We start from the raw sequence: 57,671 nt of genomic DNA on the forward strand, positions 1-57,671 counted from the left end.
TATATGGACACGACTGAAGATAAGTTAGAAAGCACCATACAATGGTTGTTCGGTTATGATGTTGATGATGAAGACAAAGATGAAAGCTTATCAGATAAGCGTGACGACATTTTAGGAGATCCGCTCCATTCGAAGCCTCTGGCCTTGAACTTTGGCTCTTCAGGAAGTCCAGACATTAGGGTTATGCTCGGAACAAACCAAGGTTTGGTTCATATGTTTAGAGATAGCGACACTTCCGTCGATGAAAGTTGGTCATTTATTCCATACGAGTTGCTGCCCAATATCACCAAGCTCCGAGAAAACTCACCTACTGGCGGTCACTCTGTTTATGGAATGGATTTGTCTCCTGTAGCTTATGTTAAGAATGGCCCATCTGGGATTGAGAAAGCTTGGGTGTATCTTGGAATGCGTCGTGGAGGTTCTTCCTATTATGCATTAGATGTGACAAACCCTGATTCTCCTTCCTTGATGTGGCGCATCACTGCTGGTGCACCGGGGTTTGAAGACCTGGGACAAACTTGGGCAGAGCCTGTCATTACCTTTATTCCTGGTTATGGTGATAAGCCAGTGCTCATATTCGGTGGCGGTTACGATACAAGTTATGATGGAACAACCCCAAATAGCTCACCTTCAGGAAGAGGGATCTACATAGTCGATGCAAAAACTGGAGCTTTGGTTCATTCCTTTAATTCAACTGGCGGTTCAGGTACGAAGATGCCGGGACTAAGCCACAGTATCCCAAATGCTGTGGCTGTGCTGGATAGTGATAATGATGGGTATACTGATAGGATTTATGCGACTGATCTTGGAGCCAATGTTTGGCGGATGGACCTGCCAAGCGATGACAAGGCCAAGTGGACAGCTTTTAAATTTGCTTCACTTGGTGGTTCTACATTAGAAACTAACAGACGGTTCTTCGCCGAACCAGCCGTTGCTCAGACTGTGTTTACTAATCTATCAGAGGTCACTGTAAACGACGGCAGTACCAGTACAACGTCAAACACATATCAGAACGTGCCGTATGACGCGGTTGTTATCGGAAGTGGTAACCGTCCGACACCATCATCCGATAAAACAACAAATGATTTGTTTTTCACTCTTCAGGATAGAAATGTTATTACCCGTAGTTATGACGGAGTGACCAACGAAATACCTGAAACATTAACACTCGACAGTCTTTATAACGTAACTGCCTCTGCTCCCTCACCAGATTCAGATTCAGAGCTAATTGAGTTTGGGAAAAAGAGAGGCTGGTATTATGACTTTACAAATGCCGGTGAAAAAAGTTTAACCGCAGCCCTAATTGTTGATGGCAAGGTGTATTTTACCTCCTACGTGCCGCCAGCAGCTTCCGTATCAGAAACCGTTTGTGCGGTGTCTGGCCAAGGCCGACTGTACATTTACGATCTGCACAAAGGCAGCAGAACCAAGGCTTTTGTTGAGCTTGGCGAACGCTTGCCAGATACACCGCAGATAGTGATCCCCAAGCCTGATAGTGGAGAGGAACCTTACATTTACATCATTGGTGTGGGTAAGGGAGAGCTTGGCGAGGATGGTGAGTATACAGGGACCATTAACGTCGGTTCTGGTCTGGGCGCCAATAAAATTTATTACCATATTGACGAGTAATCTATGTCTGGAAATAAAGGTTTTACCCTGATTGAAGTGATGGTTGTGGTTGTGATTGTCGGCATCATTTCAGCGATAGCGTACCCCTCGTATATCGACTTTTTGATAAAAGGGGGACGCTCGGATGCACATACGGCATTGATGAAGGTCGCTAATCTGCAGGAGCAGTATTATCTCGACCATAGGACTTACACGGACGATCTGGCCGATTTGGGGCTCAGTACCACTACAGAAAATAATCAATACGACCTTGAAACCACGGGTGGAGGCAGCTTCACTGCGACTGCTACACCGAAAGGAAGTCAGGCGACTCGGGATACTGAATGTCCAACCATCACTATCTCCGACAGCGGTGTAAAAGGACCTAAGAAGGAGTGCTGGTGATGAAATATGGCTGCGTGTTGCTTGTGAGTATCCTTGCTGCTGGAGCTAATACCCAAGTTCAGGCCACTCCTGCCGAGGAGTATCAGGATGTTAAGTGTTTTGTCCAGACAAGCCTTGGTGATAAAGTGGTGTTTTTTAACTGGCCGGTGAGGCAGGTTGCTAAAAACACCTATCACCTTGTCGGTAAGGGCCTTGGGCGAGAAAAAGGTGTTGAAAATTTCGTTAAGAAAGTGACCGAATGTGTACCAATGGAGAAGAAATTCAGCAATCACCTAGCGCGAGAGTTGGACAAGCATACACTGAAATAGGCCTGAAACATGCAGGATATACCAGCGTTAGTACGGGGGTGCAGTGCTCGCAGTCATTGATAAACAGTTTCTTTAATGAAACTGTTTATCAAATGAAGCTATGTCTCAAAAGATAGTCGTTGAACCGGGCAGATAGAAGGTCTTGTTGTGGGCGTGCTTAATAATAGTGAAAAAGATTCATCCATATTCGACGAATTGAAACTGATTGCTATGTGCAAGCAAGCCCTTTTGCACCGGATTTGACTACACCGGTTGCGCTTAAGGTAACGCTTCTGGATTCGTTAGTTATGCCTCTTGGGCAGTACACGAAAGTTGCTCCAGCGGCTACTAAACCGTCTGAGGTAAAGGTAAGAGTCCCTGAAGTTGACGAGATTTTATCGTCGCTTTTTATTCCTTCAACCAAGCGCAGTGTCTCCTGTGCTCCGGCATTCATCATGTAAACCCTAAGCCCCTTACTCCAGTCGGTACCACAGGCATTGCCATCAGCTGGGCACACCATGACACTGGCGCCATAACTTACAGCATGATTTCGGGCAAATCGTAATGCGTCCTGAATGCGGCTGATTTCGTTGTTGGCCCGAGATGCCTCATATGTGCTCATCATTGACGGTACCGCTACTGTCATCAGGATGACTGCAACTACCAACGTGACCATCAGTTCGACCAGCGTAAATCCTTTTGAGGGGGCGTGCATAGCTCATTCCTCCAAGAAACCTGTCCTCTGAGTATACGCCAGCCATACCGGGAATTCAGCAATTTATTCACGTATTGATGAGACAATATATTGTCGTAAAAGGATATTTTGACACTAAATCAATTCATTCCAGCTTCCCTCAGTCTATTTGCAGTTGCTGCTGCCCTTACTTAGACGAATGCGTCCGGCGTTGCTGATGATGAGCGCCTTGGAGTTCGGACTATCAGCGGCATCCGGACAGTAACGGAAAGTCCCGTTGTAACCACTGGCAAGACCGTCGGGGAGAAAGCGTAGTGACGAGCGGCTAAACTTCAGGATGTCGGTGTGGGAGATTTCGTCAAACTCGGTGATGAGTTCATCATCACCATCTAGGCAGCCGGTACTGCCAGTGTCGGTGAATACCGAAAAGCCAGCTTGCCAGTCATTGCTGCAGCAATTATTGGTTACTGGGCAGACAGATACTCGCACGCCGTAGCTGACCGCATGATTGCGGGCAAGTTGAATTGCTGAGGCAATCTCACTGATTTTGGCATTGGCGCGAATGGCGCTTTGAAGTGTTGCGAGTGAGGGCAGAGCAACAGCGGCCAGGATGGCGAATACCGCCAAGGCGACCATCAGCTCTACCAGCGTCATCCCTTTGCTGGTTTTCATCTTTCTCGACCGTGAAAAAGTTTGGTTGAATTTGAGTATAGTTCAGTGCTCAGAATTCGCGAACGCGCCCTTCATGGCTGTACGCAATACATGTTAAGCTTGTGTCATTAACAACAAATTCCCTACAGGAGCGGGTGGATGAAAAAGGTCGAAGCCATTATCAAGCCCTTTAAATTGGATGACGTGCGCGAAGCGCTGGCGGAAATTGGTATTACCGGTATGACGGTATCTGAAGTTAAAGGCTTTGGGCGCCAAAAAGGTCATACTGAGCTGTATCGCGGTGCTGAATACATGGTCGACTTCCTGCCTAAGGTGAAGATTGAGCTGGTTATCCAGGATGATCTTCTGGATCAAGCCCTTGATGTTATTGTCGATACCGCTCGCACAGGTAAGATTGGTGACGGGAAGATTTTCGTTACTGATATCGAGCGGGTGATTCGGATCCGTACTGGTGAAGAAAACGAAGAAGCGGTTTAAGTTAGCTGAATAAATCATAAAAAGGGGCCTTTGGCCCCTTTTTTAGTGGCTAACTCTGTCATTGAAGCGTAATTGAAGTTGATTTTGGTGTAATGCGCTAAACCTTTATTAATTTGCAAATTAAGCAACTACCTTTGCGTGTAATGTTTGGCATATATTTCTAATTAACTTAATTGGTTAGCTTGTCTTCATCCGGTGCTGTGTTATAACTGCCTCAGGTCAGCGAGGGAGGTAAGTAGTGGGTACGAAACGCATCGTTATAGTGGGTGGCGGGGCAGGTGGCTTAGCTTTGGCATCCATGTTGGGCCGCAAGTTAGGCCGAAAGGGTAAGGCGGATATTCTGCTTATCGACCGAAGCCCTATTCACATTTGGAAGCCTAAACTCCACGAGGTGGCTGTCGGCGTTATCGACCAATCCATTGAAGGACTCCTGTACCGAGACCATGGGCTCAAAAATGGCTACCGCTATCAACGTGGTGCGCTGGAAGCTTTGGATCCTGATGCGAAAACCATCCAACTGTCAGCACTTTACAGTGACCATAATGAGTTGCTGATGGGGCCGCGGGTCATCGAGTATGATTATTTGGTGCTTGCCCTTGGTGGTGTCTCAAACAGCTTCAATACACCTGGCGCCGACGAAAACTGCATCTTTTTGGACAACCTGGAAAGCGCAGAGCGCTTCCATCGCCGTCTGCTTGATGGTTTGATGTTGCTGAACGAAACCCAAACCCGGCTCAGTATCGGCATTGTCGGGGCTGGCGCAACCGGCGTTGAACTGGCGGCCGAGCTGCACCACGTGGTGGAGTCGGTTAAAGAATTTGGCTATCAAAACATCTCCAAGCAGCATCTGGATATTCATTTGGTGGAAGCGTCCCCCAAAATTCTGCCGCAGTTACCCGACAGAGTCAGCGGACGGGCTCAGGCTGTGCTGGATAAAATTGGCGTACATCTGCATTTGGGCGTGCAGGTAAAAGAGGTGACAAAAGAAGGCTTTATCACCCAGGATGGCACCCTGATTGAAGCACACATCAAGGTATGGGCCGCAGGTGTAAAAGGGCCGGATGTGTTTGCTGATCTGACAAAATTACCCATTACGCCGCGTAATCAGGTTGAAGTCGATGCCTGTATGCGAGTTAAAGGCCACAGAGATATCTATGCCATGGGGGACTGCGCGCAGCTCATCCTGGCGAGTGGTAAACCGGTTCCTCCCAGAGCGCAGGCGGCATCGCAAATGGCTGAAACCCTGTATCGAAATATCCTTAACAGGCTCAAAGATAAAGCTGAAGTGCCATTTGAGTACCATGACTATGGCTCGTTGGTGTCGTTAAGCCGATTCTCTGCTGTCGGGAATTTAATGGGCAATCTTCGCAGCGGTGATTTTTTTATTGAAGGCCATGTGGCCAGGTTCATGTATTTGTCGCTGTATCACCGCCACTTGGCGAGTTTGTTCGGCTGGTTTTCTGCCATGGTATATCGGCTGGCGCAAAAGCTGCTCCGATGGCAGCGCCCCAAGCTGAAGCTGCATTAATCAAAACGGTAAAAAGCAACAGGGCAGCGTTGATGCTGCCATGACATGATTGGGTTAACGCAGCGGCGCTGCACTTGAGTCGCGCACCACCGGCTCTGGCGTAAATACCTTGGCACTTTCCTGGCGCAGCTCTTTTCGATGGGCAATAAGCAGCTCTGTCGCAATTTGGGCGATTTTCTCGTTTGGCTGATGCACAGTCGTGAGTTTGGGCCAGGTCTGCCGCGAGAAGGGGCTGTCTTCGAAGCCGACAATTGATATCTCACCGGGGATATCCACTCCCATCAAACGCGCCGCAAACAGAGCGCCCGCTGCAATTTCGTCGTTACAGGCCACGATAGCCGTTGGCCTCGGCGTGGCAGACAGCAGCGCTTTTGCACCCTCTACACCGGATTCAAACGAATACTCACCATCGACCACAAATTCAGGGTTAAGCGGAATGCCATTGTCGGCCAAAGCATCACAGAAGCCGGCGAAGCGCTCTTTGGTGGACTCGTGCTGCTCGTCACCGCTGATAAAGCCAATCCGGTCGTGGCCCAAATCTATCAGGTGCTGGGTGATGGAGACTGCGCCGTGACGGTCGTTTACCAGTACGGTAAGGCCACAGCTGTCTTCTTTGGATTCATCACCGGCGATAATGCGTACATAGTGGGCGTCAATGCTGTCGAGGGCGGCAAGAATTTTTGGGTCTTCCGATAACGGCGGCGTCAGTACCAAACCGGCCAAACGCGCATGCTTTACCAGCGCCATCAACTCATCACAAATGCTGTCGGCTTTGGCATCACAGGGGTGGATCAGCAGTTCATAGCCTTTATTGCGGCATGCCGACAAAATCCCGTTTTGCATATCAATGATGTAGTAGGCATTGGGGTTATCGTAAATAAAACCGACAACATAAGATTTGGTGCCCGCCAGATTGCGCGCAGCCAGGTTGGGCTGATAGTTCAGGGCCTTAATGGCTTCATTCACCTTATCAATGGTGGATTGCTTTACCGACGGCTCGTTGTTGGTTACCCGGGAAACGGTTTTAATCGACACCCCGGCATACTTGGCGACATCATTGATGGTGACTTTCATCTAAAAGCTCAATTATTCAGTTTGTTATCTGCATCCTATCCGCAGGCTGCCGACAGAGACCGCCTTGATGTATACCGGATATTGCATGTGGTTTGCTTGAGAATATTTCACGTATAGTGCTGACTTTTATCGGGATTGGCAATCGCCTTTTCCCTGTTTGTGGCTGCTGGCCACGGCTCTTAGCTTCATCCTCATTTAAGATGACTGTGGTAACATGCTGTTCACAAAAGGTGTTTCTTGTAAGTGGCTTTTGTCACCCTTGTACTGGAAACATTTTTTTTCGTTCGCGAGTTATTTTGTTGTGGTAACGCTGTTAATTATTGTGTAATGTTTGCGCTAGACATGACAGCGTTGTCATTCCCTCGGGAATGGTTATGGATGCAAAAAACATAAAAAATAATATGGAAGGGAAACGAGATGCGACCATCTACCTTTAAAAAGAGTGTCCTCGCTACCAATATCGCTATCCTCCTCGGTGGTGCGGTATCAGTAGGTGCAGTGGCTGCAGAAGCTGCCAACGAAACTGCCAACATTGAAAAAATCGAAGTTCGCGGTATCCGCGCTTCTCAGCAGGCTAACCTGAACACCAAGCGTTTCGCTGACGGTACAGTCGATGCCATCACCGCCGAAGATATCGGTAAGTTCCCCGATAAAAACGTTGCTGAATCTCTGCAGCGTATTCCTGGTGTAACTGTTCAACGCCAGTTTGGCGAAGGTGCTGGTGTATCTATCCGTGGTGCTGGTCAGGATCTGACTCTGACCACCCTCAACGGCCAGAACGTCGCTTCAACCGGTTGGTTTGTTCTTGAGCCTGCCAAGCGTTCGTTTAACTATGAACTGCTGCCATCAGAACTGGTTGGCGATCTTGAAGTGTACAAGTCTTCACAGGCCGATCTGGCAGAAGGCGGCGTGGGTGGTACTGTTATTGTAAATACCCGCCGTCCTCTGGATATGGACCCTTGGTCACTTTATGCTTCTGTAGAAGGTCAACACCAGAGCGATTCTGGTGAGATTGATCCTCAATTCTCTGCTCTTGCCAGCTGGAAAAACGAAGACGAAAACTTCGGTGTACTGGTTTCTGGCGTAATGCAAAACCGCAGCCTGCAGCGTCAAGGTAACGAAGCATTTTGGCAGTGGGGCGCAGGCCCGGTTGCTTTTGAGCAGGAGCGTGAGCGCTCTGCCATCGCCGCCGTATTCCAATATGCACCAACAGATAACCTGACTTTCATCCTGAACGCCATGGACATGCAGATGGCGGCCAACAACACCAACTACGCACTGTGGCTGACCCAGGGCGACTGTGGTTGGGGTGGCGACCAATGTGATTTCGGCCGAGGTGAGACTAGCCAGTGGATCGACCGTGGCGTAGTTAATGCTGACGGTAAAGGTGTTCCTGCTGCTGGCCCTCTGTACTCTGCTTACTACCAGGCTCGCCCTCGTGAAGCTACTATGAAGTCTCAGGTATTTGACCTGAAGATGGAATATTCTGGTGATGGGTATGAGTTTACTGCTCAGGCTGGTTCTACCGATTCTAGCGGTGGTACAGACTTCGAAATGGTTGTTGATACTGCAGCGCCACATTTCTTTGCACCTGGTTCAACCTATGACTTTACTGGTGGTGGCCAAACCTGGAACACCTCTGGTTTCGACATGGCTGCTTACGCTCCTTCTGCACTCGCCATGGGTACCGGCGGTAACTTTAACCGTACGCCAAAGACCGACGAAGAGGTATATGTTCAGGCAGACATCAAGTTTGATGTTGACTGGGGTGTAGTAAACGCAGTTAAGACAGGTCTCAAATACTCTGATCACAACACAACCAGCCGCAAGTTTGTATACGAGCAACAGGCAGGTTTTGACACAACAATCGCAATGTCCCAAGTCAGTGCTGGATTGGTTGATGTAGGTGCAGGTGATTATCAGATTGCCAAGGTTGATCCAGATGCACTGAAGGCTTGGGCTCGCAGCAGCATCGTTGGCGAGTCAGAAGACTTGGGCTCTTATCAGGAAGTGACTGAAAAGAACTTTGCTGCCTACGTGATGGCTAATTTTTCGTCAGAGGGTATTCGCGGTAACTTCGGTGTGCGTTATGTTTCAACTGATGCAACCAACGATTACTACTATGACGGTCAGGCACAATCTGCTGATGGCAGCTACTCAGAGTTCCTGCCAAGCTTGAACGTGGCCTACGACTTGGCTCCGGATCTGATTCTGCGTGCCTCTGCTGCTCGAGTGATGGCTCGTCCTCAGTATGTTGATATGTACACTAACCCAAGTGTTTCTGGTACTGATGACGATATCAATAACAACCAATATTGGATTATTGGTAACGTTGATCTGAAGCCTTTCGTGGCCAATCAAATTGATTTTGGTCTGGAATATTACTTCAACGAAGCTTCTGTTGTGTCTGGCGCGGTGTTTATGAAGGATGTTAAGAACTTCGTAAACTTTACCAACACTAATGCTTCAGTATCCGAGGTTCCTTACACTGGCACCCTGCGTCCAGATGAAATTGATGCAGGTTGGATCGTTCAGGAAAAGGGCAATGGTAAGTCTGCGACTATCCAAGGCTTTGAACTGCAGTATCAGCAGGATTATGGTAACGGCTTCGGTTCAATCGTGAACTACACCTTTACCGACACTGAAACTGACAGCGATACATACACCGATAACAATCCGTTCCTGAGTGACAGCTCAAAGCACGCTTACAACGTAACCGGTTACTTCGAAAACGATCTGTTCCAAGTGCGTCTGGCTTATAACTGGCGTTCTGAGTACATGATCCGTGAAACCGGTTCTTACGGTAACCGCCTGCACGACGACTACGGTTCATTGGACCTGAGCGCAGTATGGCATGTGACCGATTACCTGGATATCAAGCTGGATGCCAACAACCTGTTGGAAGAAGGCTCCAAGCAGTACGGTAACAACCAGTTCTCTGATGCCAACGGTTTTGCCCAGGGCTTCCCGTTGTACGAGTACGAGATGGCTCGTCGTATCAGCTTGGGTGCCAGCGTTCGATTCTAATCTGACGCCGATTAAGGTATAAAGAAAAAGGGAGCTTGCCTCCCTTTTTTATTACGTCGAAAAAACAAACAAAAATAACAATTGAAGGACCTGTCATGAATAACCAAGTTGTAATGTTGGATCCAACCAAGCACGCGGATTTGAAAGCAAAGAAGGCTGACTTTTCGTTTGCCGCTGATCAACACCTTATCCCGCTTGCTATCCACGAAGTGGGTTTTGCCGCAATCGATGCGCCGGTAATTTTTGTAAAGAACGCTGAAACCGGTGAATTTCAGATTGTATCTATGCTTGGTCTTAAGCCTGGCGAAAACCTGATGGTTAAAGATGGAAAGTGGCAGGGACAGTACTACCCGTATGTGGTTCGCGATTATCCATTTACCCCAATTCTGCACCCTGAACATCAGGACAAACTGTGGATTGGTGTTCGTGAAGACGCCTCTGTATTAGGCACCGATGAAGGCGTTGCATTGTTCGCAGAAGGTAAAGAAACAGAGTTTATGACTGCGCGTAAAGAAGAAGTGTTAAAGCACTTCGAGGCAGCTCAGCTCACTAAAGAACTTTTGAAAGTTCTGGTAGAAAAAGAACTACTGGTAGCTCAGACGTTGACAGTAAACGTGGGTGAAGAGCAGCGCAATATCAATGGTATCTACCTTATTGATGAGCAGAAACTGAACGGCTTGTCCGATGAGGCCTTTCTGGAGCTGCGTAAGCGTGGGTTGCTCGCGCCAATATATAGCCACCTGACATCACTGTCTCAGGCGAGCCGTCTTGCTAAGCTTGAGCTGTTGAAAAACAAGGGCGAGTAATTTTCTATGACGGCAATCACTCCGCTCAGGCGCATCCTTATTGTAGGTGGTGGTACGGCGGGGTGGATTGCCGCCTGTCATCTGGCCAAAAAACTCACTCCCCGGGGAATAATCGTTACCTTGGTGGAGTCGCCCAATATACCTACTATTGGTGTGGGAGAGGGCTCTGTGCCCATGATGCGCGACACCCTAAAGTATTTCGGTATTCGGGAAGACGCCTTTATTTCTCAGTGTGACGTGACATTTAAGCAAAGTGTTAAGTTTATCGACTGGAATAATGAGTCGGCCAGCGGTGAATACTATCACCATCTGTTTGATTATCCGCAGTGGCGTGGGCAGACCGAAGATTGGCTTGCCAAGCCTGCCTTGAGCCGTAACAGCTACGCCGACCAAGTATCCTGGCAGGGACGGCTTGCCGACGCAGGTTTTGCTCCCAAGGCGATTACCCAGCCTCAGTTCGATGGCGTATGCAATTACGCATATCACCTTGATGCCGCCAAATTCACCGACATGTTGACCGTTCATGGCAAGTCCTTGGGGGTCGAACATTTGTTGGCTGATGTTGTTGCTGTTGATTACTGCGAAGAACAAGGGATCCGCTCTGTTAGCACTGCCCAGCTTGGTACGCTGAGCGCCGATTTGTATGTGGATTGCACCGGTTTTGCGGCAAGACTGATTGATGAAGCGTGCAAGGTCCCATTTATCGACAAAGGTGACGTGCTGTTGGTGGACACGGCAATAGTGGCGCAAGTGCCTTACCCTGATGCGCATACGCCTATTCCCTGTTTTACCAAATCGACAGCGAAAGAGGCGGGCTGGATTTGGGATATCGGCTTATCCACGCGTCGCGGCACCGGGTACGTGTATTCCTCTCGTCATACGTCAGATGAGCGTGCAGCCGAAGTACTTCGCCAATATTTAGGGGAAGCGGCCCCGACTGAGTTTCGCAAAATTCCGATGAAGGTTGGTTATCGGGAGCGCTCTTGGCATAAAAACTGTGTCGCTATCGGTTTGTCATCGGGTTTTGTCGAACCGCTTGAAGCGACAGGGCTGCTGATATTCGATGTCACCTCCAGAATGCTGGCTGAAACCATGCCCCATTGCCTTGAGGCCATGCCGCTCGTGGCAAATCGATACAGCGCTCAGGTGTGCCAGACTTGGCTAAAGGTAATTGATTTCATCAAGCTGCACTATGTATTGTCATCGAGGCGCGATACTGAGTTTTGGCGTGACAATCAGGCGTCAGAATCCATTCCCGACACCCTAAAAGAGTTGCTTGCACTATGGCGTTATCAGGTGCCGACACCTTATGAATTTGCCTCTACCATGGATATCTTCAAGCAGGAGAATTTTTTATACGTCCTGTATGGCATGGCTTACCCGACACAGGTGCCTGCTACTGCCATTGAAGATGGCGCCGAGGTGACGGCAAACGTTGCACAACGGCTGATGAAGCAGCTTTTGCCCCACCGGCAGTTGATTGACAAAATCAAGCAGTATGGTTTGCAGCAAGTGTGAAGCATCCATCCAATAAAAAACGGCCATCGGGCCGTTTTTTATCGGCTTTCGCTCGATAAGCGTTACAGTTTGAGGAACTGTTTATGGGTCATTGCCTGCGATGCGGCCTGCTGGTTGAGCAATTTTGTTTTACGCAGTTGTTCCTGCAATTCAAAGGGAGAAAAAGTTGCACTTACGCTTGGATAGTGCCCCATTCCGTAGAGCACATAGCGATAGTTGTCTTCAGTAAAAATGGTGCTGAAACCGGAATCGATGTCGGCATTCTCACATAACTTGTGTTTCCATAAGGCCAATTTGTTTTCGAACTCAGGTAGATGGGTTGCTGAGGCAGCAGCTTGACACCAAAACTCGGTGTCGCGTCTGTCGGTCAGGCAATAGTGCAACACAATAAATTGACGAAGATCATTATAAAAACCGGCGATTTTTCTGTTGAACGCATCTCTAATAGGCTGTGGAATTGATCTTGCGGTTAAGTGTGTCGCCAGCAAGCGCACCGCCAGATTGATAAGATGTAAGCCGGTTGATTCGAGCGGTTCGATAAAACCACCGGAGAGGCCGATAGCGATGCAGTTACCAACAAAAGATTCCTTGCGCCGGCCGATTTTCATGTCCAGATGCACAACTTTCAGGATGGTTTGCTCTGAACCAAGGTGTTGTTTTAGCTCTGCTTCGGCTTCATCGCGGCTCAGGCGGTTGCCATCGTACACATAGCCGGTTCCCTGACGATGGCAGAGGTCAATTTCCCATACCCAGCCATTGCTGAGGGCGGTGGCAGTTGTATAAGGCTTCGGTATTTGGCCTTCGCGATAATCACGCTGGATAGCTACGGCCTTATTGCATGGCAGTTCCCGTTCAAAAGAGACCCAATTGTCTTCTTTGAGTTTACTGATTAGCAGACCTTTAAAGCCGGTACAGTCGATGTAAATGTCCGCATCGAATCGGCCTTTATCCGTTTCAATGGCCACGATGTTTTCGCCTTCGCAGATAACCTCAGTCACATTGGCGATGATATGTTCTACGCCTGCTTCACAGGCCTTTTTTCGCAGGAAGCGCGCCATCAGCGTGGCATCGAAATGATAGGCATAGGGCATCATCCCCTGATATTCACGGCTGAAACTGGTTTTGGGGCATTTCGCTTGGCGGATAAGTTCACTCGCCATGCTGACTGCTGAATCAAAGTTATTATCTTGTCTTTGCTGTGATTGCTCGTGCTCAGACAGCCAGGCCAGAGCGAGGTCAATGTTGCCTCCTTGCTGGGTTGAGTCGAACGGGTGGAGATATTCGTGCGTTTTTCCGTCTCTTGGTGCCATCCAGTTGCGAAAAAGAATGCCGGTTTTCAAGGTGGCGTTGGTGTTGGCGATGAGTTCAGCTTCAGAAATCCCCAGAGCAGCAAAGAAATACCGAATCGAATGTACGGTCGCTTCACCGACGCCGATAATGCCGAAATCTTCGCTTTCAATCAGGCGGATGTGCACGTTTTTGCGATGTTGGTTATAGAGGCGATTAAGGAAGGTGGCGGTCATCCAACCAGAACTGCCACCACCGACAATAGTAATGGAGCGAACTGCAGAATTATCCATGGGTACATCCTATTTATTGTTACTGCACCAGCATCACGCAGCCGGTGAGCACTATCCAGAAGGCGAAAAACAGTTTAAGGCCTTTGACCGGTAACACCAGTGCCAGTTTGCGGGCGAGTATGCCGCCGATAATGGCGCCAGGGCCGGCAAAGAGTACCAGTTCAAACAGTGCATTACTGCCTGGTGCCAAGTGTAGCGGTGCGGCCGACCAGACAGTCAGAGCCGACACTATGACACCGGCAGCTACAGACATAGGCGCGTTAAAGCGGCGAATAAGCAGGTAAATCACCATAAGCTCACCCACACCCACCGACAGCCACGCGGTGATGATGCCTCCGCCGAGCCCGATCCCAATTAGCACCAGCAGATCCCACTGACTCAGGGTGGTGCGATGCGCCTTGGTCTGCTTTCTTATGCTGTTGGCAATAATGGCGGCGCCCAACAGAATCGAGAAGATGCTGAAGCTGGTGTGCAGCGAGGCGGGGGATTGCAGCCCAAGGCCCTGGCATAGCCACAGGCCAGCAATTGCCGTAGGCGCTGTCCAGACCACGGCCCTGGGTAACATTTGCCATTCGCAGTCCTTAGCATGGCGTTTTTTGAAATGGTAACTCCAACTGAGGGCGCCTGCGGTCATACCGAAGCACTGGATGGCAAAGGACGTCGCCACCGCCTGCGCCGGGGTGAACTGAAGGGCATCGAATACAGGAATAAAAATAACGCCGCCACCGGCGCCTGTGCTGTTGGCAAAGATAGCGCCGCTGATCCCAAGCAGCATGAATCGGCCATAGGAGGCGAGCAGCTCAGAAAGGTCGCCAAGGCTATTTGCCCACAGCCACCAAAAGGCGAGGGCAATCAGTGGCAGCAGTGGCCAGAGCCAGCGGCGTTTGTGTAGTGTCAGTTCAGTTTGCAAAGCCGTTCCTTTTAGGTTGTTGTTATGCCAACGGCGATGGAGTTGGACGGTGTCGGCGGAGCAGTTGCTGTTAACTGCTGGCAGATTGTCCAAGATTTTAGCAATGAATGACATCGCTGTCATTCGGTTGTCTGTTAAAGCCTATTTCGTAATTTACTGAAAAATATAGTTATAACGAATGACTCTCAGAAGCGACGAAAAAATGTCAAAAAATTGTAGAAATCCTGTGCCGCATTGTGTAATGTAACTAATGACAGCGTTGTCATTTGCTTGTGTGGCTTTGTTGTCTTGTAAGGTCTGCATGAAAGGGATGAGGTCTCCTTTTTCATGTGTTTATTGGCAAGTACGTATCTGTCGGGCGGCTATGTACTTGTATTTAAACTTAAATAGTCTCTCCCCAGAAACTATTGTTGGCTGGGTGCTGTACGCAGTGCCCAGCCCTTTTTTTGGGTGATCGACTAAAAAGCCCGGGTATTGGCGGTACTAAAACAACGACAACCCCCATGGCGAAAGCCATAAAAAAGGGCTGCACAATGCAAATAAGGTCTTGGTTTTACGCACTGTTTATTTCGGTTTCCCTTGCCGGCGCTTTGCCGTGCCAAGCCGCCGACGCATCTCTGGTTACTACCATTCCCAACAGTTGGCAGTTCACGCTGCTTACCGAAGCGCTGAAGCGCTCGGGCACTGACTATCAGATTTCCCAACTAAGCTCCGAGATGAACCAAAAGCGCAAAGTTGAAGAGGCGCTTGAAGGCAACATTGATATCTTTTGGAGCATGACCTCAGCCGAACTCGAACGCACCGTTTTACCCATCAGGGTGCCCTTGTTCAAAGGGCTGCTGGGCAACCGGCTGCTTATCATCCGTGAAGCGGATCAGGGCCGTTTTGCCAAGGTTAAAAACAAACAGGATTTCAGTGCTTTTCGGGCAGGTCAAAACCGGTACTGGCCCGACGCTACCATTATCGAATCCAACGGTTTGCCGCTGATTACCAGTTACAAATACAAAAACCTTTACCCCATGCTCGAAGGTGGTCGCTTCGATTATCTGGCGCTGGGCGCTCAGGAAATCTGGGATGAGCTGGCCAAACATCCTGATCCGGCGCTGAAAGTCGATAGCCGGGTCTTATTGCAATACCGCAGTCCTGCGTACTTCTTTGTTTCCCCCAAACGTCAGGCGCTGGCCGAGGATTTGAACCTTGGCCTTGAGGCCATGATTGCCGATGGCAGTTTCGATCGCATGTTCAATAAAGAGCTCAAAATCGACGAGCTCTATCGCATCGCCAAATTCAATGAACGGGTCATCATCCGCTTGAACACGCCGGATTTGAGCCCGCAGACGCCGGTAAACCGGCCTGAGTTATGGCTCGACCTGTTCAGTATGGAGGGGGTGAAATGAACAATAATCTGGCTCTCAAGGTGCAGATTGGCCTGGCGGTGGCGCTGTCAGGCTTAATGGTGCTGCTGTTTGGTGCAACCTTTTTGTTCGAAAAGCAAAAGCTTGAACAGGCCTTTGCAGAATATGAAAAAGACACCCTCGCCAGCTTGGCAGTGACCATGGCTCAGCCGGTGTTTACCTATGATTTTGAACAGATAGAAGCTATTTTGTCGGTGACCCTGGAGCAGGAGCAAATTGCCGCGCTGAAGGTGTTCGACCATCGCGGTAAGCCCATGGCCAGCGTTGGCAGTAATACCGGCGAAGATGCGGGGCTTGAGCAAAAGAGCATCAGCTTCAGCGACAACGGTAAACCCACCGGCAAGATGGACGTGACCTTTACCCGGGCGCCCATTGAGGCGCGGCTTAGTGCACTGCTGCTTGGGCTACTGGCCCAGGGCGCACTGATTTTGTTGCTGACTATGGTGGTGATCGTCATCATCCTCAAAAAGTTAGTGATTACTCCGCTGGCCCATGTGGTATCGGCGATGGAGGATGTAGCCAGCGGTGATGGCGACCTGACCCGGCGGCTGCCGGTGGAAAGTCAGGATGAGATTGGCCGTCTGGCATCGGCTTTTAATGCCTTTATTGAACAAATTCATGCCACTGTAACCAAGGTGCAGGAAACCGCTGCCCAGCTGATTGAAGGGGCTGGTACCCTGGGCAGCCTGAGCGGCGCCAATAATCTGAGGGTGCAGGAGCAACGTCAGGAGACCGAAGCCGCGGTGACAGCGGTCAGCCAGCTGTCGGCCAGTGCTGCCGAGGTGGCTGGTAATGCCCTGCGTACCTCCGAAGCCGCGGCTGAAGCCGATGCCCAGGTGGATGAGAGTCAGCGCCGCTTTGACCTGAGTCTGGGACTGACCCGTCAGCTGGTGGACGAGCTTAGTCGCTGCGCGGTATCGGTGCAGCAGCTGCAGCAGGAAACACAAAAGATTGATGAAGTGGTGGTGGTGATTAACAGCATTGCCGAGCAGACCAATCTGCTGGCGCTGAATGCCGCCATTGAAGCCGCCCGGGCGGGAGAGCAGGGCAGGGGCTTTGCCGTGGTGGCCGACGAAGTGCGCACCCTGGCAAGCCGTACCCAGCAAGCCACCGGCGAAATTCAAAAGATGATCCAGCAGGTGCAAACCCGGGTGAATGATACGGTTACCGTGATGGGGGCCAGTCAGCAGCTGTCGGATAAGTCGTTGTCGCAAGCCGAGGAAATCAAATCCATGCTTGCCAGCGTCACCCGCCTGGTTTCCAATATCAACGCGATGAATACCGAAGTGGCCCATGCTGCATCAGAGCAAACCAGCGTCACTGAAAATATTTCCAGAAGTTTGAACGATCTCGCCGGCATCTCAGGTTCGGCCTCAGCAGACAGCGCTTCGTTGGCGCAGTCCGGTGAGCGCCTGTTCCAACAGGGGGAAAGATTGCGGGCACTTGTAAACTCATTCAGGTTGTAGCCCTGAAAAACAGGAAAAATGAGGACAACAATGAAATTTTCCTTAGCCGCATCTGCGATTCTTCTCGCCCTCGGTGTCAGTGGGTGCTCACAAGCCCCGGTCGAGCCCGCTGCCGTTGCCGCCGAGCCTTCGGTGCTTAGCCAGGCCAGTTTGCAGGCCTTCGCAGATGGGCTGGACGTGAAATATCGGGTGATCACCAACAGACCCGATGAACAGTGCAAAAAAGACGCCGGTGAAGGCCGCTGCTTTCAGGCCGAAATTGTGCTGACATCGCCCATCGACTTCGACGGTCGCGATTTTGAAATCTATTACAGCCAGATGCGCCCGGTGCAGTCGGTGCAAAGCACAGACTTTGTGATTGAGCATGTTAAAGGCGATTTGCATCGCATCAAGCCAACCGGGAGTTTCGGCGGATTCAAGGCTAACCAGAGTCAGACCCTGGCGTTTCGCGGCGAGCTGTGGCAGCTGTCTGAAACCGATGCCATGCCCAATTATTACATTACCGCGCCAGGACTTAAGCCGGTGGTAATTGCCAGCACCAGGCTCGCGGTCGAGGCGGAAACCGGTCTTGAGCTGCGCCCTTACGTTGAAGCCTTTACCGATGCCGACAAGCAGTATCGTCGTACCGACAACGACAAGCTGCCATGGGCAACGGCGCCAGTGCTGTTTGAGGCGAATCAGTCGCTTGTAGCTGACCCTGCCGCGGCGGCCCAGCGTATAGTGCCTGCGCCTTTGTCGCAAACCCTGGAAGCGGGCCTTGGCACGCTGGACTTGTCTGGCGGTATTGCCGTTGAACTGCCACAGGGACTGGATAAAGCCGCCATTGATGCTGCGCTGGCGCGTCTTACCCGTCTGGGTATTGAGGAGGCTGCGAATGGTGCCAAGCTTAAGCTGGTAAGTGATGACTCACTTGGTGATGAAGCTTATAAGCTCCTTATTCGCCCAGAGGGCGCCGAGATTAAAGCCGCCACCGATGCAGGCTTTGCCTATGGTCTGTCGTCACTGGCGGCGCTTGTGCAGCCAGGTAAGCCGGTTATCAGCGCGCAAACCATCACAGATGCGCCAAGGTACGGCTTTCGCGGCATGCACGTGGATGTGTCCCGTAACTTCCACTCCAAAGAGTTTATGCTAAGCCTGCTTGACCAGATGGCGGCCTATAAGCTCAACAAGTTGCACCTGCACATGGGTGACGATGAGGGCTGGCGCCTTGAGATTGATGGTCTGCCGGAGTTGACTGAGATTGGCAGCAAACGTTGTCATGACCTTGCTGAAGACACCTGTCTGTTGCCGCAGCTTGGCAGTGGTCCGGATGCCGATGTGAAGGTCAATGGTTTCTACAGCAAGGCTGACTATATTGAGATCCTGAAATACGCCTCCGCCAGACAAATTCAGGTGATCCCGTCGATGGACATGCCCGGCCACAGCCGCGCTGCGGTTAAAGCCATGGAGGCCAGATACCGCCGCCTCGCCGAGGTGGGCGATATCAAGGGCGCCGAGGAATATCGCCTTATCGATCCGGAAGATAAGACGGTTTACAGCTCTATTCAGTATTACGACGACAACACCCTCAACGTGTGTATCGAGTCGACGTACCACTTTGTTGACAAGGTGATTGATGAAATTGCCAAGCTCCACAAAGAAGCCGGTCAGCCACTGACCCGTTATCACATTGGCGCCGATGAAACCGCCGGTGCCTGGCTTGAGTCGCCTAAGTGTGAAGCCTTTATTGCCAATAACGACAAGGGCGTGACGGACAAGAGTGAGCTGGGTGCTTACTTTATCGAGCGGGTGGCCAACATGCTGCACGACAAGGGCATTGAGCCTGCTGGTTGGAGTGATGGCATGAGCCACACCCGCCCGGAAAAAATGCCTGCCATGAACCAGAGCAACATCTGGGATGTGGTCGCTCACAAAGGTCATCAGCGTGCCCACAAGCAGGCTAACCTCGGCTGGGAAGTCGTACTGTCTAACCCTGAGGTGCTGTATTTCGATTTCCCGTACGAGGCCGATCCGAAGGAGCATGGCTACTACTGGGCGAGCCGCGCCACCAACAGCCAAAAGGTTTTCGGCTTTATGCCGGGTAACCTGCCGGCCAATGCCGAACAGTGGCTGGATATCGAGAACAACCCCTTCGACGCCGACGACACAAAGCAGCTGGATGAGGCGGGCAAGGTTATCAGCGAGCCTATGCAGCCTGGTAAGGCCTTCTATGGCGTGCAGGGCCAGCTGTGGAGCGAGACCATTCGCAGTGACGAGCAGGCCCAGTACATGATTTTCCCGCGCCTGCTGATGTTGGCGGAGCGTGCCTGGCACAAGCCGGGTTGGGAAGTGCCCTACAACCATGAAGGCGCGCTCTATAACCAGAGCAGTGGTACTTTCAGCGCCGAAGCCCGTGCGCTGCAGGCCGCCGATTGGCAGCAGATGGCCAACACCCTTGGCTATAAAGAGCTGGCTAAGCTGGATTTGGCCGGTGTGCACTACCGTGTACCCACAGTTGGCGCCCGGATTGAAGATGGCAAGCTGTCGGCCAATATCGCCTTCCCGGGTTTGGGTATTGAATACCGCGAGGCCGGTGGCAATTGGCAGTCTTATCAGGGGCCGGTTGCGGTAACCAAATTGCCGGTTGAAGTACGTGGTGTGGCGGCAGATGGAACTCGCAAGGGCCGCACCCTCGAAGTGAAGTAACCAGGCTGTAACAACAGAGGTCTGATTTTTTCCTATGAAAATCAGACCTCTTTTTAGTGTCAGTTTGACGGTTTACGCGGGCTTCCCGCGGGGTGAACACAGAATTCTTCCCCTGTTCAAAAAACAAATGACAACGCTGTCATTTTTGCTGTAACATGGGGTTAACTTGAAAAATGCATAGGCCGTGGACAACGGATCCACGCCAAATCCAAATGTGCAAAGAGGAACTCATGGCTTTTGACCAAACCCTGGAAGGGCAGTTGTATCTGGGTGTAGATGGCGGTGGCAGCAAATGCCGCGCTACCCTGTATAACCACAGACTCGAGGTGCTGGGCACAGGTGTTGCCGGGCGAGCCAACCCTTTGTTTGGTCTGGAGCAGACCTTTGAGTCGATTTTGGCATCTACTGAGTTGGCGCTCAAAGATGCGGGCCTGAGCCTCAGGGATGCAGGTTCGCTGGTGGCCGGTCTCGGGCTTGCCGGTGTGAATGTGCCAAGACTGCTTGCCGATGTGCAGGGCTGGCAGCATCCCTTCAAGGCCATGTATGTCACTTCCGATCTGCATACTGCCTGTATTGGTGCTCATCAGGGCGCCGATGGCGCTGTGATTATTACTGGCACCGGCTCGTGCGGCTATGTGCATGTGGGTGATGACAGCCTGAGCCTGGGTGGCCATGGATTTGCCCTTGGCGATAAAGGCAGTGGCGCCTGGATGGGACTGCGTGCCGCCGAGCATGTGCTGTTGCACCTCGACGGGTTTGCCAAACCCAGTGCGCTGACCGAACGTCTGTTTGCCAACCTGGGCGTAAACGATGCTCTGGGCATTGTTGAGAACCTGGCTGGCCGCTCATCGAGCTGCTACGCCAAACTTGCCCGCGAAGTGCTGGCCGCTGCCGACGAAGGCGATGAGGTGGCCAAGGCCATCATGCAGGAAGGTGCCGCCTATATCAGTGAAATGGCGCGCAAGCTGTTTGCCCTGAACCCAAGCCGCTTCTCCATGATTGGTGGTTTGGCCGAGCCCCTGGCCAAGTGGCTGGATAAGGATGTAACCGCACGGCTTGAACCTACATTGGCTGCCCCGGAAATGGGCGCAGTGCTCTTTGCTATTCAACAACATACAAAACAGTCAGCGGCCTGAGGCGGCTGACTTTACCCACTATTTCCAGACTTAAGGTGACACAGATGACCAATACCATCATGGAGCAGGAAGCCCGTACGGCTCCCGCCAAAATTGCGGCCCAGCTGGCTGCCAACGCTCAGATCACTGCCGAGCTCGGCGCCAAGCTGCGGGAACTGAACCCCCGCTTCGTGATGATAGTGGGTCGTGGCAGCTCCGATCACGCCGGCGTGTTCGGAAAGTACCTGTTTGAAATCGAAACCGGTGTGCCTACCTTTGCCGCGGCCCCTTCTGTTGCCAGCGTGTACGGTAAGTCGCTGAAACTCGATGGTGCGCTGGTGATCGTGATCTCCCAGTCCGGTCGTAGCCCTGATATTCTTGCCCAGGCCCGTATGGCCAAAAACGCCGGTGCCTTCTGTGTGGCCTTGGTGAACGATGAGTCTGCGCCTATCAAAGACATAGTAGATGTTGTTCTGCCACTGCGCGCCGATGAAGAAAAAGCCGTTGCTGCCACCAAGAGCTACCTGTGCACCCTGTCTGCGCTTATCCAACTGGCTGCAGCCTGGACCCAGAGTGAGTCACTGGCCAAGGCCGTTGAGACCATGCCTGCCGCGCTGGAAGCCGCTGTAAATGCCGAGCCTCAGCTCACTGCCGAAGGCATTGGCGCCGTGCGTAACCTGGTGGTACTGGGCCGTGGCCTCGGCTATGCCGTCTCCAAAGAGATTGCTCTGAAGCTTAAAGAAGTCTGCTCTATCCACGCTGAAGCCTTTTCCAGCGCCGAATTCCTCCACGGTCCTGTGACCCTGGTTGAGAAGAAGCTGACCATTGTGGATGTGTGCGTGGGCGATGAGTCTTATGCCAGCCACATCGAGCAGATTGAGAACGTCAGCAGCCGCGGTGCCGATTTGGTTCACCTGAACCAAACCTCCACCGACATCCATCCACGGGTGGCGCCACTTGCACTGCTGCAACGCTTCTACATTGATGTGGCCGCCGTAGCCGTTGCCCGTGGCATTGACCCGGATGCACCGGCAGGCCTGAAAAAGGTTACCCAGACCCTGTAATTTATTGCCCGGAGCGCGCATGAAAACGACCCTTATCGCCGAGCGCCTGTTTGATGGCGAGCAGTTTCACCACAATGTGCCTGTAACTGTGGAAGATGGCCAGGTGCTGGCCCTCGACACCGTAGCTGGCAGCGCCGAGGTGAAATTGCAGGGCACCCTGGTGCCTGGTTTTATCGATGTGCAGGTCAATGGTGGCGGCGGTGTGCTCTTTAACGACACCCCAACTGTGGCCGCTATTGAAGCCATAGGCGCCGCCCATGCTCGCTTTGGTACCACAGGGTATTTGCCGACGCTAATCACCGATGGGGTTGAGACCATGGCCCGCGCCGCCGATGCGGCAGCAGCGGCTATCGCCAAAGGCTCCACCGGCGTGCTTGGGGTTCACTTTGAAGGGCCGCATCTGTCGGTACCTAAAAAAGGTGTGCATCCCGAGTCGCACATTCGCCGCATCGGCGATCGCGAGCTGGAGATTTTTGCCCGTCAGGATCTGGGGCTCAAGGTGGTAACTCTGGCACCTGAGAATGTGTCACCCGAAGTGATCCGCGCGCTGGTCGAGGCCGGAGTGAAGGTGTGTTTGGGTCACTCCAATGCGGATTACGCCACCACTGTCGCAGCGCTCGAAGCAGGTGCCAGCGGTTTCACTCACCTTTATAATGCCATGTCGGCACTCACTTCCCGTGAGCCAGGCGTGGTTGGCGCTGCCATCGACAGCGATGATGCCTGGTGTGGTTTGATTGTTGATGGTCACCACGTGCATTCAGCGGCGGCCCGTATTGCCATCAAAGCCAAGCCCCGCGGTAAGGTGATGTTGGTGACCGATGCCATGCCGCCCGTTGGCATGGACGAGAACGCCAGCTTTGAGCTGTTTGGTATCCAGGTGGTGCGTCAGGGCGACAAGCTCAATGCCCTGACCGGAGAGCTGGCCGGCTGCGTGCTGGACATGGCCGGTGCGGTGCAAAATACTGTCGACATGTTGGGGCTGCCGCAGGCGGAAGCCATTCGCATGGCGTCACTCTATCCTGCCGCGTTCCTTGGCATCGACAACCGGGTGGGGACCCTGGCTGTCGGTAAGCAAGCCGATATGGTACTGCTCGATGAAAACGGCCGTTGCCGTGGTACCTGGATTGGCGGCAAGCAGGTGTTTGGTCTGTGATCCACACTTGACGACTACCGGCCCTGGCGGAGTAAGCTCCTCCGGGGCCTGTTTTTATCTGCAACAAACTGAAAAATAAAAAACATAACAAAAACAAAGGATAAAAAGATGCAAGTAACACAGACCAAGGCCGGCAAGCCGAGGTTAATGTCACTCGATGCCTTGAGGGGCTTCGATATGTTCTGGATTCTGGGTGGAGAGAAGCTGTTTATTGCACTCTTCGCTCTCACTGGTTGGTCGTTCTGGCAGCTTGCCGATGCCGAAATGCACCACAGTCAGTGGCATGGCTTTACCTTCTACGATTTGATTTTCCCGCTGTTTATTTTCCTCTCCGGTGTAGCTTTGGGGCTGTCGCCCAAACGTCTCGATAAGTTGCCGCCAGCTGAGCGCAATCCCATTTATCGCCATGCGGTTAAGCGCCTGTTTCTGCTGTTGGCCCTGGGCGTGCTTTATAACCATGGCTGGGGTGCTGGTATTCCGGCTCATCCAGAAGAGGTGCGCTATGCCAGTGTGCTGGGTCGCATCGCCTTTGCCTGGTTCTTTGCCGCGCTTTTGGTATGGCACACCAGTCTTCGCACTCAGATAGTGGCGGCCGTGACGATTTTACTTGGCTACGCAGCGATTCAGTTGTGGCTGCCGGTACCGGGCGGTCAGGCTGGGGTGCTGACCCCCGAAGGCTCGATTAATGCCTGGGTGGATACCCATTTTCTGCCGGGGATCACCTATCAACACCGTCCTTACGATCCAGAAGGCATTCTTTCCACTTTGCCTGCCATAGTGAATGCGCTGATGGGCGTATTCGTTGGCCGCTTTATTGTGAAGCCGCACCCCAAGGGCGACTGGGCCAAGGCGGGGATTTTGGCTGGGGCAGGGGTGTTGGCACTGGTGCTCGGTTGGGGGCTTAATCCGCTATTGCCGGTGAACAAAGATTTGTGGACCTCAAGCTTTGTACTGGTGACCACCGGCTGGAGCTTGTTGTTCCTCGCTCTCTTTTATGTGGTGGTGGATTTGCTCGGTGCCAAACGACTGGCATTCCCCTTTGTGGTGATTGGGGTGAACTCCATCATTATTTATCTGGCGTCCAGCCTGATGAGCTGGGATTACCTCAGTAAGAGCCTCTTTGGTGGACTTATCAATGTGTTACCTCTGCCTGCTCAGGCGTTGGCGGCAGCCATCGGCTTTTTGCTGGTGCAGTGGGCGCTGCTTTACTGGATGTACCGCAAAGGCATATTCATCCGGATTTAAGTCAGGGGTGTTAGCCTGCCGGCGCTCTGGGGCGCCTCAGGCGGCCTTGTTAATCGCATTTTAATAAAATGACAGCGTTGTCTTTTTGGGTGTTGTGATTTAACATCAGTTAAACATTGATGGAGAAATCCGGTTTTCCAGGCTTCAAACCCTAAGGAGCGGGATAAACCGACTGGTCAGCCGATGTCAGCCAGCCTGATGTCAGAACATTAATTACTATAAGAAAGCAGGCTTATGGAAATGACTCTTAAAAGTGAAAGTAAACGTAGCAGCGTTATCCCGATGGCGATTGTCGCGGGGCTATTTTTCATTCTTGGGTTTGCCACCTGGTTAAATGGCTCTTTGATGCCGTACCTTAAGCAGATCCTTCAACTGACCCCGTTCCAGGCTTCACTCATTCTGTTCTCCTTTTATATTGCCGTGACCTTTACCGCACTGCCTTCCGCGTGGGTGATCCGTAAAGTGGGTTACAAAACCGGTATGGCGATGGGGATGGGGATCATGATGATCGCCGGGTTGCTGTTTATTCCAGCGGCCAAAACGCAAATATTCGGACTGTTCCTGTTTGCTCAGCTGGTGATGGGCGCAGGCCAAACCTTACTGCAAACTGCTGTTAACCCTTATGTGGTGCGCATTGGCCCCGAAGAGTCTGCTGCGGCCCGCGTCAGTGTGATGGGTATTTTGAATAAAGGCGCTGGCGTTATTGCACCTTTGGTGTTTACCGCGCTGATCCTGGACTCGTTTAAAGACCGCGTGGGTACCGAACTTAGTGCCGCTCAAATCGATGAAATGGCCAACGGCCTGGTGATCCCTTATCTGGGCATGGCTTTGTTTATCGGTTTCCTTGCCATTTTGGTCAAGAAATCTCCGCTGCCAGAACTCGAAAGTGAAGAGCAGGACGAAGAGCACAACAAAGGTCAGATCCGTGAAGCCCTGTCTCATCCAAATCTGGCTCTGGGTGTGGTAGCACTGTTTTTCTACGTTGCCGTGGAAGTCATTGCCGGTGACACCATTGGTACCTTCGCGCTCTCTCTGGGCGTTGAAAACTACGGTGTGATGACGTCTTACACCATGGTTTGTATGGTGCTGGGTTACACCCTGGGTATCCTGACTATTCCTCGCTTTATTTCTCAGCCAACCGCGCTGATGATCTCTGCGATTCTGGGGATATTGCTGACACTGGGGATCCTGTTTGGTGACAACAACTCCTATGCGATTGCCAATGCGGTATTGGTGCCTTTCGGTGGTGCCATGCTGCCAGACACCCTGCTGCTAATTGCCTTCCTCGGTTTGGCTAACGCTATTGTATGGCCGGCTGTATGGCCTCTGGCGCTGTCTGGTATGGGCAAGTTGACCAGCACAGGCTCGGCGCTGTTGGTGATGGGTATTGCCGGTGGTGCTTTCGGTCCACTGTTCTGGGGATTGACCAGCCAGGCATCGTCGCTTGGCCAGCAAGGTGGCTATATGGTCATGCTGCCATGCTATCTGTTTATCCTGTTCTATGCCGTAAAAGGCCATAAGATGCGCAGCTGGAAGTAACAGTCCGATGTGTTGATGCAGATAAGAAAGGAGGCTTAGGCCTCCTTTTTTTGTGCCTGAAACTTTGTGCTTGAAATTCATGCCTGCAACTCATCCAGCTCTCGATGATTTGAATGAATCATCATGGTCTAAGCAAAGGTTTCAGGAAGGGGCGGGCAAAGAGATGTATCAAAACGAAAAAAGCCACTCGTTTGAGTGGCTTCTACTACTTTTTTTGGTGCCGGCACCAAGAGTCGAACTCGGGACCTACTGATTACAAGTCAGTTGCTCTACCAACTGAGCTATGCCGGCCTGAAAGGTGGTGCCCGAACCCGGAATCGAACCAGGGACACGCGGATTTTCAATCCGCTGCTCTACCAACTGAGCTATTCGGGCAACTAAATTGAGTGTTAGTCGTCTACTTCAGACCGGGTTGTTGTGCCCGTCTCGTCTGGAGTGCGCGTATAATATAGCGGTCATTTTTTTCCTGCAAGCGCTTTTTCCGCAGTTTTTGTGCGTCTGGCCAGTTATTCACCAAAGTGCCGTGAAATGGGGCTTTTCTGCCGATTTAACCAGCAAATTGGCTGGGTTGGCGGCCATATACCTCCTAAAGCTCAATGTTTACCTGGCCCATCAATGCTGTTTTCGGTGCTGTTTGCTTCATTTTTCTAAAAAATCGAACCGTATTGGCGATTTTTAGCGATTTTCTTTTTCAATGCACGCCTTAAGATGATAACCATTCTCGTTAACTCGTTTTGGTGATCATATGTGGCGAAATCGTTCTTCCGGATATGGCTGGTTTGCCATAGGTATTCACTGGCTAATGGCACTGCTGATACTGGGGCTGTTTGCGCTGGGCCTGTGGATGGTGGAACTCACCTATTACAGCCCTTGGTACAAGACAGCGCCTTTTTGGCACAAGGGCCTCGGCGTTCTGATGTTTTTACTCTTGTTGCTGCGACTGGCCGTACGAGTAACAAGTACTTCTCCAAAAGCATTCGGCAGCGCACTTGAACAGATCGCCGCCAAGTTTACTCATTTACTGCTTTACCTGTTGCCGCTGGCACTGGTGTTCAGTGGCTATTTGATTTCCACCGCCGATGGCAGGCCGCTGGATGTGTTTGGTCTGGTGTCTGTTCCGGCTTTGGTGACCTTTGAGGGGCAGGAAGATATTGCCGGGGATGTACATGCACTGCTCGCCTGGTCGTTGATTGGCCTGGTGGCTCTGCATGCGCTGGCGGCCCTCAAACACCACCTGATTGATAAAGACACCACCTTATTACGTATTTTAAGACCGCAAAAGGAAGCTTAACCATGAAAAAGACACTGATCTCTGCTCTGCTCGCCAGCACCGTGATGGCCGCCCCGGCCTTTGCCGCTGACTATGTGATTGACAGCCAGGGCGCCCACGCGTCTATCCATTTTAAAGTGAATCACCTGGGTTACAGCTTTGTTGTAGGGCGCTTCAATGATTTTGGCGGTGAATTCAGCTTTGACGCCAAATCCCCTGAAACCGCTAAAGTAAAGGTGAAGGTGAACACCCAGAGTCTGGACTCGAACCACGCCGAGCGTGACAAACACCTAAAGAGTGCCGACTTTATCAATGCAGGCAAATACAGTGAGGCTGTGTTTGAGTCGACCTCAGTAACAGCGGCCGCCGATGGCAATTTGCAAATCAGCGGTAACTTCACCTTAAATGGTGTGACCAAGCCGCTGGTTATCGACGCCGTAGCCGTGGGTGAAGGCACTGATCCCTGGGGTGGATACCGCGCAGGCTTTACCGGCACAACCAGCTTTGCCCTTAAGGACTACAACATTAACTATGATTTGGGCCCCGCCTCGACCCAGGTAACCCTGGACCTGGTGGTGGAAGGCGTTCGCAAGTAAGGCTTACACTTTTCCCTCCTTAAATAGGCCCCGAAAGGGGCGTTTTTCATGGGGAATTGTCGTGCATCGGGCACGGATTTCAGGGTACACTAGCGCCAATTTCACGCATCGTTTTCCTGTGCTGGTTTGATACCGGCATCAGGTTGCTTTTGTTTTAAGGAGACGAAAGACACTATGAATAAGGTGCCTATGACGGTGGTTGGAGCCGAGCAGCTCCGTAAAGAACTGGACTTTTTGAAGTTCGACCGTCGCCCTAAAATCACTGAAGCCATTGCCGCGGCAAGGGAGCTTGGCGATCTTAAGGAAAACGCCGAATATCACGCTGCCCGTGAAGAGCAGGGGATCTGTGAAGCCCGCATCCGTGATATCGAAGGCAAGTTGTCCAACGCGCAAATCATCGATGTGACCAAGATGCCCAACACTGGCCGCATCATTTTTGGCACCACAGTGACCATTCTGAACCTGGATACTGATGCCGAAGTGACTTACCGCATCGTGGGTGACGATGAAGCCAATATCAAAGAAAACCTGATTTCGGTGAATTCGCCCATTGCCCGTGGTCTGATTGGCAAAAACCTGGGGGATGAAGTGAATATCACGACCCCGGCCGGTGTGACTGCCTACGAAGTGGTGGAAGTGGAATACATCTGATTGCTGCCGCTATCAAACAAAAAAGCCGCTTTTCAGCGGCTTTTTTGTTGATTCTCTCACGCGAGAGGGCGAAAGATTAACGCGCCTTTGGCAGGCCAATCTTTTGCTCTTCGGACTGGCGATACAGCACCAGCACGTGACCGATAAGCTGTACTTTGGCAGCCTGGGTTTCACGTACAATGGCGTCAACGATGGCGAGCTTCATTTCGCGATCGCTGGTAGCCACTTTCACCTTGATAAGTTCGTGGTGATTCAGGGCTCCGTCGATTTCAGCCAGCACTCCCTCGGTCAGGCCATTGGCCCCGAGCAGCACCACCGGCTTTAAATCGTGCGCCAGTCCTTTGAGATGCTGTTTCTGTTTGGTCGTCAGGTTCATTTCTACCAACTTTTGCTGAGTTACTGTTGAAAGTTGGGTATTCTACCCTTATATAGCCCTTGTGTAACTCTCATTTGTCGCGGATTTTTAATGACAGCTAAAAAACGTTCTGCCAGCTCCACCCGGTGGATGCAGGAGCATTTCGATGATCACTATGTGAAATTGGCCCAAAAACGGGGCTTACGTTCCCGCGCCGCTTTCAAACTGGAAGAACTGCAGGAAAAGGATCATCTGATTAAACCCGGCATGACAGTGGTGGATTTGGGTGCAGCCCCCGGTGGCTGGTCCCAGGTAGCTGTCAAACTTGTGGGTGATAGGGGCAAGGTTGTTGCCTGTGATATTCTGCCGATGGATCCCATCGTTGGGGTAGACTTCCTGCAGGGCGATTTCCGTGAAGATGCGGTACTCGAAGCCCTCCTTGAACGGGTGGGCGATGATAAAGTGGATGTGGTGCTGTCTGATATGGCACCGAACATGAGTGGTACTGGTGGTGTTGATCAGCCCCGGGCCATGTATCTGGTGGAACTGGCGCTGGACATGTGCCATCAGGTATTGGCGCCCAACGGCAGCTTTGCCGTTAAAGTCTTTCAGGGGGAGGGCTTTGACGAATACATGAAAGCGGTCAAAGAGGCGTTCAAGGTCGTCAAAACACGTAAACCGGACTCATCGCGGGCGCGCTCCCGTGAAGTCTATCTGGTGGCAACAGGGTACAAGTTGTAGTACCCTGAGGCTTAGCTTCGCAAGACTGTAAAGAGGCCTACTAACTTGAGTGATATGGCAAAAAATCTCATTCTCTGGGTCGTCATCGCCGTTGTGCTGATGTCGGTGTTCCAGGGCTATTCCCCCTCTTCTTCGTCATCGCAGAAGATGGATTACTCCACCTTCCTGGACGATGTTCGTTCCGGCCAAATCGCCACGGTCGAAATCAAAAGCGACCAACGCACTATCGAAGGGCAGAAACGCAGTGGTGAAAAATTCACTACTATCATGCCCATGTATGATCAGGATCTGATTAACGACCTCGATCGCAAAGGCGTGACCATGAAGGGCGAGGAAGCGCAGGAATCCAGTTTCCTGACGCAAATCTTCATCTCCTGGTTCCCGATGCTGCTGCTGATTGGGGTGTGGATCTTCTTTATGCGTCAGATGCAGGGCGGTGGCGGCAAAGGCGCCATGTCCTTTGGCAAAAGCAAAGCCAAGCTGATGAGTGAAGACCAGATTAAAACCACCTTCGCCGACGTCGCTGGCTGTGATGAAGCCAAAGAAGAAGTGAAGGAAATGGTGGACTACCTGCGTGACCCAACCAAGTTCCAGAAACTGGGCGGCCGCATTCCTACAGGCGTGCTGATGGTAGGTCCTCCAGGTACAGGTAAAACCCTGCTGGCCAAGGCCATTGCCGGTGAAGCCAAGGTGCCATTCTTTACCATTTCCGGTTCTGACTTCGTGGAAATGTTCGTCGGTGTGGGTGCATCCCGCGTGCGCGACATGTTCGACCAGGCTAAGAAGTCTGCGCCCTGTATCATCTTTATCGACGAAATCGATGCCGTTGGCCGTCAGCGTGGCGCCGGTCTCGGTGGTGGTCACGATGAGCGTGAGCAGACTCTGAACCAGATGCTGGTTGAGATGGACGGCTTTGAAGGTAACGAAGGCATTATCGTGATTGCCGCGACCAACCGTCCAGACGTGTTGGATGCGGCGCTGTTGCGCCCTGGTCGTTTCGACCGTCAGGTTGTTGTGGGTCTGCCAGACGTACGTGGCCGTGAGCAAATCCTGAAAGTGCACATGCGCAAAGTGCCATTGGCAGAAGACGTAAAAGCGAGCGTGATTGCCCGTGGTACACCAGGCTTCTCAGGTGCCGATTTGGCCAACCTGGTTAACGAAGCAGCCCTCTTTGCCGCCCGCGGTAACCGCCGCGTGGTAAGCATGGAAGAGTTTGAGCGTGCCAAAGACAAAATCATGATGGGCGCTGAGCGCCGCTCCATGGTGATGTCGGAAGCCGAAAAGGAAATGACCGCCTACCACGAAGCCGGTCACGCCATTGTGGGTTATCTGGTACCTGAGCACGACCCTGTGCACAAGGTGACCATTATTCCCCGTGGCCGCGCGCTGGGTGTAACCTTCTTCTTGCCTGAGGCCGATGCCGTCAGTCAGAGTCGCCGTAAACTCGAGAGTAAAATCTCGGTTGCCTACGGTGGTCGTCTGGCCGAAGAGCTTATCTACGGCACCGAGCAGGTCTCAACCGGTGCCTCTCAGGACATCAAGTACGCCACCTCTATCGCCCGTAACATGGTGACCCAGTGGGGCTTCTCCGACAAGCTTGGCCCGCTGCTCTATGCCGATGAAGAAGGCGAAGTGTTCCTCGGACGCTCTATGGCCAAGGCTAAGCACATGTCCGACGAAACGGCTGCGCTTATCGACGCCGAAGTGAAAGTCATCATCGACCGTAACTATGAGCGTGCCAATCAGCTATTGGTTGATAACATGGACATCCTGCATGCCATGAAAGATGCGCTGATGAAGTACGAGACTATCGACTCCCGTCAGATTGAAGATTTGATGGAGCGCCGTGAAGTGCGTATGCCTGCCGACTGGCAGAAAGACGAGCAAAATGGTGACAAAGGCGATAAAGGCAACAAAGGTGTTGAGGCTGCCTCAGAAGATGAAGCCGCCAAGCCGACAGACCTGAATCCCGACGAGCCAGTGACCAAACACTGATGCTGTCGCAGGATTGATGTAATAAAAGAAAACCCCGGTCTCGGGGTTTTCTTGTTTGAGGAGAGCACGTGTTCACGCTTACAGCTAGGGACAAAAACCTCGACCTGAGTCGCCCGGTGGTAATGGGCATCCTGAATGTCACCCCCGACTCTTTCTCTGATGGCGGTCGATTCGCCGCGATTGAGTCGGCCTGCGACCATGCCGATCAGTTGGTGCAACAAGGCGCTGTCATTATTGACATCGGCGGCGAGTCCACTCGGCCGGGGGCCGCCGAGGTGTCGCTTGATGAGGAGCTTTGCCGAGTCATTCCGCTGGTCGAATATGTAGCCCGCACCCACGATGTGTGGGTGTCCGTGGATACCAGCAAAGCCGAGGTGATGCGCGAAGCTGCCCTGGCTGGTGCCCACCTGATTAATGATGTGCGGGCGTTGCAGGAGCCTGGTGCTCTGGCCGCCGCGGCCGCCACAGGCTTGCCAGTGTGCCTGATGCACATGCAGGGTCAGCCGCGCACCATGCAGCACAGTCCACAATATGACAATCTGATTGATGATGTGTGTTCGTTTTTTGAACATCGGATTGCCGCCTGTGTTGACGCCGGGATCCCACAGGCGCAGATTATCCTTGATCCTGGTTTTGGATTCGGCAAAACCCTGGCGCACAATTATGAGCTGCTCGCCCGATTTGCAGCCTTTGAGCGCTTTGGCTTGCCGTTACTGGCGGGATTGTCCCGCAAGAGTATGTTTGGCAATCTGCTTGGCCGCGATGCGACCTCACGTCTCGCGGGCAGCCTGGCTGGCGCTATGCTGGCCGCCCAGCAGGGAGCCAATATCATTCGGGTTCACGATGTTGCCGAGACTGTCGATGTACTTAAGGTACTCGAGGCAACCGGAGCCTATGACAAGCTGTGACACAGGATGTGACAGCATAAGAAAGTTGAAGTCCTGCAAGGACCTGAGAGTAAATGGGGTAGAGCGTGTCACAACGTAAATTTTTTGGAACCGATGGCATTCGTGGCAAGGTAGGTTCAGGCCAGATGACGCCTGAACTGGCACTGAAGCTGGGCTGGGCCGCCGGCAGGGTTCTGGCCCGTACCGGTACCCGCAAGGTGATTATTGGTAAAGACACCCGCATTTCGGGTTATATGTTTGAGTCGGCACTGGAAGCGGGTTTTTCATCCGCCGGATTGAATGTGCTGCTGATGGGGCCAATGCCTACGCCTGCAGTAGCCTATCTTACCCGTACCTTCCGCGCCGAAGCCGGGGTGGTGATCAGCGCTTCCCACAATCCTTATTATGATAATGGCATCAAGTTCTTCTCCACTGACGGCAGCAAGCTCGACGATGAGATTGAACTGCAAATTGAAGCTGAACTTGAAAAGCCACTGGAGTGTGCTGAGTCCCAGCACCTTGGCAAGGTGTCCCGCATCGACGATGCCCGCGGCCGTTACATTGAATATTGCAAAGGTAACTTCCCCGCAGATCAGACCCTGAGTGGCCTTAAAATCGTAGTGGATTGTGCCCACGGTGCTACCTATCACATTGCCCCGGCGGTATTCCGTGAACTCGGCGCCGATGTCGTTGCCATAGGCATTGAGCCAAACGGCATGAACATCAACGACAAGTGCGGTGCTACCTCCATGGCAGCCATCCGTGACAAGGTACTCGAAGTTAAAGCCGATCTTGGGATTGCCCTGGATGGCGACGGCGACCGAATCATGATGGTCACCCGCGATGGTGAGATTGTCGATGGCGACCAAATCCTTTATATCCTTGCCCGCGATGCCAAAGAGCGCGGCATTCTTAAAGGTGGCGTGGTAGGCACGCAAATGGCCAACCTCGGTTTGGAGCTGGCATTAAAAGAAGAAGGCATTCCTTTTGCCCGCTCCAAAGTGGGCGACCGTTATGTGATGGAACTGCTGAAAGAACATGGCTGGCGCATCGGCGGCGAAAACTCTGGCCATATTCTCAATCTCGACCACGGCACTACGGGTGACGGCATTGTGGCAGGCATCCTGGTGCTGGCAGCGATGCGTCGCAGCGGTAAAGATCTGAAAGAGATGATTAATGATCTGAAGATGTTCCCGCAAATTCTGGTCAATGTCCGCTTTGAAGGCGATAAGAATCCACTGGAAGCTGAAAGCGTGACTGCCAAGGTTGCCGAAGTTGAGCGTGAGCTTGGTGAGCGCGGCCGGGTGCTGCTGCGTAAATCCGGCACCGAGCCGCTGCTGCGTGTGATGGTGGAAGGTGAGCACAAAGACACGGTAACCCGTCTTGCCAATGCAATTGCCAATGCAATTGCCGATGCGGTAAAAGCGGCGGTGTAAAAGCGTTAATGTATAAATTTTAGTGGCTTAGCGCGCGTTTTAAGCAAAAATAGGCTCGCTGGAATAAAAAAGCAACAGTCGAGCCTGTTTTTGCCAAAAAGTCGAAAATAGGTGTTGTAACTTAAAACGCGGTTCGCTATTATTCGCTCCGCTTTCAGAGGAGATGGTGATGGCTCTCAGACGTCCAATGGTAGCAGGTAACTGGAAGATGAATGGCAGTGCTCAGCTGGCTCAGGAACTCTTCAGTAAGTTAGCCGTAAAGCTCCAAAATGATTCAGCGGAAGTCGTGATGTGTCCGCCAGCAATTTACCTTGAAAGCGTCAGGCAACTGCTTGAAGCGAATAAAGAAGCCCTCAACGGCTGCTTGGTTCGAATGGGCGCTCAAAACTTAAGTCAACATGACTTTGGTGCCTACACCGGTGAAATATCCGGGCAGATGCTGAAAGATTCCGGATGTCGATATGTAATTGTCGGACATTCAGAGCGGCGAAGAATGTATGGTGAAACCAGCGACATAGTCGCAGAGAAGTTCGCCGCCGCTCAAAAGCACGGACTGACCCCAATACTTTGTGTTGGTGAATCCGGTCCAGCGCGTGAAGCAAGACGCACCTTCGAGGTGATTGCAGAAGAGCTGGATGTGGTGATCGAAAAGAACGGCACCATGGCTTTTGATAATGCCATTATCGCTTACGAGCCACTTTGGGCAGTAGGCACAGGCAAAAGCGCTACACCAGAGCAAGCCCAGGAAGTGCATGCGTTTATACGCAGAAGGCTCTCTGAAGTGTCTCCCTTTATCGGCGAGAACATCAGGATCCTCTACGGCGGCAGTGTGACGCCGAGCAATGCGGCAGATTTGTTTGCCCAGCCTGATGTTGATGGTGGACTGATTGGCGGAGCCAGTTTAAACTCAACCGAGTTTTTAACCCTGTGTTCCATAGCAATGAGCGCATGATATGTACGAAGTACTGATAGTTATTTACTTGTTGGTTGCCCTGGGTCTGATTGGCCTGGTACTCATCCAGCAAGGTAAAGGGGCAGATATGGGCGCGTCATTTGGCGCCGGTGCATCGGGTACCCTGTTTGGTTCCAGTGGTTCAGGCAACTTTTTGACCCGTTCCACAGCCATCCTTGCAGTGGCGTTTTTCACTCTGAGCCTGATCATTGGCAACCTGAGTGCACACCACGTGAAGCAGGAAGATAAATGGAACAACATCGGCTCTGAACCTGCCGCTCAGGAAGTTCAGAAAACCGAACAGTCAGAGACCAAAATTCCTGACTAAAAAGCAAGATTAGCCGAGGTGGTGAAATTGGTAGACGCGCAGCCTTGAGGTGGCTGTGTCCTAACGGACGTGCGGGTTCAAGTCCCGCCCTCGGCACCAATTTTAAAAACGACTGTTAGAGCATAAGCGACTATCAGTCATTGCAAGGAACGACGTAAGTCAATATACTTGCAGCAGTTGACGCGGGGTGGAGCAGCTTGGTAGCTCGTCGGGCTCATAACCCGAAGGTCGTCGGTTCAAATCCGGCCCCCGCAACCAGCTCCCAGTTTCGAATTTACGGAAGAATTCGCTACTGTAAACAGGTTCTTATAAGCAATGACCTCGTTATTACGGGGTTTTTTGTTATATGGACTTTCAGATCCGCCGCGAGGTTTGCGGTACAGTACTGGGGCTTTATAGCCCTTTTTTGTTTTTTTGGGGGTCACTTTGGCGACTTTGGAAACCAGACTGGCAGAGATGCTGACACCGGCTGTCGAAGCCTTGGGCTATGAGGTGTGGGGCATTGAATACGTGCAAGCGGGTAAACATTCTATCCTGCGCGTTTATATCGACAGCGAGAAGGGCATTTCCGTGGACGACTGCGCCGAATCCAGTCGCCAAATCAGTGCGATCCTCGATGTTGAAGATCCTATTTCTCACGAATTCACCCTTGAGGTGTCTTCACCCGGGCTAGACCGCCCGTTGTTCAACGCGGCTCAGTATGCCCGTTACATCGGTGAAGATGTGAAAGTACAACTGACCATGCCTGTGGAAGGCAGTCGGAATTTGAAAGGCGTTATCGACACGGTTGACGGCCAGATGCTGACCATCAAAGTCGATGGCAAAGCGTTGGTCGTTGCCCTGGACAATATCCGCAAAGGCAACATTATTGCGAAGTTTTGATGGTTTCAAGGTGAACGAGGCAAGACGATGAATAAAGAGATTCTGCTGGTCGCTGAAGCGGTTTCAAATGAAAAAGCCGTTCCGCGTGAAAAGATTTTTGAGGCGCTGGAAACCGCACTGGCCACGGCTACCAAGAAAAAGTACGAAGGTGATATCGACGTTCGTGTGGCCATCGATCGCAAGACCGGTGACTACGAAACGTTCCGCCGCTGGATGGTGGTAGAGGATAACGGCGAAGCGCTGGAAAACCCTTACCGCGAAATTACCCTCGAAGCCGCTCGCTATGAAGATCCTGAAATTCAGGTTGGCGAGTTTATCGAGGACGAAATTGAGTCCGTGGTATTCGACCGTATCACTACCCAAACTGCCAAGCAGGTTATCGTGCAGAAAGTGCGCGAAGCCGAGCGTGCTCAGGTAGTTGAACAGTTTTACGATAAAGAAGGCGAGATCATCACAGGTGTGGTTAAAAAGTCCAACCGTGACAGCGTGATCGTTGACCTTGGCAACAACGCCGATGGCGTGCTGTACAAGGAAGACCTGATTGCCCGTGAATCTTTCCGCCCAGGCGACCGCGTTCGCGCGCTGCTGTATGCAGTACGCCCTGAGGCCCGTGGCGCTCAGTTGTATCTGACTCGCACCAAGCCGGAAATGCTGATTGAGCTGTTCCGTGTTGAAGTGCCAGAAATTGCTGACGAAATGATCGAGGTTATGGGTGCAGCCCGTGACCCAGGCAGCCGCGCCAAGATTGCCGTGAAGTCCAACGACCGCCGCATCGACCCAATCGGTGCCTGTGTCGGTATGCGTGGTGCCCGTGTGCAAGCCGTCTCTAACGAGCTCGGTGGTGAGCGTGTGGATATCGTGCTGTGGGACGACAACCCAGCCCAGTTCGTAATCAACGCCATGGCGCCTGCCGATGTGGCTTCTATCATCGTTGATGAAGACAACCACTCCATGGACATCGCGGTTGAAGCGGACTCTCTGGCCCAGGCTATCGGCCGTAATGGTCAGAACGTGCGTCTGGCAACCCAGCTGACCGGCTGGGTACTTAACGTAATGACAGTAGAAGACATGAACGCCAAGCACCAGGCCGAAAGCGCCAAGGTGGTTACCCTGTTCATGGAGTCACTGGACGTAGATGAAGATTTTGCTCAGGTGCTGGCCGATGAAGGCTTCACCTCACTGGAAGAAGTGGCTTACGTACCCGTAGCTGAACTGCTGGCCATCGACGGCTTTGACGACGATATCGTTGAAGCGCTGCGCGAGCGTGCCAAAGCAGCTATCTCTACCCGTGCGTTGGCCTCGGAAGAAGCCCTGGACGGCGCTGAGCCGAGCGAAGAGCTGCTGAATCTTGACGGTATGGAGCGTCACCTGGCGTTTGTACTGGCCAGCCGTGGCGTTGTCACTCTGGAAGATTTGGCCGAACAAGGCATTGATGATTTGATCGAAATAGAAGAATTGACAGAAGAAAAAGCCGGCGCGCTGATCATGGCTGCCCGTAACATCTGTTGGTTTGGCGAAGAGTCTTAAGTCGATCAACAGGGGAGGTAACTAATGACGGAAATGACGGTAGAGAAATTAGCCACAGAAGTTGGCAAATCTGTTGAGCGACTGATTGAACAGTTCGCCCAGGCCGGTATCAAAAAGGCCAAAGCCGACAGTGTGACTGAAACTGAAAAGCAGCAGCTGCTTGATTATCTCAAGAAGCAGCACGGCGGCGACGCGCAGCCAACGAAGATGACGCTGCAGCGTAAAACTGTGTCTACCCTGAGTGTATCCAGCGGTGGCCAGTCTAAAGACGTTAAAGTAGAAGTGCGTAAGAAGCGTACTTTCGTGAAGCGTGACGGCAACGAAGCTGCTCTGAAAGCGGAAGAAGAAGCCCGCGCTCAGGCAGAAGCCGAAGCCGCTGCCAAGGCAAAAGCCGAAGCAGAAGCTGCTGCCAAAGCAAAAGCCGAAGCTGACGCTAAGGCCAAAGCCGAAGCCGCTGCCAAGGCAAAAGCCAAGGCAGAAGCTGATGCCAAGGCTGCTTCCAAAGATCCGGCCAAACAGGCTGAGACCGAAGAAGCCCGCGCCGAAGCTGCCCGCCTGAAGGCGCAGCAGGAAGAAACTGCTAAGCGTAAGGCCGATGAAGAAGCTGCCGCTGCCAAAGAAAAGGCGCGTGCACTGGCTGAAGAAAACGAAAGCCGCTGGGCTGAAGAAGAGCGTCGTCGCATCGAGGCCGAGCGTTTTGGCGATCACCATGTGACTACCTCAAAAGTGGCCCGTGCCGCTGAAGACACCGCCGATCAGGACGAAGAGAAGCGTGGTCGTCGTAACCGCAATAAGACTCAGACCAAGAGTAAGCGTGGTGGTAAAGATGCCCGCGAAGGTCGTGAGAAGCACATGCGTCACAAGAACACGCCTGAGTCCATGGCCCACGGCTTTAACAAGCCGGTAGCTGCCGTGAACCGTGAAGTGCGTGTTGGTGAAACCGTTACTGTAGCCGAGCTGGCGCAGAAGATGGCCGTGAAAGCCACCGAAATCATCAAGCAGATGATGAAGATGGGCTCCATGGTTACCATCAACCAGGTGCTGGATCAGGAAACTGCTCAGCTGGTTGCCGAGGAAATGGGCCACAAGGTGGTACTGCTGCGTGAAAACGAGCTGGAGCATCAGGTACTGGCCGACCGTGACGATGATGAGAAGCTGGAGCCACGCGCCCCTGTAGTAACCATCATGGGTCACGTTGACCACGGTAAGACCTCGCTGCTGGATTATATCCGCCGCGCCAAGGTTGCCGCCGGTGAAGCAGGTGGTATTACCCAGCACATCGGTGCATACCATGTAGAAACCGATAACGGCATGATCACCTTCCTGGATACCCCTGGTCACGCTGCGTTTACCGCAATGCGTGCCCGTGGTGCCAAGGCAACTGACATCGTAATTCTGGTAGTGGCCGCCGATGACGGTGTAATGCCACAGACCATCGAAGCTATCCAGCACGCCAAGGCCGGTAACGTGCCTCTGATTGTGGCTGTGAACAAGATGGATAAGCCAGAAGCCGATCCGGATCGTGTGAAGAGCGAACTGGCTCAGCACGCCGTTATGTCGGAAGACTGGGGTGGCGATAACATGTTCGTTCACGTATCTGCCAAGGCGGGTACCGGTGTTGACGAACTGCTCGAAGCCATTCTGCTGCAGGCCGAAGTTCTGGAACTCAAGGCTCGCCGCGAAGGTATGGCCGCCGGTGTGGTTATCGAATCTCAGCTCGACAAGGGCCGTGGTCCGGTAGCAACCGTTCTGGTTCAGGAAGGTACGCTGCGTCAGGGCGACATCGTTCTGTGTGGTCTCGAGTACGGTAAAATCCGTGCCATGAAAGACGAGAACGGCAAGCCAATTCAGGAAGCCGGTCCTTCTATTCCAGTAGAGATCCTGGGTCTGTCTGGCGTACCGTCAGCCGGTGATGAAGCCACTGTAGTACGTGACGAGCGTAAAGCCCGTGAAGTTGCCCTGTACCGTCAAGGCAAGTTCCGTGAAGTTAAGCTGGCACGTCAGCAGAAGGCCAAGCTGGAGAACATGTTCGCCAACATGACCGAAGGCGAAGTACAGGAACTGAACGTGGTACTGAAGGCCGACGTACAGGGTTCTCTGGAAGCCATTTCCGACTCGCTGCGTAAGCTGTCTACCGACGAAGTGAAGGTGAATATCATTGCTTCCGGTGTGGGTGCGCTGACCGAAACCGACGCCACTCTGGCTGCGGCCTCGAACGCCATCATGGTTGGCTTTAACGTGCGTGCCGATGCTCAGGCCCGTAAGACCATCGAATCTGAAGCCGTTGATCTGCGCTACTACAGCGTGATCTACGACCTGATTGACGAAGTGAAGTCTGCCATGAGCGGCATGCTGTCACCTGAGTTCAAGCAGCAGATCATCGGTCTGGCCGAAGTGCGCGATGTGTTCAAGTCTCCTAAACTGGGTGCAATCGCTGGCTGTATGGTCACCGAGGGTGTTGTGAAGCGCAGCGCGCCAATCCGTGTACTGCGTGACAACGTGGTTATCTACGAAGGTGAGCTCGAGTCTCTGCGCCGCTTTAAGGACGACGTTAATGAAGTCCGCAACGGCATGGAGTGTGGTATCGGGGTTAAGAACTACAACGATGTTCGCGTAGGCGACCAAATCGAAGTGTTCGAAACCATCGAAGTCGCACGGACACTCTAACAACCAAAAGGGCGGCTTAGGCCGCCCTTGTTGATTTTACGGTAATAACATCATGGCAAGAGAATTTAGTCGTACCCGCCGCATCGGCCAGCAGCTGCAACAGGAGCTGGCAATGGTGCTGCAGCGGGATATGAAGGATCCCCGTATCGGCATGGTGACAGTGAATGATGTGGACGTGTCCCGCGATCTGAGCCACGCCAAGGTTTATGTCACCTTCTTCGAAGAAGATCCAAAAATTATTGAGGACAAGCTGGCTGCCCTTAACGCCGCTGCGCCCTTTGCCCGTACTCTGGTAGCTGGGCGCATGAAGCTGCGCGTGATGCCTGAACTGCGCTTTATCTACGATGCCTCTTTGGTGGAAGGTATGCGCATGTCCAACCTGGTTAGCCAGGTCATTCGCAATGACGAAGCCAAAAAAGGCCATGCCGACGAAGAAGGCGAGGCTACCGAGGGCGGAGAAAACTGATGGCAAGACGCACCAAGGGCCGCAATATCGACGGCATAGTGCTGCTCGATAAACCCACTGGCATGAGTTCCAACCATGCGCTGCAGCGGGTGAAGCGGCTTTACAATGCGGCCAAAGCCGGCCACACAGGTGCGCTCGATCCGCTGGCAACTGGCATGTTGCCGGTGTGTCTGGGCGAGGCAACCAAGTTTTCATCGCATCTCTTGGATGCCGATAAGCGTTATCTGGTAACCGCCAAACTGGGTGAGCGTACCGATACCAGTGATTCCGACGGCGAAGTGGTCAGCACCCGTCCGCTGAATTTCACCCAGGAAGCACTGGATGCGGCGCTGGACAGTTTCCGCGGCGATACCATGCAGGTGCCGTCCATGTTCTCGGCACTCAAGTATCAGGGCCAGCCCCTGTACAAGTATGCCCGCGAAGGTAAGGAAGTGCCCCGCGAAGCCAGGCCTATCACAGTGTTTGAGCTTAACTTTATCAAGCTTGAAGGCGATGAGCTGACGCTGGATATCCACTGCTCCAAGGGTACGTACATCCGTACCATCATCGATGACCTCGGTGAAAAGCTTGGCTGTGGTGCACACGTTATTATGCTGCGCCGTACTGCCGTGGCGGCCTACCCCTATGAGCGTATGGTCAGCATCGAAGAGTTGGAAGCGCTGGTTGCAAAGGCCGACGAGCAGGGCGTTGAGGCCAAGACTCTGCTCGATCCACTGCTGCTGCCGATGGACACCGCAGTGGCCGATTTGCCAGAAGTGAACATCCCCGATGCGGTAGCGCCTTATCTGATGAATGGTAATCCGGTTCGGGTTGCTGGCATCAGCTCCGATTCGCTGATGCGGATCACCCTCGGTGAAGCCAGGCGCTTCGTTGGCATCGGCAAGATGAACGACGATGGTCAATTGGCGCCCAAACGCTTGGTTGTCTTCACAAACGACAACGATTAAAGCGGTTGCGGCCAAGGTTGAATGCGGCTAAAATAGCGCGTCTTCTCGGCTGAGTTAGTGATCGGCTGAGACAATTTACTGATATTTTGGAGATATTCATGTCACTAAGTACTGAAGCTAAAGCAAAAATCCTGGCTGAGTTTGGCCGTGGTGAAAACGACACTGGTTCTACTGAAGTTCAGGTAGCTCTGCTGACTGCTCAGATCAACCACCTGCAGGGTCACTTCAAGACTCACATCCACGATCACCACTCACGTCGTGGTCTGCTGCGTATGGTTAGCTCTCGTCGTAAGCTGCTGTCTTACCTGCAGCGTACCGATGCTCAGCGTTACACCGCGCTGATCCAAAAGCTGGGTCTGCGTCGCTAATCAGCACCGCAGATACAGGAAAAAGGAGGCTTATGCCTCCTTTTTTCATGCCTGTTTTTCAGGCTCGCGGGTTCTTGATGGGCTTACTCAGTATCAGCCACTCAAATCATGGACGCTGGCGGTACTGCTTTGAAAATACTTCTGTTCAAACTCTTCTACTGGCAGCGGCGGGCTGAAATAAAAGCCCTGACCCACACCACAACCGGCTTTTCTCAGCCACTCCAGCTGCAGCTCATTTTCAATCCCTTCAGCCACAATACGCAGATCCAGCTGCTTACCCAGCATCAGAATAGTCGAGGCGATGGCGCTGTCGCTGGGCAGATCAGACACAAAGCAGCGGTCGATTTTCATGGTGGTGATGGGCAGATGGCGCAGGTACGACAGTGACGAATAGCCGGTACCAAAGTCATCCACCGCAATACCAAAACCCGCATTCTTAAGCTGCTCAAGCTTGCTGATGGCCGCTTCCACATCGCTCATCAAGGAGGTTTCGGTGATTTCGATCTCCAGCAGCTCCGGCTGGATTTGATAGCGCAATGCCATTTGCTTGATATCGGGCACCAGGCTTGCATCGGCAAACTGCTGTGATGCCACATTCACCGCAATGGGGATGGCAAAGTTATATTGCTTTTGCCATTGGCGCAGCGTCTTACAGCTTTGCTCCAATACCCAGCGACCGATAGGCACAATGATGCCGGTTTCTTCAGCCACAGGAATAAATGACATGGGGCTTATCAGGCGGCCATCTTTTTTCCAGCGAATTAGCGCTTCACAGCCCATCAGTTTGCCGGTGGACAGGTCCAGCTTGGGCTGAAAGTGCAGCAGAAATTCATCGTTTTTCAGGGCATCGTGCAACGAGGCTTCGGTGCGCAGACGCACGGCCGCGCGCTCGGTCATTTGCTGCTTGAAGAAGGCCCACTGGTTCGAGCCGGAGGCTTTGGCGCTGTACATGGCGATGTCAGCGTGGCGAATAAGATCTTCGGCGCTGTTACCGTCTTCCGGGTAGAGAGAGATCCCTACCGACGCAGCAGGGTGGATCGAGTGGTCACCAAGCTGAATTGGGTTATTTAGCTGAAACAGCAGCTTATCAACAAAGTCTGCCGCCATGTCGGCGGAGTTGATTTCATCAGCCAGAATAACGAACTCATCACCGCCAAGGCGGGCGACTGTGCCTTTATCGCCAACAACCCGCTCAAGCAGCCGTGCAATACGTGCAAGGAACTGATCGCCAAGGGCATGACCAAGGGAGTCATTGACGTTTTTGAAACGGTCCAAATCGATAAACAGCAGCGCGAAGGCACGTCTGTGCACTCTGGCTCGCTGAATGGTTACGGCAATGGTTTCCAGCAGCAGGGTGCGGTTTGGCAGCCCGGTGAGCGGGTCTCTGGTGGCCATCTTGCGCAGCTTGCTTTGGGTCTGACCGAATTGGAGCAGAATTTGATTCAGCTTGGTGGTTACCAGGCCTAGCTCGTCGTCCTTGTGGGCCTCTGAAATCGGCAGCAGGTTTTCATCGGGGGACTCAGGCTCAATCTTGTCGATGGCCTCGCTGATGCGGGCAATGGGCTGAGTCAAAAAGCGGTGGAACACAATCGATAACACCATGGTCAGCAGTAAGGCCCGCGCCAGCGTGGCGAGGAAGCCAACTTTAAGCTGGCCGAACAGGCTGTTGGCAAGCTCTTGGGTGTCGTAGAAAATGGTAAGTGTGCCAATGAGTTGCTGCTGGCGTGAGCCTTCAAAGTAGAAGGGGCGGTAAAGGGGGCGTGAGATTTCGCGCAGGTCACCAAACAGCTCTTCACTGAGGTCACGAAAGAAGTCTGAATAGGCGTTTTGGCTGTTGCTGACAGAGACAAACATGGAACCGTCATCGAGCTCAATCACGGATGCACCTACGTGCTCAACTTTGAGCACCCCTTCGAGGGTTTGGCGGGCCAGGTTGTCATCGAGGGCCCAAACTGCGTTGGCGGCAGGCTGTTCAACCGAATCCAGCAGCTCCTGCTGGTTGGAAGTCAATGCTTCCCGGGTGGACATCACCATCAGTGACAGTTCCACGATAAACACGGCAATAGCAAAAAATAGCGCTGAAAAAACAACGAGGTTGGTTTGTTTCCAGGTAAGTGACTTAAACCTTATCGCCATCAATCGGGTTCCGGGTCAGGGAGGACATCGACATACTTGGCGCCTGGCGCTCTTTTTTGCCGACCAATAATCCTCACTTTAGTGAAAAGTTGCAGATTTGTCACCAGAATCCGCTCTTTAACTATCTGCTTGACTTGCAGTATACTTACGCGCGTATTTCAAGGTCATTAATTAAGGAATGGGTCACGTGAATCCTATCGTAAAAAGTTTTGAGTATGGTCAGCATACAGTCACCCTGGAAACAGGTGTAATCGCTCGTCAAGCCGATGGTGCCGTTATGGCCAGCATGGGCGACACTACAGTTCTGGTAACTGTTGTGGGCAAAAAGGAAGCGGACCCAGGCCGTGACTTCTTTCCGCTGACTGTAAACTATCAGGAGAAGACCTACGCAGCCGGTAAGATCCCAGGTGGATTCTTCAAGCGTGAAGGCCGTCCTTCTGAAGACGAAACTCTGATTGCCCGTCTCATCGACCGTCCTATCCGTCCTCTGTTCCCCGATGACTTTACCAATGAAGTACAGGTCATCATCACAGTGGTTTCGGTAGATCCTCAGATTGAGCCGGACATCGTTGCCATGATTGGTACCTCCGCTGCGCTGGCTATCTCTGGTATTCCTTTCAACGGTCCTCTGGGCGCTGCCCGTGTGGGTTATGTGAATGGCGAATACGTACTGAACCCAGGTGCCGCCGAACTGGCTGGCAGCGAACTGGATCTGGTGGTTGCCGGTACCCAGGGCGCCGTACTGATGGTGGAATCTGAAGCTAAATCTCTGCCTGAAGAAGTGATGCTGGGCGCCGTGGTTTACGGTCATGACCAGCAGCAGGTTGTTATCTCTGCCATCAACGAGTTTGCTGCCGAAGCCGGCAAGCCACGTTGGGATTGGACTGCACCTGTTAAAAACGAAACTCTGGTTGCGCAAATCAAAGAACTGGCCGAAGAAGGTCTGACTGCCGCTTACCAGATCATGGCCAAGCAAGAGCGTTACGAAGCCGTTGGTGAAGTGAAGAAAGCCACCATCGCCAAGCTGCAGGAAGCCAATCCTGAAGTGAACGTACGTGAAGCCGCCGATCTGCTGGGTAGCCTCGAGAAGAACGTGGTTCGCAGCCGCATCATCGCTGGCATGCCACGTATCGATGGCCGTGAGCCAGACATGATCCGTGCCCTGTCTGTGATGGCCGGTGTACTGCCACGTACCCACGGCAGCGCGCTGTTCACCCGCGGTGAAACTCAGGCGCTGGTAACCTGTACTCTGGGTACCGAGCGTGATGCGCAGAAGATTGACTCCATCATGGGCGAGCGCACCAACCGCTTCATGCTGCACTACAACTTCCCTCCATACTCTGTGGGTGAAACCGGTATGGTTGGCTCGCCAAAGCGCCGCGAAATCGGTCACGGCAAGCTGGCATGGCGTGGTATCAACGCGGTAATGCCGTCTGCCGAAGAGTTCCCATACTCTGTACGTGTGGTATCTGAAATCACCGAGTCCAACGGTTCTTCTTCCATGGCCTCTGTGTGCGGTACCTCTCTGGCGCTGATGGATGCCGGTGTGCCGATCAAGACTTCTGTGGCCGGTATTGCCATGGGTCTGGTGAAAGAAGGCGACAACTTCGTAGTTCTGTCTGACATTCTGGGTGACGAAGACCACCTGGGTGACATGGACTTCAAAGTAGCCGGTACCCGTGATGGTGTTACTGCACTGCAGATGGACATCAAAATCGAAGGTATCACCAAAGAAATCATGGAAATCGCTCTGCAGCAGGCTTACGGCGCCCGCGTTCACATCCTGAACGTGATGGACCAGGCCATCGGCAGCGCCCGTCCAGATATCTCTGACTTCGCGCCACGTATCACCACCATCAAGATCAACCCAGAGAAGATCCGTGATGTTATCGGTAAAGGCGGCGCCGTGATCCGTGCGCTGACTGAAGAAACCGGTACCACCATCGAGCTGGAAGATGACGGTACTGTGAAGATTGCCTCTAACAATGGCGACGCTACTCGCGAAGCTATCCGCCGCATCGAGGAAATCACCTCTGAAGTGGAAGTGGGCCGTCTGTACACAGGTAAGGTTATCCGTATCGTTGACTTCGGTGCCTTCGTGAACATCCTGCCTGGCAAAGATGGTCTGGTACACATCTCTCAGATCAGCGATGAGCGTGTAGCCAACGTATCTGATCACCTGCAACTGAACCAGGAAGTTACCGTGAAGGTAATGGAAGTGGATCGTCAGGGTCGTGTGCGTCTGTCTATCAAAGAAGCACAAACCAAAGAGCCAGCTGCTGAATAATTGCTGCTAAGCTGACAAAAAAGGAGATCTTCGGATCTCCTTTTTTTATTGCCACAGGTGTGAGTTTGGCAATTTGTAATAAATATCAATGGCTGATGGCGACACTCGGGATGGATTGCTATGATGGAGCCAAACAGAGCCCATTTGGGTTTCCCAGGTCGTGAAGGTGAGTGTTTGATGGAGCGTAAACTCAAGACGTTGATGTTGTCCGGGCTGTTTGGCTTATCTGTGCTGTCGGGCGGTTGTGCCTCAACCCAGAGCAGTGGTTTCGATAACGCCGGTGAAGGCCGTTTGATGGTGGCGCCGCTGTTACCTGATTATAAGCATGAAGTGGGTCTTGCGAGGCTCAATGAAGTGCTGGCCAGCATGGATTTGAACGAAGATCAGCTCTCCCGCGTTTACTACGAGCGTGGCGTTATTTACGACACCCTGGGGCTGAGGTTGATGGCCCGACTCGACTTTCATCAAGCGCTTAAAATCCGCCCCAATATTGCTGATGCCTATAATTTCCTTGGTATTTATTACACCCAGGAAGGCGACTTCGACAACGCCTACGAGGCATTCGATGCGGTGCTTGAACTTGAGCCCAACTATGATTACGCCTATCTGAACCGTGGCATTGCCCTCTATTACGGCGAGCGTGCAGATCTGGCGGTGGCGGATATGGATAACTTCCTGCGCCGCGACCCAAAGGATGGCTATCGTGCCCTGTGGTATTTCCTGATTGATGCCGACATTGACCGCGCCGCCGCGCTGGTAAGGCTGGCGGAGCATCGTAAGTCGCTCAACGGAGATGATTGGGCCAGTGCCATCAGTGACTATTACCTGGGAACCTTGTCCCGCAAAGACTTGTTTGAGCGTGCCCGCAGCGGCTTGAATCATCCACGTGAATATTCAGAGCGGCTCTGTGAAGCCTACTTCTACGTGGCCAAGGCCGAAGAGGCGCTGGGTAACAAAGAAGCGGCCGCCAATTACTTCCGTCTGGCGCTTGCCACCAACATCTACGACTTTGTCGAACACAGATATGCCCGGGTAGAACTGGGGCGCCTTGCCAATCAGGCACAGGCCGAACTCGAGCAACCCTGAGTCTGTCGTTGTACTCCTCGCCAATATAGGCGAAAATACCCGCCAATTAAGTTCCATTCGAGTCGCCGCCTTCGGGCGGCGACGCTACTTGAAAGAAAGCTATCCATGTCAAATTCACTGCTTGCAGAAGTGGCGTCACGTCGTACGTTCGCCATTATTTCTCACCCCGACGCCGGTAAGACCACTATCACCGAAAAGGTGTTGTTGCACGGCCGTCAAATTCAGACCGCGGGCACGGTGAAAGGCCGCGGGTCCAATCAACATGCCAAGTCTGACTGGATGGAGATGGAAAAGGAGCGTGGTATTTCGGTTACCACCTCTGTGATGCAGTTTCCGTACAACAGCTGTCTGGTGAACCTGCTCGATACTCCAGGCCACGAAGACTTCTCGGAAGATACCTACCGCACCCTGACCGCGGTGGACTCCTGCTTGATGGTGATTGACGCCGCCAAGGGTGTGGAAGACCGTACCCGTAAGCTGATGGAAGTGACCCGTCTGCGCGATACCCCTATCGTGACCTTTATGAACAAGCTCGACCGTGATATTCGCGATCCCATGGAGCTGCTCGATGAGGTAGAGACCGAGCTTAACATCCTCTGCGCGCCTATTACCTGGCCTATCGGTTGCGGTAAGCTGTTCAAGGGCGTTTATCACCTGCACCGTGATGAGACCATCCTGTATCAGACTGGTCATGGCCATACCATTCAGGAACTGCGCATTGTAAAAGGTCTGGATAATCCTGAGCTGGACGCCGCCGTCGGCAGCGACTTTGCCGAGCAGCTGCGTGAAGAGCTGGAACTGGTGCGCGGCGCGTCCAACGAGTTCGACCACGAGCTGTTCCTGCAGGGTGAACTGACCCCGGTTTACTTCGGTACCGCACTGGGTAACTTTGGTGTAGACCATATGCTCGACGGCCTGACCGACTGGGCGCCGGCGCCTATGCCCCGTGAAACCAGCGAGCGCACCGTGGAAGCCGGTGAAGACAAGTTCTCAGGCTTCGTGTTTAAAATTCAGGCCAATATGGATCCCAAGCACCGTGACCGTATCGCCTTTATGCGCATTGTGTCGGGCAAGTACACCCAGGGTATGAAGATGAAACACGTGCGCATTGGCAAAACCGTGAACATCTCCGACGCTGTGACCTTTATGGCCGGTGACCGCGAGCGCGCCGAAGAAGCCTTTGCCGGCGATATTATCGGTCTGCACAACCATGGCACCATCCAGATTGGGGATACCTTTACCCAGGGTGAAGATTTGAAATTCACCGGTATTCCTAACTTTGCCCCGGAAATGTTCCGCCGAATTCGTCTCAAAGATCCTCTGAAGCAAAAGCAGCTGCTCAAGGGACTGGTACAGCTTTCTGAAGAGGGCGCGGTGCAGGTGTTCCGTCCGCTGGATTCCAACGACCTGATTGTGGGCGCCGTGGGCGTACTGCAGTTTGAAGTGGTCGTGGCCCGTCTCAAGTCGGAATATAATGTAGAAGCCATCTACGAAGCGGTAAACGTGGCCACCGCCCGCTGGGTATACAGCGACGATGCCCGTAAACTGGATGAGTTCAAGCGCAAGTGTTCCGCCAACCTGGCGCTGGACGGTGGCGATAGCCTGACCTATATCGCCCCCACCATGGTAAACCTGAATCTGTCGATGGAGCGTTATCCCGACATTCAGTTTGCCAAGACCCGGGAACATTAATTCCGGATTGAAAAAGGCGGGCTTTCCCGCCTTTTTTATTGCCTGAAATTCACCTGCTAGTTGGCTGCTGAAATGGCCAGTTGTTATCACGGAGGGAAATCCATGCTGAATGTCATCAAGCGAGGCTGGAAGGCCTATACCGATTGGTGTGACAAGATGGGACTGACACCGGAAAATCGCCGTAGCTGCGCCCCAAGACTGCAAGACCCACCGCTGGCGAGCGCGTCCAAGCCCACCACCGAAGGGCAGGGCGTGGATGAACCTGAGCACACAGAGCGCTGATATGTCAGAAACTTACATTGTTGATAGCCATGCACATCTGGATTTTGCCGAGTTTGATGACGACCGGGCAGAGCTGTTTGCGGCCATGCATGCTGCCAATATTCGGCGCTGTCTCATTCCCGGGGTGTCACCTGCACATTGGGATAAACAGCTGGATGTTGCGGCGCAGTTTGACTGCCCTTTTAGCCTCGGCATTCACCCCTGGTGGGCGAATTCGCAATGGCAGCCACAGATGGCTGAACTCCGCTCCCGGCTTTATGGTCTGGCAGGCGAACAGCGGCTGGTGGCGATAGGGGAGTGCGGGCTTGATAAACATAAAAACGAGAATTGGCAGTGGCAAATGCCGCTGTTGGAGGCGCAGCTGGCTCTGGCTGCTGAGCTTGACTTACCGCTGATTTTGCATTGCGTGAAGGCGCACAATGAGCTGCTGGCGCTGCTTGCACGCTATAAGCTGCCACGCTCCGGGGTGATCCATGGCTTTTATGGCAGCGTGGAAATCGCCAAACGCTATATTGAGCTTGGTTATCGATTGGGTATTGGTGGACTTCTTTTGAATGATGATGCAGTAAAGCTGCATAAAGTGGTGGCTCAATTGCCGATAGAAAGTTTCATTTGCGAGACAGATTCCCCGGCTATGGCCCCTAAAAACTCAGTCTCACGGCGTAATTCCCCGCTGATAATTGGTCAAATCATCACCAAAATGGCCCATTTGCAAAAAAAATCCAATGTTCTAATATCAGAACGACTGTTGGCCAATGTGACGCAACTGTTTGAGCTGTAGGTTTTTTCACTTAAACAGGTGTTTGTCGCAATGAGATGTGTTGCTAAGCAGTTGAAATTTAAGTTCAAAAATTTGATCAAAACGACGATTTTCAGCAAAGGCTAAGGTATAATTTTGCTCGGAAATAGGTTGGTTAACAACATAACTAAAAAGTGTTAACAAAAGGGTGATGGTTAATGAGTATATTAATGAGCTTGGTAGGTGTAGCAGTCCTACTTGGAATAGGTTTCCTCCTTTCCAATAACAAAAAGGCAATCAGCGTTCGTGCCGTAGGTGGCGCCCTCGCAATTCAGGCTGCCTTCGGTGGTTTCGTTCTGTACGTACCTTGGGGTAAAGACATCCTGAAGTCAGTTTCTGACGGTGTGTCTGCTGTTATCGGTTACGGCCAGAACGGTATCAACTTCCTGTTCGGTGATCTGGCACAGTTCAAAGTTGGCTTCATCTTCGCCATCAACGTACTGCCAGTAATCATCTTCTTCTCTTCTCTGATCGCTGTACTGTACTACCTGGGTGTAATGCAGTGGGTTATCCGTATCATCGGTGGTGGTCTGCAGAAAGCACTGGGTACCAGCCGTACCGAGTCTATGTCTGCTACTGCGAACATCTTCGTAGGTCAGACCGAAGCTCCGCTGGTTGTACGTCCATTTATCCCAACCATGACTCAGTCTGAACTGTTCGCCATCATGGTGGGCGGTCTGGCTTCTATCGCGGGTTCTGTACTGGCTGGTTACGCTTCTATGGGCGTTAAAATTGAGTATCTGGTAGCTGCATCATTCATGGCCGCTCCAGGTGGCCTGCTGATGGCCAAGCTGATGCACCCTGAAACTGAAGCGCCTAAGAACGACATGGACGAGCTGCCAGAAGATCCTGATAAGCCAGCCAACGTTCTGGACGCTGCCGCTGCCGGTGCTTCTTCCGGTATGCACCTGGCCCTGAACGTAGGCGCCATGCTGATTGCCTTCGTGGGTCTGATTGCCATGATCAACGGTATCATCGGTGGTGTAGGTGGCTGGTTCGGTGTTGAAGGTCTGACCCTCGAGCTGATCCTCGGTTACATCTTCATGCCTCTGGCGTTCCTGATTGGTGTACCTTGGAACGAAGCTTTGGTTGCTGGTTCTTTCATCGGTCAGAAGATCGTTGTAAACGAATTCGTAGCTTACCTGAACTTTGCTCCATACCTGAAGGACATCGCTGACGGCGGTATTGTAGTAGCCGAAACCGGTGCTGTGATGTCTGACCGTACCAAGGCTATCGTGTCCTTCGCACTGTGTGGATTCGCTAACCTGTCTTCTATCGCCATTCTGCTGGGTGGTCTGGGTGCCATGGCACCTAACCGTCGCCACGATCTGGCCAAGCTGGGTATCCGTGCCGTTATCGCCGGTTCTCTGGCTAACCTGATGAGCGCGACTCTCGCAGGTCTGTTCCTGGCGCTGTAACAGTAGTGCCTCCGGGGTCCTGTTATCAGGGCAGGACCCCAGTTAATTCAACCATTTTCCAAAGAATAAAGTCTGAATCATTTCCCACCGTGTTCTACACTTCCGTGGGGTCCCAAAGTAAGCCGCTTGTTAAAAAGGTTAATTGGGATAAGGGGTCGTTTCACGACTTTGTTCACAAATAAGAATTTTGTGTTCGCGTTTACTGCCAAAATTATTGTGCTTTCGCACGGGAAAGGTAGAATACGCGGGCAAAACAAAAACGCTGCCAAAGGCAGCAAATACCTAGATAAATGGGGTTGATGATGAAAAACGTTAAAATGATGGCTGTTGCCGCCGCTACTTTTGCTGCTCTGTCTGCCGGTACCGCTCAGGCCGAACAGTTCTACGGTTTCTCTAACATGTCCGTGAACTACCTGGACTGGACCGCTAAAGCAGAAGATCGTTCTAACAACGGTTACGGTGGCGCCAAAGAAGACTTTATCTATCTGGAACTGGAAGGTGGTGCTGGTTACTCTTGGGGTGACGTATACGGCTTCATCGATCTGGAAAACCCAGAAAACATCAACGACAGCACTGGTGCTGACGGCCGTACTACCAACTCTTTCCGTATTGCTGCCAAAGGTTCTATCGCTGCCAACATCGGTAGCAGCAACTGGAACGTTTACTCTCACCTGTACAGCCTGACTGTTGCAGAAGACGGTTTCTTTGACCAGAACCTGGTTGTGGGTGTGAGCTACGACGTATTCACCGATTCTGGCTTCTGGATCAAGCCTTTCCTGGGCGTACACTACGAAAACCAAACTTTCGCCGGTTCAGGCTTCAACGGCTACATGGCTGGTTGGGTACTGGGCTACAACTTCGAAGCTTTTGGCCAGAAGTTCATGGTTACCAACTGGCACGAAACTGAATTCGCTCGCGAAGACCAGTTCCGTTACAACGGTACTGAGTACAAGCTGAAGTCTACCGGTCAGAACGGTGCTGTATCTCTGTGGTGGAACGCCACTCAAGAGCTGACCTTCGGTCTGCAGTATCGCTACGCTGATCACAAGCTGGGCACTGCTGCTTACCACGACGCAGCTATCTTCACTGCCAAGTACAACTTCTAATTGTACTGTTGGAGCCGTGCGCTGCACGGCTCCACGCTTAATGCTTAGGTCTTAATCTTTACTCAAGCATGGTTTTATCCCCAAGAGCATGTTTAAGTAAGGTTTGTGAGCTCTCGCGTTAAAAGGGATTTTTCGCGGAAAGCAGAAACAGTCAGTTTCCCCTTTCCGGTCTTCAAGGATTCAAGTCGTGATAATTATTATCGACACTGAATACCTGTAACTATGCCCTTTCGGCATAAGGCACCGCCTGAAGGCCCGGCCATAATTATTCAAACAATCCGCCACCCTCAAGGCGTTGCCCTGGACATTATTTCTGTTTCATTTGAATTACGTCTCGGAGAACAACTATGAGCGATCTTAAAAAAGCAGCCCAGCGTGCCATTGAGTTGATGGACCTCACCACGCTGAACGATGACGACACTGCAGAGAAAGTCATCGAGCTTTGCAAAAAGGCCGTCACCCCAGCAGGTCACACTGCCGCTATCTGTATCTATCCCCGTTTTATTCCTATCGCACGCAAGACGCTGATTGAGCTTGATGCTGACGATATCCAGATTGCCACTGTGACCAACTTCCCCCACGGTAATGACGACATCGCCATTGCCGTATTGGAAACCCGTGCCGCGGTAGCTTACGGTGCCGATGAAGTGGACGTGGTATTCCCATATCGCGCGCTGATGGAAGGCAACGAAACTGTCGGCTTTGAACTGGTGAAAGCCTGTAAAGAAGCTTGCGGTGACGATGTGCTTTTGAAAGTCATCATCGAGTCCGGTGAGCTGAAGGACCCAGCCCTTATCCGCAAGGCCTCTGAAATCTCTATCGATGCCGGCGCTGACTTTATCAAGACCTCTACCGGTAAAGTGCCTGTGAATGCCACCCTGGAAGCGGCTGAAATCATGCTGACCGTGATTGCCGAAAAGAACCGCGCCGTGGGCTTCAAGCCTGCCGGTGGCGTGCGTGATGCCGCTGCTGCTGCCGAGTTCCTGGGCACCGCTGCCCGCATTCTGGGTGAAGATTGGGTGACTCCACGTACCTTCCGCTTCGGTGCTTCCAGCCTGCTTGGCAGCCTGCTGCACACCCTGGAGCTGGCAGAAGCACCAAAAGGCGCCCAAGGTTACTAAGCCCTGGTCTGAATTGTGATCCGCGTCGAAACGGTAAGCTTCATCTTTGGCTAATATGAGTCTGTAATATTTTTACAGTTTCGGCGTTCCAGAGGACGAATCGTCGGTGGAAACTGAAAGCCACCGACATTCTTGGAGACAGCAGTATGTTTCTGGCACAAGAGATTATTCGCAAAAAACGCAACGGTGATGCCCTCAGCAAAGAAGAAATTCAGTTCTTCGTGAAAGGGATTACCGATGGCAGCGTATCCGAAGGACAGATTGCCGCGCTGGGTATGGCGGTGTATTTCAATGACATGACCATGGACGAGCGCATTGCGCTGACCACGTCCATGCGTGATTCCGGCACAGTGCTCAACTGGGACAGCCTTGGCCTTAATGGCCCGGTTATCGACAAGCACAGCACCGGCGGTGTTGGCGATGTGATTTCGCTGATGCTTGGCCCCATGGCGGCCGCCTGTGGCGGTTATGTACCTATGATTTCAGGCCGGGGTCTGGGTCATACCGGTGGCACCCTGGATAAGTTTGATGCCATTCCAGGCTACCAAACTGAGCCTTCAAGCGAGCTGTTTCGTAAGGTAGTGAAAGAAGCTGGGGTGGCCATTATCGGTCAAACCGGCGATCTGGTACCTGCCGACAAGCGCTTCTATTCAATTCGCGACAACACAGCCACTGTCGAGTCTATCTCCCTTATCACTGCATCGATTCTGTCAAAGAAACTGGCCGCAGGCCTGGATGCGCTGGCGATGGACGTGAAAGTGGGTAGCGGCGCCTTTATGCCGACCTATGAAGCCTCACTGGAACTGGCGCGCTCTATTACCGCCGTTGCTAATGGCGCCGGCACCAAGACCACTGCACTGCTCACCGACATGAATCAGGTGCTGGCTTCCTGCGCCGGTAATGCGCTGGAAGTGAAAGAGGCGGTCGACTTTTTGACCGGCAAGTACCGTAACCCAAGACTCTATGAAGTCACCATGGGCCTGTGCGCCGAGATGCTGGTGCTCGGTGGTCTGGCTGCCAATGGCGCCGAGGCCCGCGCCAAGCTCAATGCGGTGCTGGATAACGGCCGCGCCGCCGAGATCTTCGGCAAGATGGTGTCCGGTCTGGGTGGCCCAACTGATTTTGTGGAAAGCTACGATAAGTATCTGCCCCAGGCTGCCATAGTGCGCCCGGTTTATGCAGAACGTGAAGGCTTTGCCTATAGTATGGTGACCCGTGAATTGGGCCTCGCCGTAGTGACTCTGGGCGGTGGTCGTCGCAAGCCTGGTGATGCGCTGGATTACAGCGTGGGCTTGTCCAATGTGTGTGCATTGGGCCAGACCATCGACAAGGCGACACCGCTGGCTGTTATTCATGCTCAGTCGGAAGATGCCTTCGAAGAAGCGGCCCGTGCCGTTCGAAGCGCCATCGAGATTGCCGACAAGCAACCCGAGAAAACACCTGAGATCTATCAGTACGTACGCGCTGAAGATCTGTAAGGGGAACAAGTTATGAAACGTACCATTATTCTGATGCTGGACTCTTTCGGCATTGGCGCAGCAGATGACGCCGACAAGTTCGGTGACGTGGGTTCCAACACCTTTGGCCACATCGCCAAGATGTGTGCCGAGGGCAAGGCCAACGTAGGTCGTGACGGCGAACTCAAGTTGCCAAACTTAAGCCGTTTGGGTCTGGCCCATGCCGCCAAAGAAGCCACAGGCGCCTTCGCTGCCGGTTTTGGCGACAACGTCGATATCATAGGTGCCTACGGCCACTGCCAGGAACTCAGCTCAGGTAAAGACACCCCGAGTGGTCACTGGGAAATGGCCGGTGTGCCCGTGCTGTTTGAGTGGGGCTATTTCAGCGACCACACCAATTCGTTCCCGAAAGAGCTGACTGACAAAATCCTCGAACGTGCCGGTTTAACCGAGTATTTGGGTAACTGCCACGCCTCCGGTACTGCCATTCTGGAAGAGCTCGGCGTAGAACACATGACAACCGGCAAGCCGATTTTCTACACCTCTGCCGACAGCGTGTTCCAGATTGCCTGCCACGAAGAAAGCTTCGGGCTTGAGAACCTCTATCGCCTGTGTGAAATCGCCCGCGAAGAGCTGGAGCCATACAACATTGGCCGCGTGATTGCCCGTCCGTTTGTTGGCACAGGCCCAAGTGACTTTGCCCGTACCGGCAACCGTCGCGATTATGCGGTTGAGCCACCATCAAAAACCGTGCTGGATAAGCTTAAAGAAGCCGGTGGCGATGTGGTCAGCGTGGGTAAGATTTCCGATATTTACGCCCACTGCGGTATCACCAAGAAGGTGAAGGCCTCAGGCCTGGAAGACTTGTTCGATGCCACGCTTGAGCAAATCAAGCAGGCCGGTGACAACACTATTGTGTTCACCAACTTCGTGGATTTCGACTCCCACTACGGTCATCGCCGCGATGTATCCGGCTATGCCAAGGCGCTGGAATACTTCGATGCCCGTTTGCCTGAATTGATGGCGCTGCTGGAAGAAGGCGATCTGCTGCTGCTGACCGCTGACCACGGCTGTGACCCAACCTGGCAGGGTACCGACCACACCCGCGAATTCGTGCCAGTGCTTGCGTATGGCGCCGGTCTCAAGGCGGGCTCCCTCGGTAAGCGCGGCACTTTCGCCGATATTGGTCAGTCTATTGCCCACTACTTCGGATTAAGTCCGATGGAGTATGGCGAATCCTTCGTGCAAGCTGCAAAGTAAGCACAGGGCTGAAAAAGTTTCGTTTTGGCGACTTCCTTTGAGTCGCCTATTATCAAAGACTTAAGTCTTAAACAAAAATACAGGGGTTATACAGATGGCTACACCACACATTAATGCCGTTGAAGGTGCATTTGCAGAAACCGTACTTTTCCCAGGCGATCCACTGCGTGCCAAGTACATTGCCGAAACCTTCCTCGAAAACGTTGAGCAGGTAACCGACGTTCGTAACATGCTGGGCTTCACCGGTACCTACAAAGGCAAGCGCATCTCCGTGATGGGCTCTGGCATGGGTATCCCAAGCTGCTCTATCTACGCCACTGAGCTGGTAAAAGATTACGGCGTGAAGAACCTCATCCGCGTAGGTACCTGTGGTGCCATCAGCACCGACGTTAAAGTGCGCGACGTGATCATCGGTATGGGCGCCTGTACCGATTCTCAGGTGAACCGTCTGCGCTTCAAAGGCCAGGACTTTGCCGCTATCGCTGACTACAGCCTGCTGAGCGCTGTGGTTGAGTCTGCCAAGACTCATGGTATCCAGACCCGCGTTGGTAACGTATTCTCTGCCGACCTGTTCTACACTCCAGATCCAGAAATGTTCGACGTGATGGAGAAGATGGGTGTTCTGGGCGTTGAGATGGAAGCCGCTGGTCTGTACGGTGTGGCTCACGAGTTCGGTGCCCGAGCTCTGTGT

The 57,671-nt window shown here is 52.6% G+C and carries 49 protein-coding genes and 4 tRNA genes (2 of these 53 running past the window's edge); 44 read left to right on the top strand and 9 right to left on the bottom strand.

The genetic code is table 11. The annotated features are described in order from the left end of the window. The 3 genes in view from MJ923_RS03240 to MJ923_RS03250 are tightly spaced (at most 3 nt apart) and all read left to right on the top strand, a layout consistent with a single transcriptional unit that may run on beyond the window. Nucleotides 1–1,629: the end of a pilus assembly protein gene (locus tag MJ923_RS03240; protein WP_240589880.1), read on the top strand. The gene continues 1,929 nt to the left of window position 1, outside the view; only the last 1,629 of its 3,558 coding nucleotides appear in the window; the start codon falls outside the window, past its left edge; it ends in the stop codon at nt 1,627–1,629. Between the two features lie 3 nt (nt 1,630–1,632). Next, nucleotides 1,633–2,013 carry a type IV pilin protein gene (locus MJ923_RS03245; RefSeq protein WP_240589881.1) on the top strand — a complete coding sequence of 127 codons (381 nt, stop codon included), beginning with the start codon at nt 1,633–1,635 and terminating at the stop codon, nt 2,011–2,013. After that, nucleotides 2,013–2,321 carry a TapY2 family type IVa secretion system protein gene (locus MJ923_RS03250; RefSeq protein WP_240590241.1) on the top strand — a complete coding sequence of 103 codons (309 nt, stop codon included), beginning with the start codon at nt 2,013–2,015 and terminating at the stop codon, nt 2,319–2,321. Before MJ923_RS03245 ends, MJ923_RS03250 begins: the two co-directional genes overlap by 1 nt. A gap of 208 nt (nt 2,322–2,529) precedes the next feature. Here MJ923_RS03250 and MJ923_RS03255 read toward each other — a convergent pair whose 3' ends face one another. Together MJ923_RS03255 and MJ923_RS03260 are read right to left on the bottom strand one after the other, a co-directional pair. Beyond that, the gene (locus MJ923_RS03255; RefSeq protein ID WP_240589882.1) at nt 2,530–3,015 is read right to left on the bottom strand and encodes a GspH/FimT family pseudopilin; all 486 of its coding nucleotides are present in this window, start codon (nt 3,013–3,015) and stop codon (nt 2,530–2,532) included. 144 nt (nt 3,016–3,159) lie between these two features. Continuing rightward, the gene (locus MJ923_RS03260; RefSeq protein ID WP_240589883.1) at nt 3,160–3,666 is read right to left on the bottom strand and encodes a GspH/FimT family pseudopilin; all 507 of its coding nucleotides are present in this window, start codon (nt 3,664–3,666) and stop codon (nt 3,160–3,162) included. Nucleotides 3,667–3,804: 138 nt separating this feature from the next. Between MJ923_RS03260 and glnB the strand changes: the two genes are divergently transcribed. Beyond that, complete coding sequence (glnB, locus tag MJ923_RS03265; RefSeq protein WP_126166064.1) at nt 3,805–4,143, top strand: nitrogen regulatory protein P-II; 339 nt, start codon at nt 3,805–3,807, stop codon at nt 4,141–4,143. Nucleotides 4,144–4,381: 238 nt separating this feature from the next. Then, a complete protein-coding gene (locus MJ923_RS03270) occupies nt 4,382–5,671 on the top strand; it encodes an NAD(P)/FAD-dependent oxidoreductase (protein WP_240589884.1) in 1,290 nt (429 codons plus the stop codon). A gap of 54 nt (nt 5,672–5,725) precedes the next feature. Here MJ923_RS03270 and MJ923_RS03275 read toward each other — a convergent pair whose 3' ends face one another. Next, nucleotides 5,726–6,745 (bottom strand): LacI family DNA-binding transcriptional regulator, encoded by a 1,020-nt coding sequence (locus MJ923_RS03275; RefSeq protein ID WP_240589885.1) that lies wholly within the window; start codon nt 6,743–6,745, stop codon nt 5,726–5,728. A 417-nt stretch (nt 6,746–7,162) separates the two neighbouring features. Here MJ923_RS03275 and MJ923_RS03280 point away from each other — a divergent pair, with 417 nt between their 5' ends. The 3 genes from MJ923_RS03280 to MJ923_RS03290 all read left to right on the top strand — a co-directional run bounded on the left by MJ923_RS03280 (nt 7,163) and on the right by MJ923_RS03290 (nt 12,096). Beyond that, complete coding sequence (locus MJ923_RS03280; protein ID WP_240589886.1) at nt 7,163–9,772, top strand: TonB-dependent receptor; 2,610 nt, start codon at nt 7,163–7,165, stop codon at nt 9,770–9,772. 95 nt (nt 9,773–9,867) lie between these two features. After that, nucleotides 9,868–10,578: a SapC family protein gene (locus tag MJ923_RS03285; RefSeq protein WP_240589887.1), complete on the top strand. Its 711-nt coding sequence runs from the start codon at nt 9,868–9,870 to the stop codon at nt 10,576–10,578. A gap of 6 nt (nt 10,579–10,584) precedes the next feature. Further along, on the top strand, nt 10,585–12,096 hold the full coding sequence (locus MJ923_RS03290; RefSeq protein ID WP_240589888.1) for a tryptophan halogenase family protein: 1,512 nt from the start codon (nt 10,585–10,587) through the stop codon (nt 12,094–12,096). Between the two features lie 62 nt (nt 12,097–12,158). Here MJ923_RS03290 and MJ923_RS03295 read toward each other — a convergent pair whose 3' ends face one another. Both MJ923_RS03295 and MJ923_RS03300 read right to left on the bottom strand, forming a co-directional pair. Beyond that, a complete protein-coding gene (locus tag MJ923_RS03295; protein ID WP_240589889.1) occupies nt 12,159–13,676 on the bottom strand; it encodes a tryptophan halogenase family protein in 1,518 nt (505 codons plus the stop codon). A gap of 19 nt (nt 13,677–13,695) precedes the next feature. Beyond that, entirely contained in the window at nt 13,696–14,586 is an 891-nt protein-coding gene (locus tag MJ923_RS03300; protein ID WP_240589890.1) for a sulfite exporter TauE/SafE family protein, read from the bottom strand. Nucleotides 14,587–15,119: 533 nt separating this feature from the next. On the opposite strand from MJ923_RS03300, the gene MJ923_RS03305 reads away from it, so the two are divergent. The 8 genes from MJ923_RS03305 to nagP all read left to right on the top strand — a co-directional run bounded on the left by MJ923_RS03305 (nt 15,120) and on the right by nagP (nt 26,268). Then, entirely contained in the window at nt 15,120–15,983 is an 864-nt protein-coding gene (locus MJ923_RS03305) for a substrate-binding periplasmic protein (protein ID WP_240589891.1), read from the top strand. Then, entirely contained in the window at nt 15,980–17,467 is a 1,488-nt protein-coding gene (locus tag MJ923_RS03310) for a methyl-accepting chemotaxis protein (RefSeq protein WP_240589892.1), read from the top strand. Before MJ923_RS03305 ends, MJ923_RS03310 begins: the two co-directional genes overlap by 4 nt. Before the next feature lie 30 nt (nt 17,468–17,497). Further along, the gene (locus MJ923_RS03315; protein ID WP_240589893.1) at nt 17,498–20,152 is read left to right on the top strand and encodes a family 20 glycosylhydrolase; all 2,655 of its coding nucleotides are present in this window, start codon (nt 17,498–17,500) and stop codon (nt 20,150–20,152) included. A 230-nt stretch (nt 20,153–20,382) separates the two neighbouring features. Beyond that, on the top strand, nt 20,383–21,288 hold the full coding sequence (gene nagK / locus MJ923_RS03320) for an N-acetylglucosamine kinase (protein WP_240589894.1): 906 nt from the start codon (nt 20,383–20,385) through the stop codon (nt 21,286–21,288). Between the two features lie 44 nt (nt 21,289–21,332). Continuing rightward, nucleotides 21,333–22,331 (top strand): glucosamine-6-phosphate deaminase NagB-II, encoded by a 999-nt coding sequence (gene nagB-II, locus MJ923_RS03325; RefSeq protein ID WP_240589895.1) that lies wholly within the window; start codon nt 21,333–21,335, stop codon nt 22,329–22,331. Nucleotides 22,332–22,350: 19 nt separating this feature from the next. After that, nucleotides 22,351–23,484 carry an N-acetylglucosamine-6-phosphate deacetylase gene (nagA, locus tag MJ923_RS03330; protein ID WP_240589896.1) on the top strand — a complete coding sequence of 378 codons (1,134 nt, stop codon included), beginning with the start codon at nt 22,351–22,353 and terminating at the stop codon, nt 23,482–23,484. Between the two features lie 108 nt (nt 23,485–23,592). Continuing rightward, complete coding sequence (gene nagX / locus MJ923_RS03335) at nt 23,593–24,729, top strand: transmembrane glucosamine N-acetyltransferase NagX (protein ID WP_240589897.1); 1,137 nt, start codon at nt 23,593–23,595, stop codon at nt 24,727–24,729. Nucleotides 24,730–24,963: 234 nt separating this feature from the next. Continuing rightward, complete coding sequence (nagP, locus tag MJ923_RS03340; protein ID WP_240589898.1) at nt 24,964–26,268, top strand: N-acetylglucosamine MFS transporter NagP; 1,305 nt, start codon at nt 24,964–24,966, stop codon at nt 26,266–26,268. Between the two features lie 215 nt (nt 26,269–26,483). Here the strand turns inward: nagP and MJ923_RS03345 are convergent. Continuing rightward, a tRNA-Thr gene (locus MJ923_RS03345) sits at nt 26,484–26,559 on the bottom strand. An 8-nt stretch (nt 26,560–26,567) separates the two neighbouring features. Next, a tRNA-Phe gene (locus MJ923_RS03350) sits at nt 26,568–26,643 on the bottom strand. Between the two features lie 370 nt (nt 26,644–27,013). Between MJ923_RS03350 and MJ923_RS03355 the strand changes: the two genes are divergently transcribed. The 3 genes from MJ923_RS03355 to greA all read left to right on the top strand — a co-directional run bounded on the left by MJ923_RS03355 (nt 27,014) and on the right by greA (nt 28,785). Then, entirely contained in the window at nt 27,014–27,559 is a 546-nt protein-coding gene (locus MJ923_RS03355; protein ID WP_240589899.1) for a cytochrome b, read from the top strand. A 2-nt stretch (nt 27,560–27,561) separates the two neighbouring features. Then, nucleotides 27,562–28,134 carry a YceI family protein gene (locus MJ923_RS03360; RefSeq protein ID WP_240589900.1) on the top strand — a complete coding sequence of 191 codons (573 nt, stop codon included), beginning with the start codon at nt 27,562–27,564 and terminating at the stop codon, nt 28,132–28,134. A gap of 174 nt (nt 28,135–28,308) precedes the next feature. Next, nucleotides 28,309–28,785 (top strand): transcription elongation factor GreA, encoded by a 477-nt coding sequence (greA, locus tag MJ923_RS03365; protein WP_126166081.1) that lies wholly within the window; start codon nt 28,309–28,311, stop codon nt 28,783–28,785. A 76-nt stretch (nt 28,786–28,861) separates the two neighbouring features. On the opposite strand, the gene yhbY is transcribed toward greA, so the two are convergent. After that, nucleotides 28,862–29,161, bottom strand: coding sequence for a ribosome assembly RNA-binding protein YhbY (yhbY, locus tag MJ923_RS03370; RefSeq protein ID WP_126166082.1), 300 nt, complete (start codon nt 29,159–29,161; stop codon nt 28,862–28,864). Nucleotides 29,162–29,251: 90 nt separating this feature from the next. Between yhbY and rlmE the strand changes: the two genes are divergently transcribed. The 14 genes from rlmE to rpsO all read left to right on the top strand — a co-directional run bounded on the left by rlmE (nt 29,252) and on the right by rpsO (nt 42,336). Further along, the gene (gene rlmE / locus MJ923_RS03375) at nt 29,252–29,881 is read left to right on the top strand and encodes a 23S rRNA (uridine(2552)-2'-O)-methyltransferase RlmE (protein ID WP_126166083.1); all 630 of its coding nucleotides are present in this window, start codon (nt 29,252–29,254) and stop codon (nt 29,879–29,881) included. A 45-nt stretch (nt 29,882–29,926) separates the two neighbouring features. After that, on the top strand, nt 29,927–31,876 hold the full coding sequence (gene ftsH / locus MJ923_RS03380) for an ATP-dependent zinc metalloprotease FtsH (RefSeq protein WP_126166084.1): 1,950 nt from the start codon (nt 29,927–29,929) through the stop codon (nt 31,874–31,876). Between the two features lie 68 nt (nt 31,877–31,944). Then, complete coding sequence (gene folP, locus MJ923_RS03385; protein WP_240589901.1) at nt 31,945–32,784, top strand: dihydropteroate synthase; 840 nt, start codon at nt 31,945–31,947, stop codon at nt 32,782–32,784. 65 nt (nt 32,785–32,849) lie between these two features. Then, on the top strand, nt 32,850–34,199 hold the full coding sequence (glmM, locus tag MJ923_RS03390) for a phosphoglucosamine mutase (RefSeq protein WP_240589902.1): 1,350 nt from the start codon (nt 32,850–32,852) through the stop codon (nt 34,197–34,199). A gap of 169 nt (nt 34,200–34,368) precedes the next feature. Beyond that, a complete protein-coding gene (gene tpiA, locus MJ923_RS03395; protein ID WP_240589903.1) occupies nt 34,369–35,151 on the top strand; it encodes a triose-phosphate isomerase in 783 nt (260 codons plus the stop codon). Between the two features lies 1 nt (nt 35,152). After that, the gene (gene secG, locus MJ923_RS03400; protein ID WP_240589904.1) at nt 35,153–35,479 is read left to right on the top strand and encodes a preprotein translocase subunit SecG; all 327 of its coding nucleotides are present in this window, start codon (nt 35,153–35,155) and stop codon (nt 35,477–35,479) included. A gap of 12 nt (nt 35,480–35,491) precedes the next feature. Then, nucleotides 35,492–35,578, top strand: a tRNA-Leu gene (locus tag MJ923_RS03405). A gap of 82 nt (nt 35,579–35,660) precedes the next feature. Beyond that, nucleotides 35,661–35,737 (top strand) — tRNA-Met (locus MJ923_RS03410). A 168-nt stretch (nt 35,738–35,905) separates the two neighbouring features. Beyond that, nucleotides 35,906–36,361: a ribosome maturation factor RimP gene (rimP, locus tag MJ923_RS03415; RefSeq protein ID WP_126166089.1), complete on the top strand. Its 456-nt coding sequence runs from the start codon at nt 35,906–35,908 to the stop codon at nt 36,359–36,361. A gap of 27 nt (nt 36,362–36,388) precedes the next feature. Continuing rightward, nucleotides 36,389–37,888 (top strand): transcription termination factor NusA, encoded by a 1,500-nt coding sequence (gene nusA / locus MJ923_RS03420; RefSeq protein WP_126166090.1) that lies wholly within the window; start codon nt 36,389–36,391, stop codon nt 37,886–37,888. 24 nt (nt 37,889–37,912) lie between these two features. Continuing rightward, nucleotides 37,913–40,555, top strand: a complete 2,643-nt coding sequence (gene infB / locus MJ923_RS03425; protein ID WP_126166091.1) for a translation initiation factor IF-2 — start codon at nt 37,913–37,915, stop codon at nt 40,553–40,555. A 52-nt stretch (nt 40,556–40,607) separates the two neighbouring features. Then, a complete protein-coding gene (rbfA, locus tag MJ923_RS03430) occupies nt 40,608–41,021 on the top strand; it encodes a 30S ribosome-binding factor RbfA (protein ID WP_126166092.1) in 414 nt (137 codons plus the stop codon). Beyond that, complete coding sequence (gene truB / locus MJ923_RS03435) at nt 41,021–41,968, top strand: tRNA pseudouridine(55) synthase TruB (RefSeq protein ID WP_240589905.1); 948 nt, start codon at nt 41,021–41,023, stop codon at nt 41,966–41,968. Before rbfA ends, truB begins: the two co-directional genes overlap by 1 nt. A 98-nt stretch (nt 41,969–42,066) precedes the next feature. Beyond that, complete coding sequence (gene rpsO, locus MJ923_RS03440; RefSeq protein WP_126166094.1) at nt 42,067–42,336, top strand: 30S ribosomal protein S15; 270 nt, start codon at nt 42,067–42,069, stop codon at nt 42,334–42,336. 93 nt (nt 42,337–42,429) lie between these two features. On the opposite strand, the gene MJ923_RS03445 is transcribed toward rpsO, so the two are convergent. Continuing rightward, nucleotides 42,430–44,472 carry a putative bifunctional diguanylate cyclase/phosphodiesterase gene (locus MJ923_RS03445; RefSeq protein WP_240589906.1) on the bottom strand — a complete coding sequence of 681 codons (2,043 nt, stop codon included), beginning with the start codon at nt 44,470–44,472 and terminating at the stop codon, nt 42,430–42,432. A gap of 187 nt (nt 44,473–44,659) precedes the next feature. Here MJ923_RS03445 and pnp point away from each other — a divergent pair, with 187 nt between their 5' ends. From pnp to deoD, 11 genes are all read left to right on the top strand, one after another. Beyond that, the gene (gene pnp / locus MJ923_RS03450) at nt 44,660–46,759 is read left to right on the top strand and encodes a polyribonucleotide nucleotidyltransferase (RefSeq protein WP_126166096.1); all 2,100 of its coding nucleotides are present in this window, start codon (nt 44,660–44,662) and stop codon (nt 46,757–46,759) included. 177 nt (nt 46,760–46,936) lie between these two features. Next, on the top strand, nt 46,937–47,845 hold the full coding sequence (nlpI, locus tag MJ923_RS03455; RefSeq protein ID WP_240590242.1) for a lipoprotein NlpI: 909 nt from the start codon (nt 46,937–46,939) through the stop codon (nt 47,843–47,845). A gap of 105 nt (nt 47,846–47,950) precedes the next feature. Next, nucleotides 47,951–49,537 (top strand): peptide chain release factor 3, encoded by a 1,587-nt coding sequence (gene prfC, locus MJ923_RS03460; protein WP_126166097.1) that lies wholly within the window; start codon nt 47,951–47,953, stop codon nt 49,535–49,537. Between the two features lie 102 nt (nt 49,538–49,639). Next, nucleotides 49,640–49,819 carry a hypothetical protein gene (locus MJ923_RS03465; protein WP_240589907.1) on the top strand — a complete coding sequence of 60 codons (180 nt, stop codon included), beginning with the start codon at nt 49,640–49,642 and terminating at the stop codon, nt 49,817–49,819. A gap of 16 nt (nt 49,820–49,835) precedes the next feature. Then, the gene (locus MJ923_RS03470; RefSeq protein WP_240590243.1) at nt 49,836–50,600 is read left to right on the top strand and encodes a TatD family hydrolase; all 765 of its coding nucleotides are present in this window, start codon (nt 49,836–49,838) and stop codon (nt 50,598–50,600) included. A gap of 176 nt (nt 50,601–50,776) precedes the next feature. Further along, nucleotides 50,777–52,036, top strand: a complete 1,260-nt coding sequence (locus tag MJ923_RS03475; protein WP_240589908.1) for a NupC/NupG family nucleoside CNT transporter — start codon at nt 50,777–50,779, stop codon at nt 52,034–52,036. Between the two features lie 302 nt (nt 52,037–52,338). After that, nucleotides 52,339–53,142 carry an outer membrane protein OmpK gene (locus tag MJ923_RS03480; RefSeq protein WP_240589909.1) on the top strand — a complete coding sequence of 268 codons (804 nt, stop codon included), beginning with the start codon at nt 52,339–52,341 and terminating at the stop codon, nt 53,140–53,142. A 347-nt stretch (nt 53,143–53,489) separates the two neighbouring features. Further along, nucleotides 53,490–54,263 (top strand): deoxyribose-phosphate aldolase, encoded by a 774-nt coding sequence (deoC, locus tag MJ923_RS03485; RefSeq protein ID WP_240589910.1) that lies wholly within the window; start codon nt 53,490–53,492, stop codon nt 54,261–54,263. 146 nt (nt 54,264–54,409) lie between these two features. Further along, a complete protein-coding gene (gene deoA / locus MJ923_RS03490) occupies nt 54,410–55,741 on the top strand; it encodes a thymidine phosphorylase (protein WP_240589911.1) in 1,332 nt (443 codons plus the stop codon). 12 nt (nt 55,742–55,753) lie between these two features. Beyond that, a complete protein-coding gene (locus MJ923_RS03495; protein ID WP_240589912.1) occupies nt 55,754–56,980 on the top strand; it encodes a phosphopentomutase in 1,227 nt (408 codons plus the stop codon). Nucleotides 56,981–57,074: 94 nt separating this feature from the next. Continuing rightward, on the top strand, nt 57,075–57,671 hold the 5' portion of the coding sequence (deoD, locus tag MJ923_RS03500) for a purine-nucleoside phosphorylase (RefSeq protein WP_126166104.1). Its footprint extends 114 nt past the window's final position; 597 of the gene's 711 nt are visible here — the first part of the coding sequence; it begins with the start codon at nt 57,075–57,077; the stop codon falls past the right edge of the window.

This window comes from Shewanella zhuhaiensis, from assembly GCF_022484835.1.
Classification (GTDB): Bacteria; Pseudomonadota; Gammaproteobacteria; order Enterobacterales; family Shewanellaceae; genus Shewanella; species Shewanella khirikhana.

Coding starts and splice junctions, on each gene's coding strand:
- secG (WP_240589904.1), top strand. CDS start 35,153: ATGTACGAAGTACTGATAGTTATTTACTTGTTGGTTGCCCTGGGTCTG.
- MJ923_RS03245 (WP_240589881.1), top strand. CDS start 1,633: ATGTCTGGAAATAAAGGTTTTACCCTGATTGAAGTGATGGTTGTGGTT.
- MJ923_RS03260 (WP_240589883.1), bottom strand. CDS start 3,666: ATGAAAACCAGCAAAGGGATGACGCTGGTAGAGCTGATGGTCGCCTTG.
- MJ923_RS03310 (WP_240589892.1), top strand. CDS start 15,980: ATGAACAATAATCTGGCTCTCAAGGTGCAGATTGGCCTGGCGGTGGCG.
- MJ923_RS03495 (WP_240589912.1), top strand. CDS start 55,754: ATGAAACGTACCATTATTCTGATGCTGGACTCTTTCGGCATTGGCGCA.
- nagA (WP_240589896.1), top strand. CDS start 22,351: ATGAAAACGACCCTTATCGCCGAGCGCCTGTTTGATGGCGAGCAGTTT.
- MJ923_RS03290 (WP_240589888.1), top strand. CDS start 10,585: ATGACGGCAATCACTCCGCTCAGGCGCATCCTTATTGTAGGTGGTGGT.
- nlpI (WP_240590242.1), top strand. CDS start 46,937: ATGGAGCGTAAACTCAAGACGTTGATGTTGTCCGGGCTGTTTGGCTTA.
- deoC (WP_240589910.1), top strand. CDS start 53,490: ATGAGCGATCTTAAAAAAGCAGCCCAGCGTGCCATTGAGTTGATGGAC.
- MJ923_RS03355 (WP_240589899.1), top strand. CDS start 27,014: ATGTGGCGAAATCGTTCTTCCGGATATGGCTGGTTTGCCATAGGTATT.
- MJ923_RS03250 (WP_240590241.1), top strand. CDS start 2,013: ATGAAATATGGCTGCGTGTTGCTTGTGAGTATCCTTGCTGCTGGAGCT.
- deoA (WP_240589911.1), top strand. CDS start 54,410: ATGTTTCTGGCACAAGAGATTATTCGCAAAAAACGCAACGGTGATGCC.
- MJ923_RS03465 (WP_240589907.1), top strand. CDS start 49,640: ATGCTGAATGTCATCAAGCGAGGCTGGAAGGCCTATACCGATTGGTGT.
- MJ923_RS03255 (WP_240589882.1), bottom strand. CDS start 3,015: ATGCACGCCCCCTCAAAAGGATTTACGCTGGTCGAACTGATGGTCACG.
- nagB-II (WP_240589895.1), top strand. CDS start 21,333: ATGACCAATACCATCATGGAGCAGGAAGCCCGTACGGCTCCCGCCAAA.
- truB (WP_240589905.1), top strand. CDS start 41,021: ATGGCAAGACGCACCAAGGGCCGCAATATCGACGGCATAGTGCTGCTC.
- MJ923_RS03315 (WP_240589893.1), top strand. CDS start 17,498: ATGAAATTTTCCTTAGCCGCATCTGCGATTCTTCTCGCCCTCGGTGTC.
- MJ923_RS03275 (WP_240589885.1), bottom strand. CDS start 6,745: ATGAAAGTCACCATCAATGATGTCGCCAAGTATGCCGGGGTGTCGATT.
- yhbY (WP_126166082.1), bottom strand. CDS start 29,161: ATGAACCTGACGACCAAACAGAAACAGCATCTCAAAGGACTGGCGCAC.
- nusA (WP_126166090.1), top strand. CDS start 36,389: ATGAATAAAGAGATTCTGCTGGTCGCTGAAGCGGTTTCAAATGAAAAA.
- nagK (WP_240589894.1), top strand. CDS start 20,383: ATGGCTTTTGACCAAACCCTGGAAGGGCAGTTGTATCTGGGTGTAGAT.
- MJ923_RS03480 (WP_240589909.1), top strand. CDS start 52,339: ATGAAAAACGTTAAAATGATGGCTGTTGCCGCCGCTACTTTTGCTGCT.
- MJ923_RS03285 (WP_240589887.1), top strand. CDS start 9,868: ATGAATAACCAAGTTGTAATGTTGGATCCAACCAAGCACGCGGATTTG.
- MJ923_RS03305 (WP_240589891.1), top strand. CDS start 15,120: ATGCAAATAAGGTCTTGGTTTTACGCACTGTTTATTTCGGTTTCCCTT.
- nagX (WP_240589897.1), top strand. CDS start 23,593: ATGCAAGTAACACAGACCAAGGCCGGCAAGCCGAGGTTAATGTCACTC.
- greA (WP_126166081.1), top strand. CDS start 28,309: ATGAATAAGGTGCCTATGACGGTGGTTGGAGCCGAGCAGCTCCGTAAA.
- nagP (WP_240589898.1), top strand. CDS start 24,964: ATGGAAATGACTCTTAAAAGTGAAAGTAAACGTAGCAGCGTTATCCCG.
- MJ923_RS03445 (WP_240589906.1), bottom strand. CDS start 44,472: ATGGCGATAAGGTTTAAGTCACTTACCTGGAAACAAACCAACCTCGTT.
- MJ923_RS03280 (WP_240589886.1), top strand. CDS start 7,163: ATGCGACCATCTACCTTTAAAAAGAGTGTCCTCGCTACCAATATCGCT.
- MJ923_RS03360 (WP_240589900.1), top strand. CDS start 27,562: ATGAAAAAGACACTGATCTCTGCTCTGCTCGCCAGCACCGTGATGGCC.
- rpsO (WP_126166094.1), top strand. CDS start 42,067: ATGTCACTAAGTACTGAAGCTAAAGCAAAAATCCTGGCTGAGTTTGGC.
- infB (WP_126166091.1), top strand. CDS start 37,913: ATGACGGAAATGACGGTAGAGAAATTAGCCACAGAAGTTGGCAAATCT.
- rlmE (WP_126166083.1), top strand. CDS start 29,252: ATGACAGCTAAAAAACGTTCTGCCAGCTCCACCCGGTGGATGCAGGAG.
- MJ923_RS03295 (WP_240589889.1), bottom strand. CDS start 13,676: ATGGATAATTCTGCAGTTCGCTCCATTACTATTGTCGGTGGTGGCAGT.
- MJ923_RS03475 (WP_240589908.1), top strand. CDS start 50,777: ATGAGTATATTAATGAGCTTGGTAGGTGTAGCAGTCCTACTTGGAATA.
- rbfA (WP_126166092.1), top strand. CDS start 40,608: ATGGCAAGAGAATTTAGTCGTACCCGCCGCATCGGCCAGCAGCTGCAA.
- prfC (WP_126166097.1), top strand. CDS start 47,951: ATGTCAAATTCACTGCTTGCAGAAGTGGCGTCACGTCGTACGTTCGCC.
- glnB (WP_126166064.1), top strand. CDS start 3,805: ATGAAAAAGGTCGAAGCCATTATCAAGCCCTTTAAATTGGATGACGTG.
- tpiA (WP_240589903.1), top strand. CDS start 34,369: ATGGCTCTCAGACGTCCAATGGTAGCAGGTAACTGGAAGATGAATGGC.